Origin of the sequence: Segatella maculosa OT 289, from assembly GCF_000243015.1 — a bacterium.
In the GTDB taxonomy this organism is placed as follows: Bacteria; Bacteroidota; Bacteroidia; order Bacteroidales; family Bacteroidaceae; genus Prevotella; species Prevotella maculosa.
The window spans coordinates 1-57,163 of sequence record NZ_JH594509.1; the positions used below are offsets into that span (position 1 = coordinate 1).

The 57,163-nt window shown below is 47.3% G+C and carries 58 protein-coding genes, 1 tRNA gene and 1 pseudogene (1 of these 60 cut by a window edge); 9 read left to right on the forward strand and 51 right to left on the reverse strand.

The genetic code is table 11. From position 1 onward, the window contains the following. Position 1: 1 nt before the first annotated feature. The 31 genes and pseudogenes from HMPREF9944_RS13140 to rfbH all read right to left on the reverse strand — a co-directional run bounded on the left by HMPREF9944_RS13140 (position 2) and on the right by rfbH (position 29,469). The gene (locus HMPREF9944_RS13140) at positions 2-562 is read right to left on the reverse strand and encodes a hypothetical protein (protein WP_008566218.1); all 561 of its coding nucleotides are present in this window, start codon (positions 560-562) and stop codon (positions 2-4) included. Next, a complete protein-coding gene (locus HMPREF9944_RS10410) occupies positions 559-1,689 on the reverse strand; it encodes a beta-ketoacyl synthase N-terminal-like domain-containing protein (protein ID WP_008566219.1) in 1,131 nt (376 codons plus the stop codon). Before HMPREF9944_RS10410 ends, HMPREF9944_RS13140 begins: the two co-directional genes overlap by 4 nt. Next, positions 1,670-2,104: an acyl-CoA thioesterase gene (locus tag HMPREF9944_RS10415; RefSeq protein WP_008566220.1), complete on the reverse strand. Its 435-nt coding sequence runs from the start codon at positions 2,102-2,104 to the stop codon at positions 1,670-1,672. The genes HMPREF9944_RS10410 and HMPREF9944_RS10415 overlap by 20 nt, the downstream gene beginning before the upstream one ends. Beyond that, positions 2,101-2,538, reverse strand: coding sequence for a pseudouridylate synthase (locus HMPREF9944_RS10420; protein WP_008566221.1), 438 nt, complete (start codon positions 2,536-2,538; stop codon positions 2,101-2,103). The genes HMPREF9944_RS10415 and HMPREF9944_RS10420 overlap by 4 nt, the downstream gene beginning before the upstream one ends. Then, entirely contained in the window at positions 2,528-3,418 is an 891-nt protein-coding gene (locus tag HMPREF9944_RS10425; RefSeq protein WP_008566223.1) for an LpxL/LpxP family acyltransferase, read from the reverse strand. The genes HMPREF9944_RS10420 and HMPREF9944_RS10425 overlap by 11 nt, the downstream gene beginning before the upstream one ends. A gap of 17 nt (positions 3,419-3,435) precedes the next feature. Beyond that, positions 3,436-3,681, reverse strand: a complete 246-nt coding sequence (locus HMPREF9944_RS10430) for an acyl carrier protein (protein ID WP_008566224.1) — start codon at positions 3,679-3,681, stop codon at positions 3,436-3,438. Positions 3,682-3,744: 63 nt separating this feature from the next. Then, positions 3,745-4,833 carry a methyltransferase gene (locus tag HMPREF9944_RS10435; protein ID WP_044113670.1) on the reverse strand — a complete coding sequence of 363 codons (1,089 nt, stop codon included), beginning with the start codon at positions 4,831-4,833 and terminating at the stop codon, positions 3,745-3,747. Further along, positions 4,820-6,061 carry a beta-ketoacyl-[acyl-carrier-protein] synthase family protein gene (locus HMPREF9944_RS10440; protein WP_008566226.1) on the reverse strand — a complete coding sequence of 414 codons (1,242 nt, stop codon included), beginning with the start codon at positions 6,059-6,061 and terminating at the stop codon, positions 4,820-4,822. Before HMPREF9944_RS10440 ends, HMPREF9944_RS10435 begins: the two co-directional genes overlap by 14 nt. 58 nt (positions 6,062-6,119) lie before the next feature. Then, positions 6,120-6,842: a 3-oxoacyl-ACP reductase FabG gene (fabG, locus tag HMPREF9944_RS10445; protein ID WP_008566227.1), complete on the reverse strand. Its 723-nt coding sequence runs from the start codon at positions 6,840-6,842 to the stop codon at positions 6,120-6,122. Between the two features lie 333 nt (positions 6,843-7,175). Next, complete coding sequence (locus tag HMPREF9944_RS10450) at positions 7,176-7,619, reverse strand: DUF6078 family protein (protein ID WP_008566228.1); 444 nt, start codon at positions 7,617-7,619, stop codon at positions 7,176-7,178. After that, complete coding sequence (locus HMPREF9944_RS10455; RefSeq protein WP_008566229.1) at positions 7,616-8,389, reverse strand: glycosyltransferase family 2 protein; 774 nt, start codon at positions 8,387-8,389, stop codon at positions 7,616-7,618. Before HMPREF9944_RS10455 ends, HMPREF9944_RS10450 begins: the two co-directional genes overlap by 4 nt. 18 nt (positions 8,390-8,407) lie before the next feature. Continuing rightward, a complete protein-coding gene (locus HMPREF9944_RS10460) occupies positions 8,408-9,019 on the reverse strand; it encodes a sugar transferase (RefSeq protein WP_008566231.1) in 612 nt (203 codons plus the stop codon). Positions 9,020-9,022: 3 nt separating this feature from the next. Beyond that, positions 9,023-10,126: a glycosyltransferase family 4 protein gene (locus HMPREF9944_RS10465; protein WP_008566233.1), complete on the reverse strand. Its 1,104-nt coding sequence runs from the start codon at positions 10,124-10,126 to the stop codon at positions 9,023-9,025. Continuing rightward, on the reverse strand, positions 10,108-10,773 hold the full coding sequence (locus HMPREF9944_RS10470) for an HAD family hydrolase (protein ID WP_008566234.1): 666 nt from the start codon (positions 10,771-10,773) through the stop codon (positions 10,108-10,110). The genes HMPREF9944_RS10465 and HMPREF9944_RS10470 overlap by 19 nt, the downstream gene beginning before the upstream one ends. Continuing rightward, positions 10,742-11,704 (reverse strand): ATP-grasp domain-containing protein, encoded by a 963-nt coding sequence (locus tag HMPREF9944_RS10475; protein WP_008566235.1) that lies wholly within the window; start codon positions 11,702-11,704, stop codon positions 10,742-10,744. The genes HMPREF9944_RS10470 and HMPREF9944_RS10475 overlap by 32 nt, the downstream gene beginning before the upstream one ends. A 16-nt stretch (positions 11,705-11,720) precedes the next feature. Beyond that, positions 11,721-12,842: a glycosyltransferase gene (locus tag HMPREF9944_RS10480; RefSeq protein ID WP_008566236.1), complete on the reverse strand. Its 1,122-nt coding sequence runs from the start codon at positions 12,840-12,842 to the stop codon at positions 11,721-11,723. After that, a complete protein-coding gene (locus tag HMPREF9944_RS10485; RefSeq protein ID WP_008566237.1) occupies positions 12,839-13,807 on the reverse strand; it encodes a hypothetical protein in 969 nt (322 codons plus the stop codon). The genes HMPREF9944_RS10480 and HMPREF9944_RS10485 overlap by 4 nt, the downstream gene beginning before the upstream one ends. A 10-nt stretch (positions 13,808-13,817) precedes the next feature. Further along, positions 13,818-15,251, reverse strand: a complete 1,434-nt coding sequence (locus HMPREF9944_RS10490) for an MBOAT family O-acyltransferase (protein ID WP_008566238.1) — start codon at positions 15,249-15,251, stop codon at positions 13,818-13,820. Positions 15,252-15,528: 277 nt separating this feature from the next. Beyond that, positions 15,529-16,605, reverse strand: a complete 1,077-nt coding sequence (locus tag HMPREF9944_RS10500; protein WP_044113659.1) for an acyltransferase — start codon at positions 16,603-16,605, stop codon at positions 15,529-15,531. Next, positions 16,568-17,761: an EpsG family protein gene (locus HMPREF9944_RS10505; RefSeq protein WP_008566240.1), complete on the reverse strand. Its 1,194-nt coding sequence runs from the start codon at positions 17,759-17,761 to the stop codon at positions 16,568-16,570. The genes HMPREF9944_RS10500 and HMPREF9944_RS10505 overlap by 38 nt, the downstream gene beginning before the upstream one ends. Before the next feature lie 28 nt (positions 17,762-17,789). Next, positions 17,790-19,001, reverse strand: a complete 1,212-nt coding sequence (locus tag HMPREF9944_RS10510; protein WP_008566241.1) for a glycosyltransferase — start codon at positions 18,999-19,001, stop codon at positions 17,790-17,792. 82 nt (positions 19,002-19,083) lie between these two features. Further along, positions 19,084-19,776: an acyltransferase gene (locus HMPREF9944_RS13440; protein ID WP_008566242.1), complete on the reverse strand. Its 693-nt coding sequence runs from the start codon at positions 19,774-19,776 to the stop codon at positions 19,084-19,086. Between the two features lie 38 nt (positions 19,777-19,814). Continuing rightward, on the reverse strand, positions 19,815-20,804 hold the full coding sequence (locus HMPREF9944_RS10520) for a glycosyltransferase (protein WP_008566244.1): 990 nt from the start codon (positions 20,802-20,804) through the stop codon (positions 19,815-19,817). 226 nt (positions 20,805-21,030) lie between these two features. Further along, a complete protein-coding gene (locus tag HMPREF9944_RS10525) occupies positions 21,031-22,008 on the reverse strand; it encodes a glycosyltransferase family 2 protein (protein ID WP_008566245.1) in 978 nt (325 codons plus the stop codon). Further along, positions 21,998-23,362, reverse strand: a complete 1,365-nt coding sequence (locus HMPREF9944_RS10530) for a polysaccharide biosynthesis protein (protein ID WP_008566247.1) — start codon at positions 23,360-23,362, stop codon at positions 21,998-22,000. The genes HMPREF9944_RS10525 and HMPREF9944_RS10530 overlap by 11 nt, the downstream gene beginning before the upstream one ends. A gap of 35 nt (positions 23,363-23,397) precedes the next feature. Further along, complete coding sequence (locus HMPREF9944_RS10535) at positions 23,398-25,134, reverse strand: thiamine pyrophosphate-binding protein (protein WP_008566248.1); 1,737 nt, start codon at positions 25,132-25,134, stop codon at positions 23,398-23,400. Between the two features lie 31 nt (positions 25,135-25,165). Beyond that, positions 25,166-25,303, reverse strand: a complete 138-nt coding sequence (locus HMPREF9944_RS13035) for a hypothetical protein (RefSeq protein WP_172634000.1) — start codon at positions 25,301-25,303, stop codon at positions 25,166-25,168. A 24-nt stretch (positions 25,304-25,327) separates the two neighbouring features. Continuing rightward, positions 25,328-25,981 (reverse strand): annotated as a pseudogene (locus HMPREF9944_RS13385) (NAD-dependent epimerase/dehydratase family protein). A gap of 237 nt (positions 25,982-26,218) precedes the next feature. Further along, positions 26,219-27,298 (reverse strand): CDP-glucose 4,6-dehydratase, encoded by a 1,080-nt coding sequence (rfbG, locus tag HMPREF9944_RS10545; protein ID WP_008566253.1) that lies wholly within the window; start codon positions 27,296-27,298, stop codon positions 26,219-26,221. 1 nt (position 27,299) lies between these two features. Further along, a complete protein-coding gene (gene rfbF / locus HMPREF9944_RS10550; protein ID WP_008566254.1) occupies positions 27,300-28,100 on the reverse strand; it encodes a glucose-1-phosphate cytidylyltransferase in 801 nt (266 codons plus the stop codon). Positions 28,101-28,128: 28 nt separating this feature from the next. After that, positions 28,129-29,469, reverse strand: coding sequence for a lipopolysaccharide biosynthesis protein RfbH (rfbH, locus tag HMPREF9944_RS10555; protein WP_008566255.1), 1,341 nt, complete (start codon positions 29,467-29,469; stop codon positions 28,129-28,131). 497 nt (positions 29,470-29,966) lie between these two features. On the opposite strand from rfbH, the gene HMPREF9944_RS10560 reads away from it, so the two are divergent. After that, positions 29,967-30,422: an acyl-CoA thioesterase gene (locus HMPREF9944_RS10560; RefSeq protein WP_044113671.1), complete on the forward strand. Its 456-nt coding sequence runs from the start codon at positions 29,967-29,969 to the stop codon at positions 30,420-30,422. Between the two features lie 197 nt (positions 30,423-30,619). Here HMPREF9944_RS10560 and HMPREF9944_RS10565 read toward each other — a convergent pair whose 3' ends face one another. Continuing rightward, positions 30,620-30,988: a rhodanese-like domain-containing protein gene (locus HMPREF9944_RS10565; protein WP_008566260.1), complete on the reverse strand. Its 369-nt coding sequence runs from the start codon at positions 30,986-30,988 to the stop codon at positions 30,620-30,622. A gap of 432 nt (positions 30,989-31,420) precedes the next feature. On the opposite strand from HMPREF9944_RS10565, the gene HMPREF9944_RS10570 reads away from it, so the two are divergent. Beyond that, the gene (locus HMPREF9944_RS10570) at positions 31,421-32,092 is read left to right on the forward strand and encodes a hypothetical protein (RefSeq protein ID WP_019968305.1); all 672 of its coding nucleotides are present in this window, start codon (positions 31,421-31,423) and stop codon (positions 32,090-32,092) included. 57 nt (positions 32,093-32,149) lie between these two features. Here HMPREF9944_RS10570 and HMPREF9944_RS10575 read toward each other — a convergent pair whose 3' ends face one another. From HMPREF9944_RS10575 to HMPREF9944_RS10585, 3 genes are read right to left on the reverse strand one after another with little or no spacing between them, the layout of a single operon-like run. Further along, the gene (locus HMPREF9944_RS10575) at positions 32,150-32,530 is read right to left on the reverse strand and encodes a hypothetical protein (RefSeq protein ID WP_008566263.1); all 381 of its coding nucleotides are present in this window, start codon (positions 32,528-32,530) and stop codon (positions 32,150-32,152) included. Positions 32,531-32,536: 6 nt separating this feature from the next. Further along, a complete protein-coding gene (gene ribH / locus HMPREF9944_RS10580) occupies positions 32,537-33,013 on the reverse strand; it encodes a 6,7-dimethyl-8-ribityllumazine synthase (RefSeq protein WP_008566266.1) in 477 nt (158 codons plus the stop codon). Continuing rightward, positions 33,013-33,711, reverse strand: a complete 699-nt coding sequence (locus HMPREF9944_RS10585; protein ID WP_008566267.1) for a tetratricopeptide repeat protein — start codon at positions 33,709-33,711, stop codon at positions 33,013-33,015. The genes ribH and HMPREF9944_RS10585 overlap by 1 nt, the downstream gene beginning before the upstream one ends. 168 nt (positions 33,712-33,879) lie before the next feature. On the opposite strand from HMPREF9944_RS10585, the gene recF reads away from it, so the two are divergent. The 3 genes from recF to HMPREF9944_RS10600 all read left to right on the forward strand — a co-directional run bounded on the left by recF (position 33,880) and on the right by HMPREF9944_RS10600 (position 36,750). Continuing rightward, positions 33,880-34,980, forward strand: coding sequence for a DNA replication/repair protein RecF (gene recF / locus HMPREF9944_RS10590; RefSeq protein WP_008566268.1), 1,101 nt, complete (start codon positions 33,880-33,882; stop codon positions 34,978-34,980). Next, the gene (locus HMPREF9944_RS10595) at positions 34,980-35,270 is read left to right on the forward strand and encodes a DciA family protein (protein WP_008566269.1); all 291 of its coding nucleotides are present in this window, start codon (positions 34,980-34,982) and stop codon (positions 35,268-35,270) included. The genes recF and HMPREF9944_RS10595 overlap by 1 nt, the downstream gene beginning before the upstream one ends. 148 nt (positions 35,271-35,418) lie before the next feature. Continuing rightward, the gene (locus tag HMPREF9944_RS10600) at positions 35,419-36,750 is read left to right on the forward strand and encodes a DUF5723 family protein (protein WP_280513087.1); all 1,332 of its coding nucleotides are present in this window, start codon (positions 35,419-35,421) and stop codon (positions 36,748-36,750) included. A 364-nt stretch (positions 36,751-37,114) separates the two neighbouring features. On the opposite strand, the gene HMPREF9944_RS10605 is transcribed toward HMPREF9944_RS10600, so the two are convergent. The 12 genes from HMPREF9944_RS10605 to HMPREF9944_RS13040 all read right to left on the reverse strand — a co-directional run bounded on the left by HMPREF9944_RS10605 (position 37,115) and on the right by HMPREF9944_RS13040 (position 47,496). After that, on the reverse strand, positions 37,115-37,762 hold the full coding sequence (locus HMPREF9944_RS10605; protein ID WP_044113672.1) for a DUF4476 domain-containing protein: 648 nt from the start codon (positions 37,760-37,762) through the stop codon (positions 37,115-37,117). A gap of 32 nt (positions 37,763-37,794) precedes the next feature. After that, positions 37,795-38,331 carry a 5-formyltetrahydrofolate cyclo-ligase gene (locus tag HMPREF9944_RS10610; RefSeq protein WP_008566272.1) on the reverse strand — a complete coding sequence of 179 codons (537 nt, stop codon included), beginning with the start codon at positions 38,329-38,331 and terminating at the stop codon, positions 37,795-37,797. After that, a complete protein-coding gene (locus tag HMPREF9944_RS10615; RefSeq protein WP_008566273.1) occupies positions 38,324-40,030 on the reverse strand; it encodes a S41 family peptidase in 1,707 nt (568 codons plus the stop codon). The genes HMPREF9944_RS10610 and HMPREF9944_RS10615 overlap by 8 nt, the downstream gene beginning before the upstream one ends. Continuing rightward, positions 40,011-40,463, reverse strand: coding sequence for a deoxycytidylate deaminase (locus HMPREF9944_RS10620; RefSeq protein ID WP_008566275.1), 453 nt, complete (start codon positions 40,461-40,463; stop codon positions 40,011-40,013). Before HMPREF9944_RS10620 ends, HMPREF9944_RS10615 begins: the two co-directional genes overlap by 20 nt. A 225-nt stretch (positions 40,464-40,688) precedes the next feature. Next, a complete protein-coding gene (locus HMPREF9944_RS10625) occupies positions 40,689-42,857 on the reverse strand; it encodes a M3 family metallopeptidase (RefSeq protein ID WP_008566276.1) in 2,169 nt (722 codons plus the stop codon). Positions 42,858-42,872: 15 nt separating this feature from the next. Beyond that, positions 42,873-43,559 carry a Crp/Fnr family transcriptional regulator gene (locus tag HMPREF9944_RS10630; RefSeq protein ID WP_008566277.1) on the reverse strand — a complete coding sequence of 229 codons (687 nt, stop codon included), beginning with the start codon at positions 43,557-43,559 and terminating at the stop codon, positions 42,873-42,875. Positions 43,560-43,565: 6 nt separating this feature from the next. Then, entirely contained in the window at positions 43,566-44,597 is a 1,032-nt protein-coding gene (locus HMPREF9944_RS10635; RefSeq protein ID WP_008566278.1) for an FAD:protein FMN transferase, read from the reverse strand. Then, positions 44,594-45,286 carry a DUF6048 family protein gene (locus HMPREF9944_RS10640; protein WP_008566279.1) on the reverse strand — a complete coding sequence of 231 codons (693 nt, stop codon included), beginning with the start codon at positions 45,284-45,286 and terminating at the stop codon, positions 44,594-44,596. Before HMPREF9944_RS10640 ends, HMPREF9944_RS10635 begins: the two co-directional genes overlap by 4 nt. After that, a complete protein-coding gene (locus HMPREF9944_RS10645) occupies positions 45,237-45,719 on the reverse strand; it encodes a DUF6452 family protein (RefSeq protein WP_008566280.1) in 483 nt (160 codons plus the stop codon). Before HMPREF9944_RS10645 ends, HMPREF9944_RS10640 begins: the two co-directional genes overlap by 50 nt. Before the next feature lie 19 nt (positions 45,720-45,738). Beyond that, positions 45,739-46,689, reverse strand: coding sequence for a glycosyltransferase family 2 protein (locus tag HMPREF9944_RS10650; protein WP_044113675.1), 951 nt, complete (start codon positions 46,687-46,689; stop codon positions 45,739-45,741). A 14-nt stretch (positions 46,690-46,703) separates the two neighbouring features. Continuing rightward, positions 46,704-47,219: a DUF4199 domain-containing protein gene (locus tag HMPREF9944_RS10655; RefSeq protein WP_019968320.1), complete on the reverse strand. Its 516-nt coding sequence runs from the start codon at positions 47,217-47,219 to the stop codon at positions 46,704-46,706. 85 nt (positions 47,220-47,304) lie between these two features. After that, entirely contained in the window at positions 47,305-47,496 is a 192-nt protein-coding gene (locus HMPREF9944_RS13040) for a hypothetical protein (RefSeq protein WP_155814679.1), read from the reverse strand. Positions 47,497-47,666: 170 nt separating this feature from the next. Here HMPREF9944_RS13040 and HMPREF9944_RS10660 point away from each other — a divergent pair, with 170 nt between their 5' ends. Both HMPREF9944_RS10660 and HMPREF9944_RS10670 read left to right on the forward strand, forming a co-directional pair. After that, on the forward strand, positions 47,667-50,180 hold the full coding sequence (locus tag HMPREF9944_RS10660; protein WP_008566284.1) for an endonuclease MutS2: 2,514 nt from the start codon (positions 47,667-47,669) through the stop codon (positions 50,178-50,180). A 190-nt stretch (positions 50,181-50,370) separates the two neighbouring features. Continuing rightward, positions 50,371-50,444: transfer RNA gene (locus tag HMPREF9944_RS10670), tRNA-Thr, on the forward strand. 175 nt (positions 50,445-50,619) lie between these two features. Here HMPREF9944_RS10670 and HMPREF9944_RS10675 read toward each other — a convergent pair. Beyond that, positions 50,620-51,177, reverse strand: a complete 558-nt coding sequence (locus HMPREF9944_RS10675) for a DUF4738 domain-containing protein (protein WP_044113664.1) — start codon at positions 51,175-51,177, stop codon at positions 50,620-50,622. Between the two features lie 159 nt (positions 51,178-51,336). Between HMPREF9944_RS10675 and HMPREF9944_RS10680 the strand changes: the two genes are divergently transcribed. Together HMPREF9944_RS10680 and HMPREF9944_RS10685 are read left to right on the forward strand one after the other, a co-directional pair. Next, on the forward strand, positions 51,337-52,011 hold the full coding sequence (locus tag HMPREF9944_RS10680) for a DUF4230 domain-containing protein (RefSeq protein ID WP_044113665.1): 675 nt from the start codon (positions 51,337-51,339) through the stop codon (positions 52,009-52,011). Further along, entirely contained in the window at positions 52,001-52,639 is a 639-nt protein-coding gene (locus tag HMPREF9944_RS10685; protein ID WP_008566287.1) for a DUF4230 domain-containing protein, read from the forward strand. The genes HMPREF9944_RS10680 and HMPREF9944_RS10685 overlap by 11 nt, the downstream gene beginning before the upstream one ends. A 31-nt stretch (positions 52,640-52,670) precedes the next feature. Here HMPREF9944_RS10685 and HMPREF9944_RS10690 read toward each other — a convergent pair whose 3' ends face one another. The 3 genes from HMPREF9944_RS10690 to HMPREF9944_RS10700 form a co-directional block, all read right to left on the reverse strand. After that, on the reverse strand, positions 52,671-53,684 hold the full coding sequence (locus HMPREF9944_RS10690; protein WP_008566288.1) for a LacI family DNA-binding transcriptional regulator: 1,014 nt from the start codon (positions 53,682-53,684) through the stop codon (positions 52,671-52,673). Positions 53,685-54,948: 1,264 nt separating this feature from the next. After that, positions 54,949-55,587, reverse strand: coding sequence for a helix-turn-helix transcriptional regulator (locus HMPREF9944_RS10695; protein ID WP_008566290.1), 639 nt, complete (start codon positions 55,585-55,587; stop codon positions 54,949-54,951). Between the two features lie 112 nt (positions 55,588-55,699). After that, positions 55,700-57,163: the 3' portion of a DUF5686 family protein gene (locus HMPREF9944_RS10700; RefSeq protein WP_008566291.1), read on the reverse strand. Its footprint extends 1,062 nt past the window's final position; only the last 1,464 of its 2,526 coding nucleotides appear in the window; the start codon falls outside the window, past its right edge; the stop codon is at positions 55,700-55,702.

The window sequence follows — 57,163 nt, forward strand, 5'->3', positions numbered from 1 at the left end:
CTCAGGTTCCTTTTGCAATCCACACTTCCACCTCAAATCTATCCTCGTTTTCCGCATCAATCCAGCCCGTAATCACGCTTCGGCAAGCACCGTCGGCAAGCACACCCTCAATCTGCCGCTCCATCAGTTCGTCGTTGCGCCGAGTCAACAGCATCAGGTTGGTCTCGCCGTGATAGCGGTTGCGCATGGCGATTTCGCCCGTGACGATATTCGGCAATGTGTAGACAAAAGCTGTAGGACTGGGGAAACAGGCCTCGCGGTGGCGGATTGTCTCTTCGAAGAGCATGTCGGACAGACAAGAGCCCGAACAACTGAACAGCACCACGGCACGGTCGTCACCTTCCTCGAAGCGTGGCTTTCCCTCGGCCTTGAGCAGCAGTTCCGTGGTCACGAAGCCCAGTCGGCAGAGCATATCCATCTTAAAGAAGCGGGGATAGTCACCGACTTCATCGTTGTAGAGTTCTGTCAGCAGTGCTTTGCCACAACTTTTAACTCGCCGTTCCACTCCGTCTATCACGACTTGATTGTGGGTGATATGCACCGTGTGTAACCTTTTCATCATCGTTTGTTCATCAATATTGCAGCATTGCAGCCTCCAAAACCCGACATCATCTTGATGAAAGCGTGCTTGCGCGTGGGCGTGGGCGCCGTGACAACAACCAGTTTGCATGACACTCCCAGCTCATCAAAGCCGCGCGTGGGCAAAAGCGTCCCCTTGTCGAGCGCGTGCATCGTCAAGATGGTTTCAAGCACACCGGCAGCTCCCATCGTATGGCCATAGATTCCTTTGTAACCATTGACAGGAACAGCATCAAGACCTGCACGCTGAATGGCCACACTCTCCATCTCGTCGTTATAGAGCGTAGCTGTGCCATGCGTGTTGATGACAGCCAACGCTTCGGCATCAAAACCTTTCATCACAGCCCGCAAGGCCCGGTAGCTTCCCTCGGCCTGTCGCGACGGACTCGAGAGATGATAGGCGTCATTCCTGATGGCTCCGGCCTGCAAGGTCCAGCCTTCCCGAGCTGTGTCGCGCGCCATGACGACCGTGGCAGCAGCTTCTCCTAAATTCAACCCATGCCGATTGACGCTGAAAGGTCTACAGGGAACCGACGAAAGTGCCTTAAACGACTGGAAACCACTCACGATAAATGCACTCTGCTCGTCGCCCCCTATCACGACTGCGTTATCATAGGCTCCGCTTTGCAGATTACGTTGGGCTACAATTATTGCACAAACACCGGATATACAGGCGTTGGACACAACTAATGGCTGATTGGGATTACCGAAGAAACGTGCTATTCTCTCAGCAGCTATGCTTAAATGAGTTGCAGAATCCGTAACGGCACAGCTGTTATTTTCAAGTAATGAGACATTCCCCTTTGTCGTGGACAGCACCAAGAGTGTGCGAGGGGACGAAGCGTCGATACCGCTTTCGGCAACAGCTTGTGTGGCCGATAGCAACATCATCTGTTCGAAACGGCTGCAGTCCTCGGCCTGCGGATAGGCCGAAGCGAACCGGCCTTCAATCTCGCCTTCCTCGAACAGCGAGGCCATGAAAGCTTCGGGCAATCCCCACTTTCCTTCATGGAGTCGCAAGCGACTGCGCCCTTGAAGCACGGCATCGTAGTTCTCGGCCGTTCCCGAGCCTAACGGCGAATAGATGTTATCAGCAATTATCTTTATCATCGGCCAACCACTTTTGCTTCCATGCTTCGTAGAAAGCGGGGCTCTCCCACATCAACTGATAGTCTCTGTCCAAGAACACCTGCACGCTGTGCCCCGTAACCAATAGTTCATCTGAGACAGCGTCATGAATCTCATAGTCGAAAACGATTTTGGCTGCTTCTGTCGGACGGTAGATAATGTCTATACGTGGTTGAGTTCCATAACGCATCGGCTTGTTATAATGGAAACTCAAATCAACCAATGGGGCATAACAACCGTTATTGAAAATCGTCATGTAGCCAAGGTCGAATTGCTTGCCGAAAGCCTCACGGGCATCTTCGAAATAAAGTGAATAAGAACCATGCCAAACAAATTGCATGGAATCAACCTCACTGAAACGGATATCAAATAGTTTGGATACTCTCAGTTCTTTCATGCTTCCTCTATTTCATTAGCCAGTGCAATCTTCATCTCTGCTGTTGCCAGCGTCTGACTCCCACTGCACACCGTTGCCTTGACAAGCGTCAGGTCCAATACCTGTTCTATCACTTCTATTGTGGTCTCAAGCACGTCTCCCACCCGTGGGCAAGCAGTTACTACCATGTTCTTGACCGCTCCGATGAACCCAACCTGAATTTCACGCTTAAGGATATACTTATTGACATAACCCAAGCGGGCTGCACACGTCTGAGCCATGTCCTCTGCCAAAGCACAAGCGTCCATCACGCCGTCTTCCACAAACAAGTTGTCTGCCCGAACGACGAAACGGGTCGATGTGCGCTGCTCATCGAAGAAGGTCAGTCTGTCCACCATGATAAAAGGCTCACGCTGTGGCAGCAGTTCGTGAATATCTATCGTTTCAAGCTTCATCTTTCCAAAATTCAAAGTAGTTGAACCATTGGGTGGGATATTGCATCACTACCTCTTCTAACTGTTCTGCATACTGCAAGGCAAGGTTTCGGGCACGCTCTCTGACACTCCCTTCGCCACCCTCCAACCGTTTGATGTAGATGCGGTAATGCTTGACCGAAGTCTTCATCACATGAATGGTCAGTACGGGAACCTCATGTTGGGTAGCCAAAACGAAAGGTCCCATGGGAAAGGCTGCCTTGTGACCAAGGAAAGACAAATCATAATGCCTATTGCTTCCGAATATCCTATCGGCAGGTATGCTGAGACTTTCGCCATCGGCAAGAACGTTGTTCATCTCAAAGAGATGGCCCATATCCTCACGCACCACAATCATGTGGAGATTGTTTACTTCGAAAATCCTTTCCCGATTAGCCATCACCGTCTCGGCTTCTTTGCCATACACCAATGTATTAAAACGCTTGTCGCGTGCTTGTAGCGCATAGCCTGCCACCTCATAGTTACCGACATGGGCACTCAAGACCACAAAGCCGCCATCGCCTTCGGCAAGCTGCTGATAGACCTGCTGATTGGAAATATCAAACTCAAACCGCCCTCCTGCATAGACATAGAAGCGGTCGAGGATAATCTGCGCAAACCGGCAATGGTTCACGTAAGTGTGCCAAAAGGCAGTCGGCCAGCGTTCCTTTCTTATCCGTCGGAAGAAATGATACTGCGCCAAATACCCTTGATGGGAGAACAGCATGCAGAAAGGAATAACGAAGACTGCGGCAAAGAGATATGCACCCGGCAACGGGAGATATCGCATAAGCCCCACCAGACTATGATGCATCCAACGTGCACCCCATGTCGTTCCTTTCCACTTCTGTCCTTCCGTCATTGTCTCTACCGTGACAACTAAGCGTTTACCTTCGTCTCTATATAGTCGCAGAAGTCCTTGAGTGTCTTCACGCCTGCCATTTCCTCGGGCTTGATCTTGAAGCCGAACTTCTTCTCTACAATAACGACGATATCCACGAAGTCAAGACTGTCTATTCCGAGGTCGTCCTTCAACAACGCCTCCGGAGCAATCTTTTCCTCTTCCACTTCAAGGTCGTCTATCAAGAACTCCCTTACTTTCTCTTCAATTTCTGTTCTTTCCATTTTCTTATAATTATATGTCATTATTTATCAAACAACCTGTCAAGGCGTCTATCCGTTTACTCGTCAACTCCTCTTCACCTTTATAATACTATGTCCCTGCCCCAGGCCATCGACGATTTCCTCCACCTCCAAGCCAGCCTTCTCAATCAAGGCTATCAGGTCGTCAGAGTGATACATCTTACTGTTTCCGTTGGCAATAGCCGTGAAATAAAGGCTGACCTGTGTCAGGCAGAACGCAGCCGGCTCGAAGCGCTGGCGGTCCCAGAGGGTCTCCATGATGTAAAGTCGACTGTCATTGTCCATCACACGCGCAGCCCGACGCAGTATACTCGTTATTTGCTCCTCACTGAAGCAATCCAGAAACTGACTCATCCAGATAGCGTCCCAATGTCGGTCGGCGGGCAACAGACAGGCTTCGTCAAGCAGATTGGCTGCATGACCACGAATACGGTCGGCCCCTTCCTTGCCCGAAGTCTGCTGACGCATCAGCTCCAACTGTTGCGGCAAGTCAACAATCGTTACCTCTACCTCCTTGTCATGCGCCACGCACTGCATGGCCCAACGTCCTGTGTTTCCGCCGACATCCATCAGCGTGCGCGGACGGTTCGCGAAGACGAGCAGCAAAGCATCGTCGAACGAACTGTCACTGTAGAAATGGTCAAAGGCAAACCAACTGCGACGGGCGTCTTCAGGCAGTCGGGACAAGCCTTCATAGACCGTCGGCCAGTCGCCCAATCGCCTCAGACCGGCAGGGCGACCCTCTCTCAATGCCGCCTCAAGGTCGTACATACCCAAATAGTTCACGTCGTGATTGAAATCAAGGTTCACGCGTGTGGCCGGGTCGTTCAGCAGGAACCAGCCCGTCTTCGAAATGCTGTACCGTCCGGTCTCCGGCTCCACGAGCACGCTCCCTATCGTCAGCGAGGCCTCCAACAGGCACTTGGCCGCATAAGGAGAGATGCCCACGCGCTGCGCAATCTCATCGGAGGTGAGGGCCTCGTCACGCAGAAGCTCAAGTATCCCCCACTTCACCATCAGGCGCGACACCTGAAAGACAATCGGGCCGAAGGCTATGAACTCCGCCTGCCGCTGTGCCTCACGTGCCGAGCACTGTTCGTCGGCGTACTGCCGTAAAGGTTCAGACAAGTGCATCATCGTTCGTTCGTTTCAATACCAATGCCGAGTTCGTTCCCCCGAAGCCGAAGGAATTGGAGAGCACGATATCCACGTCGGTCTCTATCGTCCGCGTGGCGAGGTTCAAAGGCGCGCTATATTCATCAGCATGCTCAAAGTTGATGTTGGGCGCCACGAAATGATGCTGCATCATCAGAATGGAATATACCGCCTCGCTCGCACCCGCCATCCAGCACTCGTGCCCCGTCATGCCCTTGGTCGAAGAGATGAGTGCATGCCGACCGCGGAACATGCGGTCGAGCGCAATGGCCTCGAACATGTCGCCCTGATGCGTACCGGTGGCATGGGCATTGACGTAGTCCACGTCGTCGGCCGCGATGCCGGCATCTTGCAGGGCACGTGTCATGGCCGTCACGCTGCCGTCGTCGGAAGGCTGCGAGATGCCCCCGCCGTTGGAAGAAAAGCCATAACCGCACACCTCGGCCAATATCGTCGCCCCGCGCTTCACGGCATGCTCATAGTCTTCGAGCACCAAGGCAGCCGCACCACCACTTGGCACGAGGCCGTCGCGGTCACGGTCGAACGGGCGAGAGGCCTTCTGCGGCTCCTCCATGCGCTTGGAGAAGGCCCCGAGCGCATCGAACGTCGCCATGCTGTAGAAATTCACTTCCTGCGCACCGCCGCAGAGCACACAGTCCTGCAGACCCTGTCTTATCATCATGCAGCCCAGTCCAATGGAATGACTGCCGCTAGCGCACGCCGCACTCACACTGAAGTTCACACCGCGCAGCCCGAAGATGCTACTGAGGTTCATGTTTACCGTCGAGTTCATCGCCTGAAAGATATATCCCGAACCCAAGAGCTGCGTGTCGTGCTTCTCGGCCATGATATTGGCGGCCTCGATCACGGGACGTGCCGAAGAGTCGTTACCGAAGATGATGCCCACCTCGTGCGTCCGCAGGTAATCCTCATCGATATGGGCCTGCCCGAACGCCTCGAGCGACGCCATATAGGCATACTCCGCCTCCTCGGGCAGCCCCACGCGATACCGCCGGTGCAGCAATCCTTTGAGCCGGGGCCGTTCAACGACGCCCGTCAGTCCGCTCTGATAGCCATACTCCAGCCGCTCTTTCTCCATGCCGATGCCCGAACGCCCCGACCTCAGGGCCTCCGTCACCTGCTCCTTGTCCGTTCCCAGGCACGACCATATGCCCATGCCCGTCACAACCACTCTTCTGCTATTCATCATCATAAAGTATTATTAACTCCATCTCCCCTCCTTTGAGGGGCCGGGGAGGCTGTCTTCACATGCCCCCGTCTACTTCGATCACTTGCCCCGTTACATACGCGGCCTCGTCGCCGACGAGAAAGTCAACCACCGCAGCCACCTCCTCGGGCCTACCGAAGCGGCCGGCCGGAATCAGCGTCTTTATCTGCTGCCCGTCAAGGTCGGCCGTCATGTCCGTCAGGATAAACCCCGGGGCCACCGCGTTCACCGTCACCTTGCGCGCCGCCACCTCCTTGGCCAGCGCCTTCGTAGCCCCGATCAGCGCCGCCCGGGCTGCCGAATAGTTCGTCTGGCCGGCCATGCCGCGAAGCCCCGACAACGACGTGATGTTGACGATGCGTCCGTGCCGCCGCGTCAGCATGTCCTTCAGCAGCCGCCGCGTCACATAGAAGAAGCCGTTCAGTGTCGTGTCCGTCACCTCATGCCACTCCTCGTTCTGCATGAACACCATCAGGTTGTCGCGCCGCACACCTGCATTGTTCACCAAAACCGAGATATAATCCTCGGGATGCCGCGTCACCCAGTCGGCCAGAGCTGCCTCGATGGCCTCGGGACGCGCGACGTCGAACGGCAACAGCTCGGCCCGTCCGCCCGCCGACTCAATGGCCTGCAGCGTCTCGCGCGCAGCCTCTTCGTTCGATTTGTAGTTGATGACAACCGTATATCCCCGTGCGGCCAACCGCAGGGCGACGGCCCGTCCGATGCCACGTGAGCCACCTGTTACAAGTGCATATTCCATTGTTTACTCGATTTTTATATAACTCTTCGTGCCATGCACATCCCATTTCCGGTGCACAGCCATTTGCGTTGCAAAAGTACGACATTTATTCATCACGGCCAAGGAAATCGCAGAAAAGGGCGACCAAAACGGCACTTCCTTTCGTCCGATAGATACGGGACAACGCCCCACATCGCAACAGCCTATACATTCCCAAATACCGGGACGGTGTGTTTCTCGGTCTGGAACCGAGCGTTCCTCCTATTGGAACTGTGAGTTCCATATACTGAAACTGTGCGTTCCATATACTGGAACTGTGTGTTCCAAAGCATGGAACTTTCTTGGAACACAACTTCACTCGTACGCATAACGGTCGATATAGCCGTCGAAGTCCCGTTTCGCGGTGTAACCATAGGCACGGAAGATGTCGAAGATATCATTTTGCTGCTCGGGCGTGAGCGTGAGTACGCCGTTCATGTAGCGGTAGTAAGTTGTCCGACTGCCGAGATATTCTTGTATTTCGCGGCGTATCGGCGTGTCGTCCACGCGTTTCACGTCGAGGAAGAGTTTGCTGAAGCCCCACGCCGAGCGTATGATGCGCTTTTCCACGAACAGCCTGCACTTGCCTTTTTGCAAGGCTGCGGGGTAGACGGCGGGGCCTTCCGCCCTGTCGGTCGGTATGTGACGGCCGGCGAAATGCCGCATGCAGGTGTCGTGCATCGGGCAGGCGTCGTTGAAACAGAACGCCCATGTAGGCGGGAAGGATTTGAAATCGAAAGGAAACGTGTCGGTTGTCATATTTTGATGATACGTTGTTTGAAGCGGATATAATTCAGCAATGCCTTTAATTTATACTTGAATGGAATGTCGAGTTGCATCATTTCGAGGTAGCACCGGCAGGTGGCCTTGGGACTGTTGTGCCTGATTTCGACGATCTTCGAGGTGAGGCCGCCGTCCAGATAGTCGCGCAGATAGACGACTTGGCCGAACACCTTGAGCTTGTACTTGCGGGCGATGCGGCTCCACACCAGCGCTTCGGGCACGAACCGCTCGCCGGGGTATTCGGGGAACGGAAACTCGCGCAGGACCGAGGTCTTGTAGATTTCGCACATGTCGCCCGTCACGCCGTATCTGTAGCGCAGGTCGATAGACGTGCACCGCGCTTCTATGCGGGGCCTGCCGATCACGCTGCCGTCGCGATGGGCCATATAGCCGCAAAGGCCGCCCAGCTCTTCCCTGTTCGTGGTATCGTTCCATTGGTTGGCAATGATGGCTAAGGCGTCGGCGGGGAGTTCGTCGTCGGAGTCGAGTATCAGCGTCAGTTCCCCGTGCGCGACCTTCACGCCTGCGTTGATTGCCGTGTGCTTTCCGCCGTTCTCCTTTCTGATGTAGCGAATGGGGAAGTCGGCTACGGGTAGGGCTGTGCATGTGGCTTCCGTGTCGTCCGTCGAGCCGTCGTCTATCACCAGCCACTCGAAGTCGCGACAGTGTTGCCGGCAGAGGCTCCGATAGATTTGAGGGAGGAAGCGCGCCCTGTTGAAAGTGGGCGTCAGGATTGTTATCAACATAGTGACAAGGTTGTTATTTTAGTTTGTGCCGTCGAAAGCTTCCATCGTGGCAGATCCTTCGTGGGAGATGCCCTCGCGCTTCAACACGCTGCGGAGCGTCAGCCAGACGACTTTGCAGTCTGTCAGGAACGAGACATGGTCGACATACCACACGTCGTAGGCGAACTTCTCACGCCATGTGAGTGCATTGCGGCCGTGGCACTGCGCCCAGCCCGATATACCGGGGCGCACTTCGTGACGGCGGGCCTGTTCGGGGGAATAAAGCGGCAGATAGCGCACGAGCAGAGGGCGGGGGCCGATGAGACTCATGTCGCCCTTGAGCACGTTGACGAACTGTAGGAGCTCGTCAATGGAGGAGGAACGAACGAAACGCCCCACGGGAGTGAGGCGTTTTTCATCGGGCAACAGGTTGCCGTCGGCGTCTCTCGCATCGGTCATCGTCTTGAACTTGACGACTCGGAATATCTTTCCGTCCTTCCCCGGCCGCTCCTGCAGGAAGAACACGCCAGCCCGCTTGTTCGCGACATAGAGCAGGAGGCTGACCAAAAGCAGGAAGGGGCTCAGGCATAGGAGTGCCATAAAAGATATGATGATATCCAACAGGCGTTTGATGAAACCACGATAGAGCATAGTTTATTTGTTTAATGATTGATACATCTTCGCCAACTCGCGCCACACATCGCGCTGCTCGAACTTCGCCCTAATGCGCTCGCGGGCATTGAGGCCCATGCGGCGACCTTCGTCGGGGTGCTCCAGCATCCACTTCATCGTATGATAGAGGGCTTCGGCATCACGTGGCCGGATTATCTTACCGTTTAATCCGTCCTCGATGATTTCGTTGCAACCGTTGATATCAGTCACGATGCTCGGCAGTTCCATGCTTCCGGCCTGCATGGGGACGTTGGGAAAGCCCTCGCGATAGCTTGGGAAGACCAAACAGTCGGCTTGCGACAGATAGGGGCGCACGTCTTGTTGCCAGCCGACGAACTCCACCTGCGCTGAATGTATCAGGAATTCTTTATCGGCCTCATCCACCGGGTCGCCGTCTTCAAAGGAACCCACGAGCAACAAGCGTGCGTCGGGAAGTCGCCTCATGGCAGAGACGAGTTCGCGAATGCCCTTGTCGCGCACGATGCGGCCGATGAAGACAAAGGTGTAAGCGTCGTGTGGTGTGTGTGTCGCCGTCTTAAAGAAGTCAGTGTCTATTCCGTTGATGTTCCCGTTATGGATAACGCGTAACGGTTTGCCTGTGATATGGTCTGCCTGCAGGCAATGTAGAACGCCATTGCCTTCGGGAATAACTTTCGTGGCACACAGACAGGTGATACGCTCCATGGTTTTCAAGACAAAGCGCAACAGACCGGACGCTCCCTGATAGCGCAAGCCGGTAACGGTATAGATACGGTGAGGAACACCGGCCAGTTTGCCGGCAATCATCGCCAGTAAGCTGCCTTTCGGGGTATTAGCGTGCAGGATATCGGGACGCTCTTTGCGGAACAAACGGTATAGCGCACACAAGGATTTCACATCGTCGCGCAGTGCTATCTCGCGCTGCATGGGAACGTTTATCGTGCGAATACCTTCGCGCCGGCTAACCTCTTCCAGTACACCCGTATCAGAAGCGACACCGACCACTTCGAAGATTTGGTTCAGATATTGCAACTGCCCTTTCAAAAGATTGAGCAAAGAAATATCGACCGTGGTCAACCTGATAATCTTTAGTTTATGATGCTGCATACTTGAGATAGCTTTTGCACACGGTATCGAGGTTGGAATTCTTTAGCGACGTCCATGTCCTGTCGATGGATATTCCGCCCGTCATCAAGCAGGCAAACGGTCGTCCAGCCTCTTTCGTTGGCCGTAACGAAGTCTTTTGTAACGTTGTCGCCAATGTAATAATACGCACAATTAGGATATTTTACTTCAAAGAACCTGTATACTTGCGGAGCAGGCTTACCGTAACCGAATGCTTCGGAAACAAGAATATCTTCCTGCTGTATGAAAGCGGTCAGTCCCAAGGCTTGGATTTTGTTCCATTGTGTCAGCGTTCTTCCATCAGTAATCAGGCCGAGACGAGCCTTTTCCTTCAGTGTATTCAGGCATTCTTCGGCATCGTTGTCCAAGTATATGTCCGGAATGTGACTGCGATAAATCTGCAAGAGTTCGGATATGCTGTAACCAATAGAATATTTTGCCGTCAGCTTTTCAAAGGCATTCTCTCCGTGCTGCAGCCAGTTCAGCAACTCGTCTTGCGCCCCTTCTATTCCTATTGCAGAGGCAATCGCATGAAATCCCGACTTTACAAAGTCAATCTCTTTGTAAAGCGTGTCATCCAAATCAAAGACAATGACCTTATTTTTCGTAGACAATGACATCTTTGTCATACCTCAACATCAAGGTTTTATCAATCCAATCTTCCGAATAAGCAATCGTTTCACCCAACAAATACTCGCGAATGATGTATTCAGCATAATTGGCTTTGGCATAATAGGTCAAAGGATAACCACCTCCGAACCGCGGATTGATTTCGATACCCAAGACTTCGCCGTCTGCTTCTCGGTAAAACAATTGAATGCACATCGTGCCGATAGCCCCGGGAATCGTAGCCATTCTTTCATATAAATAAGGTACTATCGCATTCTTGCGCGTAATTCCTTTGTTGATTTCGCCAGCACGGATCTTGATCCGCTCACGCGGAACGATGCACTTCAACCGATAATCCTTACCATAATAAAGGTCTACGGTGAACTCTTTGTATACTTTCGGGTCCACATATTGCATGAACAACAGCTTCGGGTCGTTCATAATCTCTTCCGTCATTTCCTCTTGTGAACGGATAACGTGCAGGTTTGTACTCAGCGAACCATCGTAAGGCTTGGCAAACAAGGGGAAAACAGGGTGAAACTTATCTATGGGCTTCGGATAGGCAATATTCATCTTGTCAAACAGTTCCATTGTGTTGCGCTTGTCACGACAAGCCTTTATAAAGGCTTCATCAGAGACAATAACATCTATTCCGGCCTCTTTGAAACGCCTTTTATTCCTTGCCAACACCATCAGTTCGGTATCTATCGTCGGAATAACTATCCTTATTCCGTTCTTTTCACAAATCTCCAACAAAGTATCTATATATTCGGGAGCCGTACAACGACACACTTTAAAACACTTTTCCGAGACATATCCCGCTGGAGAGAGCCGAGGATTCATATCTGTTGTATAAACCTTACCGTCCAAACGTAACTCCTTTAGCGTGTTCTTAAAGATTTCCACCAATGTAACACGCTGGCCGGCAGAAGTAATTAGTATATTATTCATTCTCATTTAGTGCGTTTTATGTTGTGGGTTGTTTACTGTCAAAACTGTTTTGATAGACCTTCTCATACGCATTCATCATTTTATTGATGTCAAATGCTAAGGCCCGTTCATAGCAACGCCGGGCTATCTGATCGGAATACGTAGCTTCCTGCTCCAAGTGCATGATTTCTCTTGCTAAAGCTCCGGCGTCTTCATGGGGAAATAGGATACCGTAGCCTTCAGTCACCTCTTTTAGTCCATTCACATTGCTGGCGATGAAAGGTCTGCCTGCACTCATACCTTCAACATTGCTAAGACTTAAACCTTCCCAATGAGAGGACATCACAATCATATCTGCTGCCTTGAGCACTTGAGGAACATCTGTCCGCAGGCCTAAAAAGCGGATATTCTTTTCTACGCTCAACGAAACGGCCAACTGCCTGACACTATCGAGTCGCTCTCCCGTACCGGCAAACCAAACCTCAAACTTACTTTTATCTAACAAAGTCATGGCTTTGACCAATGTGTCTTGGTCTTTCTGCTTGCGAAAAGCAGCCACCATCAAGATTGCCTTTCGCCCTTGTTTCAGCTCAATCAAGTCAGAAGCAGGTCGTGCCTGATGGATTGTTTCCACATCAACTCCATTATTGATGGTCGTCATGCGATGATACACTGCCGTCTTTTGATTGAGCCAATCCCCTCCCATGTATTCCCTTAGTTTGTCTTCTGCAACCTTACTGATACAAATAATATGGTCGTAGCGACGATACATCCAACTTTCAATGAAGCGATACCATTTCCATTGACGCTTACGGTTAGAAGTGTTATGCTCCGTTGTCACGAGTTTCACATGGTTTGTCAAACCAGCTATGGCCACAAAGAGCTGAGGAGAGGAGTTATGCGTATGGACAATATCATACCTACGCATCAGTTTCGCCAACTTGAAAACATAGCATGGCTGATAATATCCCGTTCCCAACTTATAAATCTTCGCCTCCAGGACATTACTTCGCAACTGCTTCATCAAAGGAGTCTCCTTGCCATTGAACACACAGACATCAACCTCGTGGCCCATTCGGCGGAGTCTGTTCGCAAGATTAACGACAATAACCTCTGCCCCACCCTGTTCCAAAGACGTTATGACTTGTAATATCTTCATTTATTCGCTATCCTTTTCCTGTTTACACCCAAACAATGCCGCAATATACGTACCACACGTTGCGTGTTTACCTCAACTCCCTGCTTGTTCAAATGATACACCGTATTATACAGCAGACTATCGGGATAAGCAAGGCTATCGGGGCGCGCCGCATAGGTGAAACCGGCGGTCTTCATTCGCTCAATAATCAACGTAATCTGCTTGCGGTTGAGCGTAACATTCGCCCTACTCGTAACAGGCGGTAGCCATATCACCTGCACGCCATGATGCTGTAAGCGGCGAACCTGATTGAACAGATGCCGGGCATAGCCTGCGTTGAACTTTCCCGACACCGTATAAGCACCCGTATTGTTGATGTTCGGGGGCAACGAACGGTGGGAAACCTCATCACCTAACCTATTAAAGCCACTCATCTTGTATTCAAACACGTTACCTTCCTTGCGAAATGAATGCAACAACTTATAATAAAGGCCTTTCACACTAATTTGTAAAGTGGTCTTGAAAAAGCCTGTCACGACAACATTCCACTGCTTGAGGTTCAACAAAGAGGGAGCAAAATCAGACAAATAAGGCAAGTAGCCGGCCGTTTCGGGGTTCCCATAGGTCACATCACCATAGAAATGGTCATATTCCGGCATCAATATCAAAACATCTCCACACTTGAAATAGCTTTCATAACGGTCCATCGTGTAACGCAATCCCATGCCGGCAAGCAGCCCGGCATTGATGACGGGCAGTCCGATGCTGTCGGAAATCGTCTGAGAGTCGATACCGAAAGCGACATTGCTCCCTCCGATGAACACCACCTTGGGCGAAGGTGTCTGTCGGATTAAGTTCCCTTTCACCGTAAATTCATTGTTGTAGTGGTCGGTTGCCAAGAAAGAAGCATTCAACCAAACCAACAATCCAAAGGCACATGAGAAGAATACCGCGAATGAAAGTATGTTGCCGAAGAGTGTTTTCATTGCCTAAGCCCTAAAAGTTCTGATAGATAAACTGTCCATCGCCCGAATGAAAATAAAAGAAAATGGCAAACAACAACACGACATATACCGACCAACGATACAATCTGGGCTTTCCTTGCACGAAAAGCAGGCCAAAGTCACGGCTATGCCCGGCCCATTCCATGCAGACAAACATCAAGAGAAGCAGGAAAAACACAGGGGCCATCGTAATGGATACGAAGCCGAAGCTGACAGGACGGCCCACATTGACCACAAGACAGCGCAGAATGTCGAAAGCTTGGGCAAGAGAATCGGAACGAAAGAATATCCAACAAAGCGTAATTCCGCCAAATACCAACAACATGTGGCCTATATTGACGGCATTCAACTGTAAAGGAGTACTCTTCCAACGGGCTTTACTACCAGCATTCAGCAACAACGGAATGAACAATACGCCGCACAGAAAGCCCCAAACAACGAAAGTCCAGTTGGCTCCGTGCCAAAGTCCGCAGAGCGTAAAGACAATAAGCGTGTTGAAAATCGTGCGACGTGTGCCCTTACGGTTGCCTCCCAAAGGGATATACAAGTACTCCGTGAACCACGATGTCAGCGAGATATGCCAGCCTCGCCAGAACTCTGACACCGTACGGCTGAAATATGGGAAGCTAAAGTTGCGCATCATGCGAATACCAAAAAGCTTACCCGTACCGATAGCAATGTCAGAATAGCCCGAAAAATCCGTATAAATCTGTATCGAATAGGCTATCGCACCCACCAATATAACAAGCGAATTCTGCTGATCGTAGCTACTCCACACTGCTCCTACAATGACATTCAGGTTGTCGGCTATCACTAATTTCTTGAAATAGCCGTAGAGCATCTGCCGTAAGCCCTCTGTGAAGAGGCCTGAGTCGAAGATACCGATAGATGACAACTGTGGTATGAAGTTCCGGGCGCGGTCTATCGGTCCTGCCACCAAATGGGGAAAGAAACCGACATAGACCGAAAAGTCGAGCAATGTCGGCGTTTTCGTGATCGTTTTCCTATAACAATCAATCACATAACTGACCGACATGAAAAGATAGAAGCTGAGTCCAATCGGCAGCAACAACCGAAATGTAGGCCCCTGTTGCCCGAACACAGAGGCAAAACTGCCGGCAAAGAATGTCAGATACTTGAAAATGAAGAGAAGAACGATGCACACTGCCACATAACCTATCACAATCGGTTTGCCACGTCGCGGGCGTTCTTCCTCGAACTTCAAGAGATACGCCCCACATACGTATGCACTGACCGTGGCCAACAACAGAAACACAGGGAAACGCCAATCGAGCAAGCCATAGAAACCATAGCTTGCCACCAACAATATGACCTTCCGTAGCGTCTGCCACCTTGAGGGAAAGCTCCAAAACAGGGCGCAAAGCCCTACGAGACACACCAAAAACAATAAAGATTCGAACTGCATCTCTTAAACTAAACAAATATTTTCTTCTTCTACGTGGCTCATATCATTCACGGCCGAAACAAGATGATGACACAATGTTGTCTTCTCCGAATACCGAACTGATTGCCAATGTGTTACAATATCAGTCTTTTTACCGTGTAACATCAGCCATTTTACCTCGCAATATGGGGCATTTTGTACGCCAATATGGGCCATATTGCGCGCCAAGAAAGGCGGGATTGTTTTCCATATTGAGAATTGTATCTTGAGCAAGCAATCATAAAGCGACAGTCCCAACTTATGTCTTGGATGCAAAGCGGCCTATGAGAAGACTTGAAAGTCGTCTTCTTATCCCATCCAACAAGACAGCAAGGGCAAAGATACCTATCATCAGCGTAACGAAAGCGGCTGTAAAAGTCAAACGATGTTCCGACTGATACAAATCAAATACCCATCTTCCGTAATAATCATGCAAGACCAAAGGGTGTACATGCAGCAGATAGACCGCCAAACTGCCCTTGGCGATATGGTTTATCAAATTACTTTCAAACTTCAACTGACGGAAGAATAGGAACAATGCCACGGTCTGCAAGATGACCAAAGGGTTGGTATAGGTGAACAAACGACCGGCAACGGGAATGTTCCACCATGTCAATAGTGAGGCAAGAAGCATTTGTCCAAAGGCAATCAACAGATATAAAGCCAACCAAACATATTTATTCGTATGCTGTATGATAGGCATGAAATGCCGAACATAATGGGCCAGCAGATAAAAACCGATAAACGAAAAACACGAATAACCGCCGGCAATCCATGAAACGCCATTGATGCTGAGCCAACCATACAACGTCTGGAAGCAATAGAATGCAATCAACACCCAACGCAACGACTTTTCGGTGGTATGCTCAAGAAAAGTATTGAGCACGGGAGCAAAAATCATCAGCCCTATATAGGCCTTGACAAACCAATAATCATCTGCATGCAGGCACAACAAAGTCGAAGCGGCATCCCAATGAAGATATTTCTCGGGGGCAATCGCCAGCAATACCGCATAAACAAGGACCGCAAAGAATAGCGTTTGAAAGCAAAGCTCCAGCAATTTCCGCGTGTTCACCCGTATACCAAACCAACCTGAGATGAAAACAAAGACGTCTACGCAGACAACCGACAAGGATTCGATCCCAAAACCGATGACACTGTCAACGGGATAGTCGTGAATTCGCTCATAACTGAAGCCTATGGTACCCGGGAAAACATGATACAGCATCACCATCACCATGGCGGTGATTCGTAATAGTTCTATATTCGATAGACGACGCTGTGGCTTAGCCCCGCCATTATCTATAGAGTTTGTCCCTGTCGTACTTGTAATCATATTCATATTCATCAAAGGTTCTGTCCGGAACCCGATGCCCATTGGTTAGAAATGTCTTATAAGGATACAGAATCTGATAGCCGCCTTCACCCCATCCACGAAGGATACGGAAATAAAGGAAGAAGCTCAACAAGATAAGAAAGGCATGATAGCTCATAAAAGTATTCATACGCATGGTAAAACCTTGTCCTGTCTGAGACGTGTAAACAGCTATATTGCTTAACGTTGCAACTACACCTATCGCATAATACCAACTCAAGCGGCCTCCATTTTCAGAGCGAATGAACAGTAACAAGATAGCGCAGAAGAGCAAACTTACGTTTAACAATACATTGTCTTTTTTGGTATCAGGCACCACCTCGTAATTCTGAAGAATAATATAAGCAAAAAAGGCAGCCTCTACGAAATAGCCGAAGCGAATACCTCCGTCACTACCGGTCAAAATATCGATACGTTCGGTGTCGAACGCATCGCCATATGAATCATAAAGGAAAGAGGAAACACCTAAAATCCCCAAAAACAGACATACGGAAAGAATGACCAGCACGGAATTAATCGTATATCTTTTGGGTGGGATAAAGTAGATGGGGAATAAAACCAAGGCAGAATTGTGCATGGAAAAAGCTATCAATATGATCAATGCAAACTTCCAGAAACTCCTGTCGTAGATATATCTAATGCCCAACCACGCTATGCTGATTCCCAACATCTGTCTAAGATAAGTGAATGTAAAGAAGAACATGATTCCCATAAAGACAATGAGAGCCAATATATTGTTTTTTGCATATTGACGAATAGAGATATACAACAGAACGTAAATAATTACCGTGAGAATCAGAATAAAAATATATCGGTTATTCGTGAGAAAAGAAATTAAGACATTCAACCATCCGAACCCCTTTTCACCGGGCCACTGTCGGAAAATCCCACACTCGTGCAAATAATCCGGTGAAACAGTCATACTGACATCAGCCACTTGGTCAAAAAACTCTGCATAGATATAACGGTCATATCCGCCAAGCATGTCCGAAAGCCCCACAAACAAGGCCACGCACATGACGATAGCAAAGAACCACTTATCGCTACAGCCCCCGATGCGGGCCGTGAGTAGATAGATGCCAACGAGTATAGTAAAAACGAATATATATAAAAACATATCCTACTTCAAATCTTTTCTGAATATATCATGAAAATAACTTTTCTGCAATATCCGAAGCGTTATGATATTGTCGAACCCTTTCCATTCCTGAACGAGCCATTTTCTCATACCGCTCCGGTTGATTGGCAATGTCTTTCAGTATACCAATTAATTCCTTGGCCTCCTGATAAATGATGCAAGATGTACCATTCTCGACAGCAATATTCTCCAAAGCACCGGGCGTTCCAATTTCCAATAGTCCATTAGCAATTGCATCCAACACTTTACCCTTCGTTCCCGTTCCCACACTGATCGGCGTTATCTGAATGTCATGTTGCTGTAATTCCGCAATATAATCAGGTGCAAACACAATATGACGAACCTCAAAACCTGCTTGTTGCAGCCTTTCAGCAATCAGCTCCCAGCCTTTTCCCAAGAAAGTCCATTGGAAATGTTCTTGTAAGAATTGTTTATCTGTCCTACTATCTGTTTTTAAAATGGTAATGAAAAGGTCTTCTACTGCTTCTGCCATATAGAAATCATTTCGCCCGGCTACCAACAACTTGATCTTTGGCTGGTGGAACTGGATGTGCTTATCACGATAGTCATACAGCGGATGATGCAGGAATAAGACCTCAGCTCTTGGTTGCATCGTATGGAAAAATTGAGTATCCTCTCTTCCTACAAAATGATAAAGTGTTCCTTGCACCAACATATTGCGTTCCATAGCCAAATACTGATAATAAGCAAAAGCCGATTTCATCACATGGAAAAGAGATTTCACTGCAAAACGTTTGCTTAATAGCCGATGATAAAACAGCGATTCACAGTCGGGCATCGTCACGATACACCTGCAATCTTGGAAGAATTTGGCCAACCAGGCAGTCTCTTCTCCATAAATCCACACGACATCAGGACGGCTTTTCCTAATACGTTGTACAACAGTTGTGGGTAAATAATGATAGTAAGTCAAGGGATAACGTAGAAAAACACGTAACGAAAGCAAGTGAAGTGCCATTATTATCCGAATCCACCATGGCCTTTTCAACACGTTAACTCTAACACGTAACTTATCTTCTATCTTCTTTATCTCTTCAGTCTCAATTGCATTAATATTAAAAGAATAGACTTCAAAATCCACATCATTCTTTTGATACCCCTCTATCAGATGATAAGGAAGTGCAGAAGCCGCCCTTACATTATTATAGGTAGGAGTGGATAAACTTATCAATATAATCTTTCTTTTAATTTTATTCATGCTTGAAGCACCGTTTTATAACTATCGTACCCTCTTATCAATGTCTATGAGGACATTATTCTGTTTAAACATCTTATCCGACCTAATAAATTCGGCTTTCTTTTCCTTCAAACACATAAGTAAGCTCACGAGGACGGTCGTTTATTTTCTTAGCTGGGATTCCTCCGACTACTGTATAAGGAGCTACATCATGTGTCACAACACTTCCTGCTGCAACAACAGCTCCCTCACCAATGGTGATACCCGGGAGCAAAATAGCATTGGGACCAATCCATACACGATCACCTATTGTTACTTTCTTTTTGATACCGGTATTGCAACTAAAATCAGCTGCACGATGATCATGCTGTTCTGTATATACGGATACATTCGCTGAGAAATTCACATATCGCCCAATCTCTATTCCATTGCGTGCATCAAGTAACATATTATAACCGCCTATAGAACCTTTCCCAACCTTTAACCAATGGGAACACCATATCTCTGTACCGTATCTGAAAACAACGTGAGACCCACAAGTGGCACCAAGACCTTGATACAGCCATTTCCGCAAATGACATGATGGGAGTTTCCCAATATGTACAACGCAAAACTTTTCCCAACCTGACCGTGTGAAATGTGCAATTGCTCTGTATGGGAGTGCTAAGAATGAAAGTCTTTTTTGTTCGGGATGCTTCCAAACATAGACTGCCAACACTTGCCAAGGATAAACAAAACCTATTGAGAGCCAAGGTAAACAGAAAAGTAGGAGGATTATAAAAGAAACTGTCATCATAATCGAATCGTTTTATTCACTACTTCAGGCAAATAAAATCACCTTAACACTCGATTAATAAATAAATGCGTAAAAATATATTTCTTCAACTGCGAAAAATGAATGTGAAAAGGAAGAACTCCTTTTTCTTTCAACGTTTCAATAAATGGTTGTAGTACTTTTGCCTTTTCAAATTCTCTACGCTGTTTCCATACCGAATACAATATTCCAAAGATAATTTGCTCTACACGTTTTTCTATATAGACAGCTAAAACAGGTTTCTTTAGCTTTAACTCTAAAGCCAATTGTTTCAAAGAATCACTCACTGCTAATGCATCCTGCAATTTTCCAATAATCACTTTAGGATCATTCTTATTTTTCTGTGTAACAGATTCTATATTCACATGATAAATATAAGGAGTTTTATTGATAAATTCGGCTCTATTTGAATATGCCATTACCTTATAACAGAGTTCAACATCCTCCCCTACACGTTTAGTTTGGAATGATAGATGATTATCGGATATAAGAGTAAACCTCACGATAGAAGACGACATTGCCCTTGCCTTAAATCCTTTTTTATAATATTCTTCTCCGGTAAGAATCATATTATATGGCATACCAAATTGATCTAAAATCAAAGAGCGTCCATCATCATATGAAAGTAGTTCATTGAAAGTCAACATATCCAGATTATGGGCAGAGACTTCATTCAAAAGATAAGAAAGACAATTTTGCTCAATCTCATCATCTGCATCTAGGAACCAAACATATTCTCCTCGGGCAAAAGTCATTCCATGATTGCGAGCTATACTCTGGCCTTGATTTTCCTGATGGATATACTGCAAATTCTCATGTAGCATCTTCCAATTCATTACCTTCTCGTAACCATCATCTGTAGAGCCGTCATCAATAACGATAACCTCATACTGTATTTCATCTATATCTTGGTGATAACATGAACTTAGACAGCGCTCTATATATTTCCCTGCATTATACATCGGAATAATAATGCTAAGCAAATATCTCTTTCCATTTTCATTAAACATATTTTGTTTTTATACAATATTTATGGCCATGTTTAAAAATTCTTCAATATGAAAGAGACTTATTCAGAAGAAAAATCATCTCTTTGGTCTTTTTGTTTTCTTTTGGCATTTTCCTTGCCATTCAAATACATAGCACATTAGATACTTTCAAAAAAGAAAAACTACTTAATAAAAAAAAACAACCTTTAGACCTTTTATACTTGATTTTGTTTTTTATACAAATTCATCAAATGAAAATAAACCTTCCAATACGTTTAACCACTCGTACAAACGATAATTTCAAAGCTTTTAATAAATATATATAGAAATAAGATTTTTTTCCATAATATCTAAAAAGAATTCTCCATGCATTTTCAATATCATATCCACCCTTTAATCCTTTCTTTTTCTTCTTCTTTTGTAATTGCCTACGTAATATTAACAATTCTCCAATATAAAAACTAATAAACCGCTTATATGTGTCTTCTTTGACAAAATCTAAACAAAATCGTGTTATATCCCCTCTATTAACAAAACGCTCCCATAATGTAAATTGGTTTTGCACAAATACTTTAAAAAAATTGTATCCACCATTATCATCTACAAGATGAACATCTAACATCTTCCTATCTATAACAATATTTTGTGTATATGAAGTTGCAGAGGTCAAGAAAAAAGGAACCTGCATCAAATAAGAATGAATCATTTCTTCATTTATGTTAACCTTACTAACAATCTCTGATTGAAAAATATTAGCACTAATAAATGTAATCCAATATGAAACTTTCATTAAATATTCGTTTACATCATGATATATTTTGTAGCCAATCTCATTTGTCGGAGATGTCGAAAGATGCACCAATCCATAATCTCCTTGCTGGAGAATATTCAATAAATAGCAAATTGCCCCCTCACTCACAGGATCATCATCTCCAAGGAGCCACACATATTTCCCTGTAGCTGATTGAAAACACTTCAAGAAATTTCCATCAGGGCCTAAATTCTTTTCATTACAGTGATATTCAATATGGACTTCCTGCCTGGCAAAACGCTGTACAACCTCTTGTGTATTATCAGTTGATGCATTGTCCGAAATAAACAAGGAGACAAGATTCCTATTATCAAGTTCATTAATCTGACCAATAATTCTTTTCAGCGTAACTTCCAATATCTTTGCCCTATTATACGTAGGAATGCAAATACTCAATAAAAATTTATTCTCCATGCCACTCTTTCTTTTTCGTTTTAAAAATCCATATCCCCCAAGGAAACATCAAACATTGTATAGCAAAATAGCCACCTACAATTCCATAAAGACCATATAGCTTACCTAAACCGAAAGTAGACAAAGTCGTCAGGACACCATTACAAATGGAATTAAACAGCCATGGCTCCTTTTTGTGACAGCGTAAATAAGTAGCCCATGCACTGACAAAAACACCGAGAATGATGGTTACCGATAACAAAGTTGTTGGTAAAAAACTCAAAAAGCGATGTGCAATTATATTTCCTCGAAAGGCAAGGCTTGTTAGATTCAAGAACAAAAGAAAAACAAAAAAAGCACCTAAAAGTGCAAAACAAACTAACAACATCTGCTTGACAGTTCTGTTGAACATACTATCAAGTGATACATAGTCTTTCTGGGCTATTAGTTTTGACATTGATGGAATTTTCGTAGTAATCCAACTCAAAGAAAAACCCGTAATTGAATTCAACGCATTCAAAGTCATCCCCATTTGTCCTGCAACAACAGGACCATCTGTAGCGAATAATACAGGATTGAATAATTGGAAAATAAAATAACCACTAATCCAACTAATTGCAATCTTCCACTGATATGGAAAAATCTCCTTCATATAGGATATACGCTCCGTAATTTTTGTCTTCCATAAGTTTACGAGAAGTGCCCAAAGGAAAGAGCGCTTCACATAAACAAACCAAATCAAAACGGATAGCAGTGTACTGATTCCAACGACATACAGCCTAAAACTCAGGAATAATCCCAACCAAGTTGAAGCTGGTATAATTATCTGCTGCCAAAAACTAATCCTGCTCATTTCTGCTACATATCCAAGTCCTTCTATAAAGGAATTAAAAGGAGCCTGAAAAAGTTTGATAGCCGATCCTGCACAGATAAGTAACCATGGAATATGCCATGACACTTCTGGGTGTCCCTTACTATACTTAGTGAAGAAAACGAAACCCACAACCAACAATGAGATGAAAAAGAGGATTGCAATCATTGAATACCACTTTACACAAAAATGAAGCAAATAGGCCAACCTCGACTTGTGTCCTTCGTTGCCGGAAATCTGTCCACACGTTATGTAAAGGAAAGAGTCTTCATGTGCTACATATTGAGTAATGATATTCGTCAAACCCAACTCAAAAAAAATTTGTATGGCAACAATACTGCCAAAAGTGAAATAGAAACCCTGCTCAACACCTGTAAGGAAAGCTGAAAAGATAAAAATGCTACCAACGCTCACCAAAGCTTGGACGACACGTGCTCCAGAAGAATAAGCAATAGACTTATCTATACCAAGCTTTGTAGTAATAGTTAACAACTTTCCTTTCATTTTCTAAATAACTAATTATAGAAAAAATAACAAGGTTAAGATTTAAAAAGAATCTTCTCCCTTTCACTTTCTGGCAAAAAAGGAAGAGGATTCTCAATTGGCTGATTATATTCCAACTTTGGACAAACTGTTGTCAGACCTTCTATAAAATATTCAACAATATCTGAATTCTCAACAATACCCTTAAATCGAGAATTATCTTGAAGGTCATCTGACTGTATTCGTGCATATCTTAGACCATAAGCTTTAGCCATATATTCTAAATTAGGTACAACATAGCCTCCATCACGTGTGGTCCCAACCATACGATTTTCAAAATATAAATGTTGAAATTGTGTTATCATCCCTAAAGACGTATTATTCATGACCATGATCTTAATGGGTAAATGATATTGAGCTATAACACCAAGTGACTGTGATGACATATGAAAACCACCATCTCCACAAATACAATAGGTTCTATGAGTGGCATCTGCAAAATTCAACCCTATTGCTGCAGGCATAGAATATCCCATGGGAGCCAATCCACCACTTGTGATAAATTTCATTCCTTTTTTTAAATTTATCGTTTGTGCTGCCCACATCTGGTTTTGCCCAACATCTGTAGTGACAATGTCTCCCTCTTTCATAATTTGGTTGAGAGCCTGTATAAATCGATAAGGAGCCTTATTCTCCACAAAGCGATCAATCTCTCTGTTTTGATTATACTGCTCTTTTATACGAACAACATAATCTAACCATTTCAGAGATGGATGGAACGAAATATGATTAGATTTTATTATTTTTAGGAAGTCAGCAACAGTCATTCTGACATGTAACTGATTTTCGATACGATGATGCATTAACTCATTTTTATCAATATCAACATGAATGATATGTCCTTCCTTAAGAAAAGAATCTATCATTGCACCAGTTTGACGTGTGTCTAACCTTGATCCTAACACCAGCAAGAGATCTGCCTGGGAAATCGTGATATTGGCACAACGATTTCCATAGCTACCGACCATACCTATATAATATTCATAGGTTTCGTCCATTGCTCCTCTTCCCATGAGTGAAGTTACAACAGGTATTTGATTTGCTAAAAAAAAATTGTTAAGAAGTTGAGATGTTTCTTTTGTTTGACAACCCCCTCCGAGAAGAACTATAGGAGATTTCGCTTTCTCTATCACATTCCATAATGCCTCCAATCCTACATCATCAGAATTGTTCTTGCAACTTCTCGCATCATATCCTCTCAACTTTTCGGGAACAACATCTGTACGCTGTACATCCATCGTAATATCAAGAAGAACAGGGCCCTTTCTCCCCTCTTTTGCAATGTACACAGCTTTTTCTAGTTCGTATCTTAAATTCTGTGCATCATCAACGAGAACTGCATATTTCGTTATCGGCTTAACAATATTTACAACATTTGTTTCCTGAAATCCTTGTTGTCGAATAGGCTTATCATACTTATATTCATAGGAATTAACCTGTCCTGTAATGTAAAGAACAGGAACAGAATCAAAATATGCATCAGCAATACCTGTAATCATATTAGTTGCTCCTGGACCACTTGTGGAAATTGCACACCCAATCCCATCACTTCCAATAGCATATCCTTCTGCAGCCATAGAAGCTGTTTGCTCATGATAAGTCTGGATAAACTGAATTCCTTGACATTTATCTAATGAATCCGCAAGATGAGTTATCATTCCACCCATATATCCAAAAACCGTACCTATTCCTTGATCACGAAGAAAAGTTGCTATATAATCAGATGATTTCATTTATAGTTTTAGCTAAGGAATATTTTTCTACTTATTTATGGGAAAAAGAAGCTATTGTTCTTGTAAATCCTTCGTAAATTGTTATAACTGGCTTATACCCCAAATCTACTGTTTTATCCATATTAGGAATAGAAACAGATAATGGCGATTTCATTTTTCCTGTTCTCATATCTTCCATATTTATATCATAACACTACTTTAAGTTTTTTTCTGGGTATAAACCTATCAATTGATTAGCTAAATCACGTATAGTTATGGCGTTACTATCATTTCCTATATTATAAGCTTCGCCATCAATACTATCCAAAAGTACTTTGAAAAGTTCTATAGTTGCATCAGAAATATAACAAAATGCCCTAATTGCAGTTCCATCACTCCGCAGAACAATATCTTTATCCTCTAATATACTGAAAACAAGGTCTGTAAATACACGTCCATCGTCCTTTAACAGCCCTGGCCCGTAAGTATGAAATGGGCGAACCATTTTTGCATGTGTTCCATACTGATAGTTCCAACACGTACAAAGATTCTCTCACATCCGTTTGCTTTCTCCATAACAGGAGCGAACTTTTAGAGGATCTATAAACCCATAATCCGTTTCAGAACTTAGTTTCGTTTTATTAATAATTCCGTAAACTTCACCCGAACTGAAATATAAATAAGATTCACAATGGTGTTCGTGTGCAAGTTTCAACGTATTTGTAGTTCCAAAAAGATTAGCATCAATTGTGCCAACAGGATCTGTTCCATAATACTTGGGACTTGCTTGACTTGCAGCATGGATAATGAAGTCTATATGTTCTTTACAGGAAATTTGCTCTGCTACATCTTGTACCAAAAAAGTCAAATGATTATCAGTTAGATAATCAGCGAACTTAGTTCTTGCCTTATTGATATTTCCGCACTACAGCAATAACTTTTACATCAAAATTATACTTTTCATTAAGATATAATAAAGTAAAAACCATATATGCGGGCAGCATTCCATTGGCACCTGTTATAAGTATCTTTTTATGATTAAATCTTGACCAATCTACTATTGTGCTAGAACATATAAGTTCAAGATCTTCTCTTAAGATATGATTCATCTGATGAAATTATTGATTTGCTCTATACAAAGATTATGAATATTCTTCTTAGTATATTTTTTATACCACTCTGCAGTCAGTTTACAACACTCCTCAATACCTGTTCTTGGCTCCCACCCAAGTTTAAATTTAGCTTTACTGATATCTAACATCAGAAGATTGGCTTCATGAGGAGCTTGAACATTAGAAACATCTTTCAATTTCCCAGTCCCATAATGAGAAACTATTTTAGAAGCAACCTCCCATACAGAGCAAATACTATCTGATTTCGGCCCGAAGTTCCAACCCTCGCAATACTCTGTCGGTTCTTCCTGCATTCTACTCGCAAGAAGGAGATAACCACTTAAAGGCTCCAAAACATGTTGCCAAGGGCGAATAGCCTTAGGAGAACGAATTTCCACCGTTCTGTTTGCCTCCAATGAACGAATACAATCCGGAACAATACGATCCTTTGACCAATCTCCCCCCCCAATCACATTACCGGCTCTTGCACTAGCTATTGCTATATGATGCTTGATACCATAGTCCTTTGGATTGAAGAAACTACGTCTCCAACTCTGGATTGCTATTTCAGCAGCTCCTTTGCTTGAGGAGTAAGGATCGTAACCTCCAAAAGGTTCGTTTTCACGATAGCCCCATATCTGCTCTTTATTCTCGTAACATTTGTCAGTTGTTATCATGACAACTATTCGCACACTATCCGTAGTGCGGGCAGCTTCCATAATGTTGATACTTCCCATGACATTGGTTTGATAGGTCTCAACAGGTATTTCGTAACTGAGACGAACCAAAGGTTGAGCTGCAAGATGGAAGACTATCTCCGGACGATATTCTGTAAAAATATCTTTCATGGCTTTCAAATCACGAATATCAGCTCGTATATCTGCTTTTATACGATTGCCTATCCCTGAAAGCACAAAGTTATCCTTCTCAGAGTATGGTTCAAGTCCTACACCGACGACCTCAGCGCCCAACTCATGAAGCCAAATGCTAAGCCAACTTCCTTTGAAGCCCGTATGCCCTGTAACGAGTACACGCTTGCCGTTAAAAGCCCCATTAAATATATCTACATTCATACTATAGTTCTTTCGGTACCTCTCGTTCCCACCTTTTCCATGGTGCTTTTCCCGTGGAAAGAAGCTTATCAAGTTCTATCTTCTCACGCATACTGTCCATACATTGCCAATAACCTCGATGAATATAAGACATCAACTGCCGTTCTGTAGCTAATGTCTCTAAAGGTTCTTTCTCAAATACCGAATTATCTCCTTCTATATAATTAAGAACCTCCGGATTGAGCACCATATAGCCGGCATTTATCGGAGTTCCATCTAAGATATTCTTTTCCCGAAATCTTCTCACAGCATTATCACCACCGATATCAAGGACACCCTTAGACTGGTCTTGCTTAACAGCTGTCAGTGTGGCAATCTTACCATGTGATAAATGAAACTCCAAGAGTTTATTGATATCAACATCACAGACACCATCCCCATAGGTCATAAAGAAAGGTTCTCCGTCCAAATACTTTTGAACACGCTTGATACGTCCTCCCGTCATAGTATTATAACCAGTATCTACGACTGTTACCTTCCATGGTTCTATATTTGTATGATGAAGCGTTAGCTCTTCTTTCCCATTTGTATAATCAAAAGTTATATCACTATTATGTATAAAATAATTCGCAAACCATTCTTTTATATACTCTTGCTTATAACCGGCACAAATAATAAATTCATGATGTCCATAATAGCTATATTCTTTCATGATATGCCAAAGTATTGGCATCCCTCCAATCTCAATCATCGGTTTGGGACGGTATTGGCTTTCCTCACTAATACGAGTTCCAAAGCCACCAGCTAAGAGTACAACTTTCATAATCTATGTTTCTCCGTAAGTACCTAATTTATTTCCCAGCAATAAAAGACTTAATTGTGTCAACCATATACTGTAGTTTCTCTTTGGTCATGCCCGGATAAACACCAAGCCAAAAGCTATTAGTCATAATCTTATCCGTAACGGGAAGTTCACCTATTACCCGATAATCCTTATCCTTCTCATATTGGTCAAAAGCCGGATGCTTGAGAAGATTACCCGCAAAGAGATTACGAGTCTGAATTCTGTGTTCTTCCAAATATTCAGTCAGCTCATTGCGTGTGAAACCAGCATCATCTTTAACCGTAATAAAGAAGCCAAACCACGACGGTCTACTATTCTTTTGTGGTTCAGGAAGAAGAAGGCCCTTGATATCCTTCAATTCCTCATGGAGAAAAGTAAAGTTTTCTCGGCGACGCTTAATGATAAAATCTAATTTTTCAAGCTGAGCACAACCAATGGCCGCCTGTAAGTCTGTTGCCTTGAGGTTATATCCCATACGACTATAAACATACTTATGGTCATAACCAATGGGAAGATTTCCAAATTTACCATTGAAACGCTTTCCACAAGTATTGTCTACTCCACCGACACACCAGCAGTCACGCCCCCAATCACGGTAACTGTTAACAAGCTTATGAAGCAAAGCATTGTTCGTATAGACAGCACCTCCTTCTCCCATCGTCATATGATGAGGAGGATAGAAACTACTCGTACCAATATCACCAATAGTCCCCGTCTTCTTCCATTCTCCGTCAATAAAGTATTCTGAACCTAAGGCATCACAATTATCTTCTACGAGCCATAAATTATGCTTACGACAGAAATCCAAGACAGCTTGCAGATTGAAAGGATTACCCAAGGAATGTGCCACCATGACAGCTTTTACCTTATCACTATAAGCCGACTCCAATTGAGTTGTATCAATATTGCTTTCGGCAATATCCATATCGACGAAAACAGGAACGGCACCATATTGCAAAATGGAAGAAACTGTTGTCGGGAAACCTGCAGCAACCGTTATAACCTCGTCACCTCGCTTGATTTGTCGCTCACCCAATTCCGAAGCCGTAAGTGCAGAGAATGCCAACAAGTTTGCAGAAGACCCTGAATTACAAAGACTGCAATGCTTAACACCCAACCATGCCGCAAAATGTTTCTCAAACCGATGCGCCCAAGGGCCTGCTGTAAGCCAAAAATCAAGAGAAGCATCAACCAAATTCACCATCTCGGCGTCGTCAAAATAGCGTCCACCATAATTGACTCTTGTCTTGCCCGGAACAAACGCCGCCCCTTCTGCATGCACCTCTTTATAATACTCTTTCGTAAGCTCTAATATCTTAGCCTTCAAATATTCTTTTTTTTCCACCATTCTTTGTTTTATTTTATCTTTCTGTTATCAATAACCATCATCCGAATACGACACCTCGTTATCACATCAAATCAATGATATGTTCATATATCCTTCATATTTCCTTTCAGAATAAAAAGATTGAGATACAAAACGCCCCTCCTCCATCATCAACCATTCAGGAGAAATCACGCTACTTATGTGCCATCCGCATAGAGTTAAGATGATATAACACGCAGGAGCATCAACGATGTTTCGTAAACATAAGCCGTGGTTGAGTTGAACACTCTATAAATATTTTGCAAAGGTAACTATTTTCCGTATAAAAAGCAAATTTATCCATAGAAATATCAATCCCGTAAAGACACCGAAACATGAAGATTTTCCTGCTACACAGCAAATCCGATGCGCAAATATTTGTATATGTCGTGGAAAATTGCGAATATTGCAACCGAAAAGCAAGCAAGAAGCCGCTTGCTGAACTAAGAATATTATCAACAGCACAGTATATCAGGAACATGGAAGAGATAGAATATCATCATCGGCTGCCGATTCAGCTCAGATTTACAGATGCCGATCAGTTCGGGCACATCAACAACACGGCCTATTTTCAATATTATGACACGGCGAAAATCGACTATGTACGCACCGTTTGCAACATTCCTAACGGGAATTATGCTATTTTTGCCGTGCATGTCGAGGCCGATTTCCTCTCACAGGTGCATAATACCGACCGCGTGGAAGTTCAAACTGCCATCTCAGAGATAGGAACCAAGAGTTTCACACTCCATCAACGGCTTGTGGATAGCGACACAAAAGAAGTGAAATGTATCGGAAAAACCATCATGGTAGCATTCGACCTTGCACGGAATATCTCTATTCCCATGCTGCCGGAGTGGGTGGATGCCATCTGTAAATATGAAGGACGAGACGTGCGGAGGAAAGAAAAAGCCGACCTTTCCTGCCATTCTTGAACGGAAGCACAGGACGTACGCTCTCACGTTCATACAAACTGACAGTCAAAGCCTTACACCTTGCCATTCAATCTCACCCATTTCGCCGTGCAATTTCAGTCATTTTGCCGCACAATATGGCTAAGATTACACGGTAAAATGGGTGAAACTAAAAGACAGAATTTATCAATATGAAAAATGAACTTGAGAATAGCGGCCTATTTGTTATCCCATTCTATGATGCCACCCCGCAGATTAATCACCTTGAAGCCCATGCCCGCAAGAATGCCGGCAGCCGTCAGACTGCGCTTACCCGACCGACAATACACGTAGGCCGGCTTTGATGCATCGAGCATAGCACTTGCCTTGTCCTTGAAGTCGGGCTGCATCACGTCGATGTTGACGGCATACAGGATATGATGGTCGGCATATTCCTCGGCCGTACGCACGTCAACCAGCTGCACACTGTCTTTTGTGACGGCGCGTTCAAAGGCAGCTGCATCGACAGTCGTGATGTTTTCATTCCGGGCACAAGCCGCCAATGTTGCACCGAACAGCGCACTAAAAATCATTTTCAGTTTATTCATTCCGTTGTTTTTATTGATAAAGCGCGTCAAAGGTAAACAAAAAAGGGGAATAGGGCAAAGAAAATAAACATGATTTCCATGTTTTTCGGACGAAAACCAACCGTGTCTGCGATGCATGAACGCTCATAACAGGTGTCCAACATTGGACGTATTGATTTATTTTGCATGATTCTCTTCCGCTTTACCAATATCTTTAAGCCCCTTTTTTGGCATTCTACCGGCTTTCATCAGCCGTATAGACCGCCACACGCTTTCTTTAAGCCGGCAGACTGATTAAAAGACAAGCTCAAATCTATCGGCAATGAATGATAAACACCTACTTAACAGGCCATCACCAAGCTATGTTTTTCAGCATATACGGATTATTTTTAAGGCAATAATTTCTTTCATTTGACAAAAGTTAGTACCTTTGGCAAACTAAAAGACCACATCATGAAAAAAATAACAGCAGAAAACTTCGATGAAGTTTATGTCGATAAGATTGAATTAGCCGAGATAGATAAATTCGTTTGCAATGAAATGAGCCGACAAATCCATCGCTACATCAAAGGAATGTCTGGTTCGAAGACCATCATGCTGCGGTTCGAGGAGTCGCTTTCCAAGCTCAGTGTCCCCGAAAAGGAGAAAGCCATCGCCCGATATATTGACCTTAACCGCAAAGCCATCAGCGGACTCGATTGGAAGATGGTGATTGTCAGGGCTGCGGCCAACTATTGTGATACCTATAGCTATTGGCATCAGATGATTAATAGCCCGCGGAAGATAGTTGCCTACCTGCAACGCATCAAGAAGAAATATATCCGTTTCCATAAAATATTCGAGGAAAACGGGAAGTTCGGCATCAAAGACCACGAAGGAAATATTCTCATTCATCCACTTTATGACTTTCTTCGCACGCCTTATGTCTATGTTGACGACCTCTGTATGATGCCCGTTATCGCCGAGAAAAACGGGAAAATGGGGCTTATCCTGCCCGACGGGAAGGACACAGTGATTGCCGAATTCGTTTATGACGACATGCAATTGCGTGCCGAACCACCTTATTTCGAGGGTATACAGGGCAAAAAGCATACACTCATCGACCGTTACGGGATGAAACGGTAAAACAAAAGAGATGGAAACCCATGGCTTCCATCTCTTTTTCTTTATAAGAAAACCGTATTATTCGCTCATAAGTGCTTTGCGGGCTTCCTCAAATCCACGAGGACAGTTGCCGATAAAGCACATGTTGACCAAGCAATTGGCCAAGATTTCCACGTCGGTGAGGTCTACGCCTCGCTCTCGGGAGACCTCTTTGCCCAGAAGAACCTCCCAATTGCCTTTGAAGTTGGCATCTTCGGCACCCATATACTGTTCTTCGCCCTTGCCTTTAATGATTTTATAGCGAATGCTTTTGTTCGAAGCCACGGGCTTCATATTGAACATCATCTCATAGGCCGTCTTTAAAGGCTCGCGGTATTTGGCCGTTCCCGGAAACATTTCATTGATGACCGGCATGATTTCGTCGAACTCGTAGGCCTGCAAAAGCTGATAAAGTTTCATGTCTTGTCAGAATTTAGCCATCTTGATAGCGACGATAGCACACTCATCGCCCTTATTCCCGAGCCTTCCGCCGCTTCTGTCTTGCGCTTGTTGTAGGTCATTGGTCGTCAGTAAGCCATAGATAACGGGTATTTCCTGCGTGGCATTCAGACGTGCGATACCCTCGGTAACACCCTGACAGATATAGTCGAAGTGTGGGGTCTCGCCACGAATGACGCTTCCCAAGATGATGACGGCATCGTAACCGCCATGCAACACCATTTGATGTGCACCGTAAATCAGCTCAAAACTGCCCGGAACCGTCTTCACATGAATGTTCTCAGGCAGCGTCCCATGCTTCTTCAATGTAGAGACGGCACCGTCGAGCAAGGCTCCCGTAATCTCCGGATTCCACTCAGCTACCACGATGCCGAAGTACATATTGCTCGCATCGGGCACCGCTTTAGGGTCGTAATCCGACAAATGATGTAGTTCCGTAGCCATTATCTTGAAGCTCTTTCGATGTATTTATCAATCTCTTGGCTCTGTACAAGTGCCGCATTGACATACTTTTTCTTGATGTCCTGATAGATTTTCAGTGCATCATCTTTCTTGCCTTGGCTCTCTAAAAGGATTGCGGCCTGCAGGCGGAAAGTAGGAGAAAGCGAGTTATTGACGCCGTCTCGGCCCTCACTGTCGGCCATATCGGCAGCCTTCTTCAGGTTATCGATGGCCTTGTCGAGCTGCTTGACGTGCGCATAGGCATTGCCCAAAGCGGCAACGGCGGCAGGACTGACCATGGCATCGTCTGAAGGAGAATACTCGTCCAGATACTTCACGGCATCGTTCCACTTGTTCATGTTAGCATAGCAGAGGCCGGCATAGAGGTTGGCCAGATTGGCTGCATCGGTACTTCCATAATTATTGATGACATTCAACAAGCCCGTGTAGCCTGCACCGTCACCGTTGAGTGCCTTATCGAACTGCTCGGCATTGAAATATTGCTGTCCCTTTGCGAGTTCCGTGCTTGCCTTTTCCTCACGTGGCGCAGACACGTAGGCCTTATAAAGGAAGAACCCCGTGACGATGACGATGACTGCCACGACAGCGATGATGATAGTCTGTTTGTACTTCTCGATGAAAGCTTCTGACTTGATGAGCGTCTCGTTGTCGAGCACGCCCTGTTCGTTTTTGTTTGCCATTGTTTATTCTGTTGTTTTTATTTTATTTCCCCACTCGTTGTGTTTCTCCACCCGAAAAGCGGGCCGGATAGAACGTCGCAAAATTACGTAAATAATCTCACATGGTGAAATTTATTCTTTCTTTTTTTCGTTTTTCGGACGTAAACCGGTAACTTTGCAGCCAAGATTATGATACTGAACAGACTCTCAATCCTCAACTACAAGAATATCCGCGAGGCAACGATTGCCTTGTCGCCGAAGCTAAATTGCTTCATCGGGAGCAATGGCGTGGGCAAGACCAACGTGCTCGATGCCGTGTACTACCTATCGTTCTGTCGCAGTGCATTCAACCCCATCGATGCGCAAGTGATTACACATGAGCAGGACTTCTTCGTGCTCGAAGGTAATTATATCACCGATGCCGGCGAGGAAGAAAACATCTATTGCGGCATGAAACGCGGCACGAAGAAGCACTTCAAGCGCAACCAAAAGGAGTATCGCCGCCTGTCGCGACACATCGGACTGATACCGCTGGTGTTTGTCTCGCCCTCCGACTCCGCCCTTATTGAGGGAGCGAGCGACGAGCGCAGGCGACTCCTTGACCTTGTCATCTCGCAATACGACCATGCCTACATCGAAGCTCTTGCGGCCTATAACAAAGCCTTGCAGCAGCGCAATGCCCTCTTGAAACAGGACGACGAGCCAGACACAGCCCTCATGGATATTTGGGAGGAGCAGATGGCCGTGAACGGAGAGACCATCTACCAGAAACGCGATGCCTTCATAGCTCAACTCGTCCCGGTGTTCCAAGACATCTACGACCGCATCTCTAACAAACACGAGACCGTTTCGCTCGACTATGTATCGCACGGCCGACGCGGTCCGCTGCTTGATACCATCCGACGCGACCGCCACAAGGACCGCGCTGTAGGCTACTCCCTCCACGGCATCCACCGCGACGACCTCGAGATGCTGCTCGGCGGCTACCCGATGAAGCGCGAGGGCAGTCAGGGACAGCATAAGACCTTTGCCTTGGCCCTGAAGCTGGCGCAATTCGAGTTTCTGCGTCGCACGTCCGACAGTACACCCTTGCTGCTCTTGGACGATATTTTCGACAAACTCGATGCCGACCGCGTGGAACAAATCGTGCAACTCGTGGGCGGAGAGAGTTTCGGACAAATCTTCATCACCGACACCAACCGCGACCATCTCGACCGTATCCTTGCCGGCGGCGACTTCGACTACCGGCTTTTCGCGGTCGACGGGGGCGAAATAGAGCGAAAAGACTGATGTTCAAGCGCGACGTGAAATCCTTGGCCGAGGTCCTACAAACCGTGCTCCGCAAGGAAGGACTCGAGACGCCGCTCCGGCAGAAGCGGCTCGTCGCGTCGTGGGACACAGTGGTGGGCCCATCGATTGCCCGCTACACGGGCGACAAGTTCATCAAGAACCAGACGCTCTTCGTCAAAATCCTCAACCCCGCCTTGCGACAAGACCTCAGCATGATGCGCACGCGGCTCGTGCAACGGCTCAACGCGCAAGTCGGTGCCTACGTCATCAGCGACATCAAGTTCTATTGAGAAGTAAAAAACATGCAACGTAAAATTAATTGTAATAAAGATGAAAACAAAAATGCGATCAAAACGTAATCTAAAAGTGATGGCGAGCCTGCTGCTGGCCCTCACCCCAACGGCGACATTCGCCCAGTTCAACCGCACGACCTACTTCATGGAAGGCGTGCAGCTCAGACAGCAACTCAATCCCGCCCTGATGCCGTCGCGCGGATACATCGGCATTCCCTTCATGGGAGCGATGAATGCGGGGATAAGTTCCAATTCCATCTCGTCGGATTATCTGGCAGACATCGTTGACAACAGCAGTTCAGCAGATTATTTCACCAGCGACAAGTTCATCAACCAGCTGAAACACGACAACCGCCTCAACATTTCGGTAGCCAACGACTTGCTTTCGGCGGGTTGGTATGCCGACAAAGGCTTCTGGAACGTAAACCTCAGCGTGAGGGTCGACGCGGATGCCAACATCAAGCGCGACGTGTTCGAGTTCATACGTGCTTCGCGAGGTCTGAGCGACCAGTCGTGGGCCAACGCCAACCTGCACACCGACGGCTTCCGGGCCAAGGTGAGCTCCTATATGGAAGCGGGCGTGGGCTACGCAAGACCATTCGGCGAACGCCTCGTGCTCGGTGCGAAAGTCAAGTTGCTCTTCGGTATTGCCGACATCGACGCCAAAGTCGAAGACGTGACCATGAAAACCAACCTGAGCGGCATCGCGCCCAACCAAGACTGGTCAACCATCACCGACGAGCAACTGAAACGGGTGAAGGGCAAGGCCGTCATCAGATCGCGGGCATCGCTGCGAGGCTCCATGACAGGCCTGTCGCTCGCCACCGACCGCAACAATTACGTCGACGGCATTGAGCGCAGCGGCAGCATAGGCTTCGCAGGCTACGGCATCGGCGCAGACTTCGGAGCAACCTACAAGCTCGGTCACGACGTCACGCTGTCGGCGGCCCTGCTCGACTTGGGCTTCATCTCGTGGGGCAAGAGCAACACGGTCAGCAGTTCGTCCGACGTTGAACGCGTCTACGACTTCGACGGCGTGCACGCCGGAGAGCATCGCGAAGACTTCCGAAAGACGATGAAAAGCGGTGAGATATTCAACTCCGACCTCTGGAATCTGAAAGGGCAAGAAAGCAAAACGCGCACCACGTCGCTGCGCACCACCATGGTACTGGGCGCACAATACAAGCTGCTCGACGACAAACTCACGCTCGGCGCACTTTCGACCACGCGCTTGGGCGAGGTGAACACGCAAGCCGAACTCACGCTTGCCGGCAATTACAGCTTCAACCGCCACATCGGCGTCGCCCTCAGCTACTCAATGCTCCAAAGCCAAGGCAAGGGGCTCGGGATCGGACTGAAGCTCGGGCCGGTCACGCTGGCCACCGACTACATGTATTTCGGCAAAGACTCGCGCACCGTCAGCGCACTCGTCGGCATCAGTATTCCCATAGGAAGCCGTCACGAAAGCAGCCTCTGACACCCCATTCCACCCCATCGACCTTTATTCCGAGCCGCATCTGATTTCCGTCAGATGCGGCTCTCTTTTTAATCAGACATAGCTCTCATTTAATTCCGACGCGGCACGGAATAATTTCCGACGCGGCACGAAATTGATTCCGACGCGGCACGGAATTTCATGAGAGGGGGATGTCACAATCGCGAGACCCGGGTCTCGCGAGCGCGGGAGGGGGATGTCACAATCGCGAGACCCGGGTCTCGCGAGCATGAGAGGGGGATGTCGCGGCAAGGCGGTCTGCATGGGGCACGAAAAAGGGCCGTTCCGGCGGTCGAGCAGAAGCGTGTCGAATACCGGAGCGGCCCGTAACGAAGGGGGCTTTGCGTCAGTTCTGCAGGTCGTGTATCAGCCGTGCGGCCTTGTCGCGGTCGCTGTCGAAGGTGAACGCCTGATAGATGTCGTAGGCGTTCTGCGGGTCTACGATTTGGCGCGCCATGAAACGGAGGGCCTTCAACTTGGCGTCACTGAAAGAGAAGAGTTGTAGCAGTCGGGCACATTGCCGGCAGGTGAAAAGGCTGCGCAGACTGGCCACTTCGACCAGCGCGAGCTTGTTGTCGTCGAAGTTCGCCTTTGTGATGCTGTTGCTGACAATGGCAAACTCTTCCTCGCTCAGGCAGCCGGCGTAGAAACCGGGGGCGGGGCGGCGGAAACCGTCGTCGGGCACGAGGATATCGGCGTTGCGGTTGTCGCCGCGCGGAATGATGGTCTCCTGATAGTTGACCACCCGGTCGCGCGCATCGAATTCCACGCGGATATGAATGTCGTAGTTGTCTATCAGCCGGCCCTTGATATATTCCCAGCGCGTGCCCGCTTGGTCGAAGCTCGCAGCCTTCGGTTTGCCGAGAATGTCCGTCACTTGTTGCTTTGTCATGCCGCGCTCCACGGTACGTCTGCTTGCGGCGGTAGCGTTAAGGCTGAACACGGTAAGCAGCAGCGTGAGCAGCAGCATCTGAAATCTTTCTTTTTGTTTCATCGTCATATTGTTTTTGGTTGGTTGCAAAAGGATTATCCGCAGAGCACTTCGTCCATGGCGACGTCGGTCGGTCCGACGGGCACGGCCTCCGTCATCTGGAAACCGAAGCAGAGGCCGAGCTTGTAGGCCTGTGGAACCTGCCGCAGGAAGCGGTCGTAATAGCCGCGGCCACGGCCCAGTCGGTTGCCTTTGCCATCGAAAGCCACGCCGGGCACGATGACGAGCTCGATGGCTTGCAGGTCGGCGAAAGCCGCTCCCACGGGCTCCATGATGTGGAAAGCGTGGCTTTCGCGAAGCCGCTGCGGACCTTCGTAACGTCTGATTTCGAGATCGTCGCCCAAGGTCACGGGCAAGAGGACGGTCTTTCCCTGCTGATATAGCCGGTCGATAAGGTCGTGGGTGTCCACTTCGTCGGGCATGGAATGATAGAGCAGAATAGTACGGGCTTTTCCGACGCGGGGGTGGTCGAGCACTTTCCGCACGATGGCGAGCGACTGTTCGCGCAGCCCGTCGGCGGTGAACCGGCACTTGCGCGCCTTGATTTCCTGTCGCAGTTCGCTTTTAAGCATAGGCCGTCAGATTGCGTTGCAGATGGAACTGAGGACAGCCCTGCACCGTTGCCACCTTTCCTCTGGCCGGTTTGGGCTGCGGCTTCTTGGGGAAGGCTGCATGGTTCCGGAACACGCGGAGAGCTGTTGAGATGACGGGGTCGTCTTGGTTGATATATTCGTTCCACGCCTCCTCGTCGAGCATGTTGTAGATGATGCGACTGTTGATGTAACGATTGAGCAGTTTGTGGCTCTTCCGTATCATCAGGTTGCGCCGCTTCAGGCCGTGGCTGTCGGCGTAGTTGGCGAAACGCTCCACCATGTTCTGCTTGGCCAGATAGTCGCTGAGCTGCATCATCTCCTTGAAGTTGTTGAGCTTGATGCGGTTGTCGTCGGTGTAGGTGAAGGCGAACTGCAGAATCAGTCCGCTCATGGCCGCCTGCTTGTAGTAGGAAGTGATGTTCGTCGTGTCTTCGGGCACGAAGATGTCGGGCGTGATGCCACCGCCGCCGTAGACCACGCGCCCGATACTGGTGTGATAGGCGGGGCCGGTGTGCTTGATGCTGTCTTGCGAGAAGAACTCGCCGTGCTGATAGCGCGACATGAGGTCTTGCTGGTATTCGGGGTCTTCGCCGTTGGTGTAGGGTTTCTGTATGCATCGTCCCGAAGGCGTGTAGTATCGGGCGATGGTCAGGCGGACCATGCTTCCGTCGGGGAATCCGATCTGTTGCTGGACGAGTCCCTTGCCGAACGAGCGGCGCCCGATGACCGTCGCGCGATCGTTGTCCTGCATGGCGCCGGCAAAGATTTCTGAGGCGGAAGCCGAGCCCTCGTTGATGAGCACGATGAGCGGAATGTTTTGGTAACTGCCGCGTCCGTCTGACCGATAATCCTGCCGCGGACTCTTGCGTCCCTGCGTGTAAACAATGAGCTTGTTGTTCGGCAGGAACTCGTTGGCCATCTGCACGGCACTGTTCAGATAGCCTCCCGCGTTGTCACGAAGGTCGATGACAAGGTTGCTGAACCGCTCCTGAGAGAGTTTGGCCAGCGCGATGAGCAATTCGGGATAAGTAGTCTCACCGAAACTCTTGATGCGGATATAACCGGTGTCATCGTCGAGCATATAGGTAGCCGAGATACTCTTTGTGGGTATCTCGCCGCGTGTCACGGTGAAATACTTCACGACTTTATGTCCATAACGCATCACGCCGATTTTCACTTTCGTGTCTTTCGGACCTTTCAATCGGTGCTGCGCTTCCTCATTCGTAACGACCTTGCCGACGAAAGGCTTCCCGTCAACGCTTACGATCTTGTCACCAGCCAATATTCCGGCACGTTCGGCAGGCCCGTTCTTGATGACGTTCTGCACATGAATGGTGTCCTGCCGGATTGTGAACTCGATGCCGACACCCGAGAACGAACCGCGCAAATCATCGTTGGTGGCCTGCACGTCTTTTGCATTGATGTAGACCGAGTGGGGGTCGAGCTCTGCCAATATCTGCGGAATGGCCTTATCGACAAGGGAATCGATGTTCACCTTGTCAACGTATTGGTCGTCGATGATATGCAACAGATTGTTGAGCCGGTTGCTTCCCGAGTTGATGATGTTGAGTCGGTTGCCAGAGAAATGATTGGCATAAAAGGTTCCGATAAAGATGCCCACGATGACACAAACAGCCATGATGAGCGGCATCCAACGGTTATTTTTCTTCTGCTCCATAATTATTGTCCTGTTTCATATAAATCACTTCTATTCCCGCTTTACGCAACAGGTCGATACCGTCTTCCAAACGATATTTCTCCCCATAGACCACACGCCTGATACCTGCTTGGATAATAAGCTTGGCACATTCTATACAAGGCGATGCTGTCACGTAGAGCGTACTGCCGTCGCTATTATTGTTGCTGCGTGCCAATTTTGTTATCGCGTTTGCTTCGGCATGCAACACGTAGGGGAAGGTGGCGTTGGCCTCATCTTCGCAAATGTTGTCGAAGCCGCTCGGGGTACCATTGTAGCCGTCGCTGATAATCGTTTTATCTTTTACGACCAACGCACCGACTTGCCTGCGCTTGCAATAGGAGTTCTCCGCCCATATCTTTGACATGCGGAGATAGCGATGGTCCAGCTTTTTCTGTTTCTCTTCAACGGTCATATCGTTATCATGTTTTATTTATCTCAAATCGGTCATTGGGACGTTTGCCACGGTGTGGTAAGTCTGCCGTCGTTTGCTTTGGTGTTTGCTCGGCCTTAGCCTTTAACATTTGTTTTGACGGGACATTTGCTCAACCTTAGCATTTAACATCTGTTTTGACGGGACGTTTGCTCAACCTTAGCATTTAACATCTGTTTTGACGGGACGTTTGCTCAATCTTAGCATTTAACATTTGTTTTGACGGGACGTTTGCTCAACCTTAGCATTTAACATCTGTTTTACCTTGGCGTTTGCTGAAGCTCGGCAAGGCTCCCGCCATTTGTCGCGACGTATTCCGTTCCGCTCCAACAATGCGTCTATGGTTGGCTCTTGCCCTCGGAAGCGTTTATAGAGCGTCATCGGATGCTCCGTTCCGCCTTTGGAAAGAATATTGTCTCTGAAACTTTGTGCGGTCTTCCGGTCGAAGATACCCTGCTTCTTGAATACGCTGAAGGCGTCGGCGTCCAATACTTCGGCCCATTTATAGCTATAGTAGCCGGCAGCATATCCCCCTGCCATGATGTGGCTGAACTGCACGGTCATGCAAGTATCGGGCAATTGTTCAAGAAGGATAGCCTTCTTCCACGCCTTCTTCTCAAACGGAATGATGGCCTCGTCGAATGGCTCTTTTTGCGTATAGTAAGCCATATCAAGCAGTCCGAAACTCACTTGTCGCATACAGGCATAGGCCGCCATGAAGTTACGGCTCTTGACAATACGCATTATTAGTTCGTCGGGGATTGGTTCTCCCGTTTGATAATGGAAAGCGAAAGTGCGCAGAAATGCCCTCTCTACCGCGTAGTTCTCCATGAACTGTGACGGGAGTTCTACGAAATCCCACCACACATTGGTGCCACTCAGACTTTCGAAACGTGTATTGGCAAACATGCCATGGAGCGAATGCCCAAACTCATGCAGGAAGGTTTCCACCTCGCTCAAGGTAAGCAAAGCAGGCTTGTCTGCTGTGGGTTTGGTAAAGTTCATCACCAAACTGACGTGGGGACGGCTGTTGCGCCCCTTTTGATCTATCCACTGTCCTTTGAACTCCGTCATCCAAGCCCCTCCTTGCTTGCCCTTGCGAGGGTAGAAGTCCGCATAGAGCACCGCAAGAAAACTTCCGTCTTCGTCATAGACTTCGTAGGCCTTTACGTCGGGGTGATACACCGGTATTTCCGCATTGGGCTTGAAGCTGATACCATAGAGTTTGGTGGCCAGCCCAAACACACCCTTGATGACATTTGAAAGTTCGAAATACGGTCGGAGCATTTCGGCATCAAGGTCATACTTCTCTATTTGAAGCTTATGCGAATAATAACTGAAGTCCCACGGCATCATATTGAAATCTTCTCCTTCGAGCTTTCGGGCAAGAGCCTCTACCTCTTTCACCTCGTTGACAGCTGTTGGTTTATAGGCATCGATAAGTTCATTCAACAGTTGATAAACGTGGTCTACATTGCCGGCCATACGATGCTTCAACACGTAATCAGCATAAGTCTCAAAACCTAAAAGCTGTGCTATCTCGCGGCGTAGATTGACAAGTCGCTTGCAAATATCAAGATTGTTTTCACTATTGTCATGCGTACATTCCGTGTTGCGAGCCATGTACATCTGCTTACGCAGTTCGCGTTGTGTAGAATAGGTCATAAAAGGATTGAAACTTGGAAAGTCAAGCGTAAAAATCCAACCTTCCTTTTCTCTCTCCCTTGCAGTTTGCGCTGCGGAATTCTTTGCCGTTTCAGGCAGACCATCGAGCAGCTGTTCATCGGTGATATGTAATTCGTAAGCCTTTGTCTCTTTCAAAAGATTTTGCGAGAACTGTAAAGCCAACATACTTGCTTCTTCTGTGAGCTTACGTAACCGTTCCTTGCCCGCCGTATCTAATAGTGCACCGTTTCTGACAAAGCCGTCGTAACTCTTTTCCAGCAGCATCTGCTCTTCGGGAGTCAGTTCACGATGGTGTTCATACACATATTTAACACGTTCAAAAAGTTGCTTGTTCAGACTGACATCATTGGAATGCTTTGTAAGAATAGGGCTCAGCTTTTGGGCAAGTGTATCAAGCTCGTCGTTTGTCTCTGCACTGAGCATGCACGAAAAGACATTTGACACACGATCGAGCAAATCATAATAATGTTCTCCCTTCTCCAAGTCAACACGTGCAATCGTGTTCTCAAAAGTTGCTTCTTCCGGATCGTTAACTATTTTATCTATCTCTTCATCATCACGACGGATACCTTCCAAAAAGGCCTCTTCATAATCTGCAGTCTGTATCTTGTCAAAGGGTACGGTATAATGCGGTGTACCATAGTCTTCGTAGAAAGGGTTACTTCTTTTCTTCTCTATATTTTCAGTCATACTTGATATTGTTATTTATTGTTGGATATATTGTAGTGCCGCCTCTAATCTCTCTATGTCGATATAGTTACGCCTGAGAGCCACGACACCATTTTCTTCAAGATGGTTCAAGGCCTTGGATATGTCTAAGCGACTGTCGTTAAGTTCCAAGGCCAATTGCCTCATCTTGATTTTGACAGTCTTTTTCCCTGCCGGACGCAGACAACGATCTGCAATGAAACGTATAACCCTCCCTTCGAGACTTTCCGGATATCGTCTGAGGAGCATTCGTTCATTCTTTTGGGCATAAGTGGAAAGCATATTCAGGAGATTAATCCTGAAAATCATATACGCATCACTGAGTCGCATGACTTCATCCTTTTCCACGCAAAGGACATTACAAACCGTCAGTGTTTTGAACGTCTTTGTAAAACGCTGTGTCAATCCAAACAGACGCTCAGGTTGTAATAACTCCGGTGCTATAAGTTCTTCTTTGATTTGATAACCATGACTAGCTGAAGTCGTAATGATCTCTATCTGCCCATTTAGAAGAAAATGCAGTCTGTTGCAAATATCGTTCTCGCTCACGATGTCCTTGCCAGCTTCAATCTTATGAAAGCCGAACTTCGTATGGGCAACGACCTCCTCCAAGTCTGCTTTGCCCAGTCCTTGGAACAAAGGCAGACCTAACAGTTTCGTATAAAGTTGTAGGTCGTTTCCCATTTCTCTTTATTTTTCCACTTTCTTCTTTAAAGAAGATGAATACCAAACATTCATCTTCCCATCTTTGTCTGCATAGATAAAGTATGCCATCAGTTCAGGATGTTGTGCTAATACAGCCTTAGCTCTCTCAACACCCAGCACCATGAAGGCTGTAGCGTAACCATCGGCTTCTGCACAGCTGTTAGCCAATACAGTCGAGGATAGCAGACTATGCTGCACGGGATACCCTGTACGTGGGTCAATGGTATGGGCAAACTTCTTTCCTTTTTTATAATAGAAGTTTCGATAATTACCACTGGTTGCCATGGCTTTATCCGTCACGTTCAAAACCGTCTGGAGTTCTTGGTTGGTATTGAGACTGTCATCACTCGGTTTTGTTACACCAATCTTCCATGGCAAGCGCTTTTCGCTTAATCCACTGGTAACAATCTCCCCGCCAATCTCTATCATGTAGTTTTTAATGTCATGGCGACGCATCACCTTAGCTACCATATCACTCCCATAACCCTTAGCTATCGCACTGAAATCGAGCATGAGATTCTTATGGTTGGTAGAGACTATTGTCTTCTTCCCCACATTATTTATATTAATATAATGCATACCTATCAGTTTGCGAAGACTGTCTACTTGTTGTGGCGTGGGCATCTGTTGATGCTTGAAACCAAATCCCCATGCATTGACCAAAGGAGCCACAGTAATATCAAAAGCACCGCCAGTTTCTTTATTGATTGTTTGCGAAAGTGTGAGCACTTCCATGAACATTCTGTCGGCTTCTATTCTCTTGCCCCGATTAAAAGCCGAAACGGTCGATTGCTTATTGAACATTGAGAACGTGGCATCAACTTTATTCAACTCGGCAACAATCTCTTCGTTCAAGTCCTTGTCATACTGATAGGTCGCATGATAGACCGTTCCAAAGATAAAACCTTCATTATGCTGATAAGGCATATCCCGTTGCTGTTTGATAACAAAGACCGTCCCTATGATCAGAAAGACAAGGAAAGCGGCCTTGATGTATGTCTTCTTTCCTTTTCTCATAATTCCACTATCAAATTATATTCGCCTCCAAGTCGGCTATTACCATTTCTGCCATAGCCGGGAACAAACCACGGTTCACCGATTTCATCATGGCTATGATAGAGACGCCGCTTGTAACGCACACTCCAACCCATTCTCAACGGTCCCCAAATCTTGGCGTCAATGGAGAACGCAAACTCCAACCAATGATAACCGGCTTTCTGACGATGGGCAGCAATATCTATCTTATCCCCCCATATCGGATCTGTAATGTCACGACCGTCCACATCGTATTTGAAAGAAGTGTAGGCATATCTCAATCCACCATAGATACGATAGATATCATGCTTGTTCTTGCTCAGGTTCCAATCCATACCTATTCTTCCGTAGGGTGTATTCGTCTTGTATGCCATCTTCGTGGAAATATCCTTGGCATCAGCTTTCCCATAGCCCAATTCAATAATTGGGAACCATTTGTCTTTCAAGTTTACCCGCAATGCTGCCTGATATTGTCCATAATCACCAAAGACCAACTGTGCCGGCCCTACCACGTCTGTCGACACGGCGACTCCTCGGAACAAAGGCACCGTGTCTCGTTCGGCAACGACCATCTTCTTCTTTTGCTGTGCTCCAACAGACAGTGGCAACACGAGCAGCAGACTAATTACCAGTGTTCTTGAAATAGATGAGGAATGTGCTCTTTGTAACATTGTTTGTCACATTTGGATGATTGATAATTACAGAATCAATTGCATGTCGGGTGCAGTTCACGTCAGTTATACGATGAAAGAAGACAGGGTTACAATCTACCGACTCGAAATGCGGCTCATTGGTCTTCGACACTTTCAACGTGTCTTTGCTTACCTGCGAGCCACTCTTTATCTCAATATAAAAGGTGTCAATAGGCCGCCGGTAGCTCATCGGAAGTTCAAAGCTGTCCGTCTTCTCGGCCTTGTTGATAATGACCGAGTCGTTTCCATCGCCCAAATCGGCTGCTATTGTCAATGTCTTATTGAGTGTCTTCACCTCGCCCGCCAATTTATATTTGGCATAGACGCGATTATTGAGTGGGCAGTCTATCGTAGAGCAACCCAAGACAATAAGAACCATTGCCAACAGGCCTGTAAAATACGTTTTTTTCATTCTGTATAAAAGAGAAACATTAAATCTTCTTTTCTATTTGATAATCGTTTCGGTTCGGGCTCTGTCGGCTGATCAAATCCCCAAGGAAGCCGGCCAAGAAGAACTGACTGCCAAGGAGCATCGTCGTTAAGGCGATGAAGAAATAAGGCGAGTCGGTGATGAGCCGCTGCGGGATATGGTTGAGCAAAGCATAGGCCTTGTCTGCACCGATACAGATAACGGCGACGAAGCCGATGAAGAACATCACGCTACCCAGAAAACCGAACACGTGCATCGGCTTCTTACCGAAATTGCTCAGGAACCACAGTGTAATCAAGTCAAGATAACCATTGAAGAAGCGGTTCAGTCCGAACTTGCTCTTGCCATATTTGCGCGACTGATGGTGCACGACCTTCTCTCCGATCTTGTCGAAGCCCGCATTCTTTGCCAGATAAGGGATATAGCGATGCATCTCGCCATACACTTCGATGTTCTTCACAACGGCCTTCTTGTAGGCTTTCAGTCCGCAGTTGAAGTCGTGCAGGTTGTGAATACCGCTGATCTTGCGTGCCGTAGCATTGAAAAGCTTGGTAGGCAACGTCTTCGACAAGGGGTCGTAGCGCTTTTGCTTGTATCCCGAGACCAAATCGTAACCCTCCTCCATAATCATGCGATACAATTCGGGTATCTCGTCGGGAGAGTCCTGCAAATCGGCATCCATCGTGATGACGACATCGCCTTCGGCCTCGGCAAACCCACAATAAAGTGCAGGGCTCTTGCCATAATTACGGCGAAACTTGATGCCCCTCACGTTCGGGTCTTTCTTCACCAAGTCTTCAATCACGTCCCACGAGCGGTCGGTGCTGCCGTCGTTCATGAAGACAATCTCATAACTAAACTTATGCTCCTCCATCACACGCTTGATCCACGCGTGCAGTTCGGGCAGGGATTCTTCCTCGTTATACAGAGGTATGACAACTGTTATATCCATGATTCCAAAATAAATCAACGTTTGAGTTTTGCGAAGGCGGCAATGAAGACCGAGCATACCCAGCCCACCAGCGTGCCATAAACAGCAAATGCGAAAGCTATCTCCAACGGTTTAAGCTCCGACAGCAGGCCAAGCGCAGCCGTGAGTTCTTCGGTGCTGATGCCGCTCCGGTTATACAGAGGCGTCAATTGGATAACCATCGTATTAATGATTCCCAAGAACCTGCCATTGTCGATGAAACGAAAATAAACGAACAAGGCCACACCGAACAGGAGCGAGGCATAGAAGAACGTGTAAATGCAATAGACCAGCGCCTTGCGATAGCTCATCACGCCCTCGAGCGCATAGTTGCGGAACCGAATCATCCGCCACGCCACAAAGAACGGGGTGGAAAGCATGAGCATTCCGCCGACATCTGACGAAGGCGCATAAACAACCGTGGCAAAGGTGACAATCCACAACATGCTCAAGAACACGCCGTCTTGTCTTGCAAATGCCTTCGTCTGCGTAATGGCATTAAAATCTATCATCAACCGAAATTTATGTTTATAAACAATGCAAAGGTAACGTTTTTCCACCATATACTTACATCTCGCCTTTACTTTTTGCCTTATTTTACTTTTTTCTACGATGCCAAACCACGGCACAGCCCCGCGGCACGACGGCATGATTACCGCCCACGACACGACCATTCTCTGCCACACGGCCCGACCTCACAGTTTTCGGGTTTTCATACCCAACTGCTGGGCAGCGTCGTACCCAGCTGTTGGGTAGGTCGGCACCCAGCTGCTGGGTAGACGATGACATATTCGCTGGGTAGGCTCATACCCAGCAGCTGGGTAGAACGACGCCCAGCAGCTGAGTGCAAAACATGCCATTCGCAGGGGAGAAAATACAAGCCACCGGACGAATAGGCGAGGACTTATTTTGCCGTGCTGACATTATTTTATTACCTTTGCAGCCGATAAAATGCAGTTATGATATATCCCGATAATTTCGAAACAAAGACAGGGTTCGCCGAAATCCGGACCATGCTGCGCGACTTGTGCCTTTCGCCATTGGGGCAGACCGAGGCCGACGGCATGTGCTTCTCGAGCGATATTGAAGCCGTGAACGAGCTTCATGCACAGACCAACGAACTGCGCCTGCTGCTGGAAGCGAACCCCGACTTCCCGCTGAACAATATTTTCGACGCACGCGAGAGCGTGAGCCGTGCACGCATTGCCAACACCCATTTGGAGGAGAGCGAGTTCTTCGACCTGCGCCGCAGTCTCGACACCGTCCACAAGATAGTAGGCCTGCTCCACCCCGACGACCCGGCACAGATGGCAGGCAGGGCACTGTTCCGGCTGTCGGACGGTATTGCCGTCTTTCCCGGCTTGGTGCAACGCATCGACCAAGTGATAGACAAGTACGGCCACATGCGCGACACAGCTTCGCCCGAGCTACTGCGGCTGCGACGCGAACTGGCACGCGCCGAAGGCTCCGTCTCCCGCATACTTCATGGCATTCTTCGGGCCGCACAGACCGAAGGGCTGGTCGAGAAAGACGTTGCTCCGGCAGTGCGCGACGGGCGGCTCGTCATTCCGATTGCACCGGGACTGAAGCGGCGCATCAACGGCATCGTGCACGACGAGAGTGCGACCGGGCACACCGTTTTCGTCGAACCTACGGAAGTGGTTGAGGCGAACAATCATATTCGTGAACTTGAAAACGAAGAACGGCAGGAGGTCATTCGCATTCTAACGGCCCTTACACAGCATGTGCGGCCGAATGTGGCAGAGATACTCGACTCGCTGCACTTCCTCGGCATCATCGATTTCATTCAAGCCAAGGTGCGCCTGGGCAAAAGGCTGCGTGCCGTCTCGCCCGTTGTGAAAGCCTCGCCCTGTATTGACTGGATTGAAGCTCGCCATCCTTTACTCGAACTGCAACTGACGGCCCGTGGCAACAAGATTATCCCGCTGGGCATCACGCTCACCGACGAGAAGCGCATCTTGGTGATATCGGGGCCTAATGCCGGTGGCAAATCCGTATGTCTGAAGACGGTGGCCCTGCTGCAATACATGCTGCAATGCGGTCTGCCCATTCCCGTCAGCGAGCGTTCCTCCTGTGGCTTGTTCAACGATTTGATGCTTGACATCGGCGACGAGCAGAGCCTCGAGAACGACCTGTCCACTTATTCTTCCCATTTGCTCAATATGAAGCATATGATGCGACAGGCCACAGACCGCACGTTGATTCTCATCGACGAATTCGGCACAGGTACCGAACCACAAATAGGAGGTGCCATCGCCGAAAGCGTGTTGGATAAGTTCTGCAGCAAGGGAGTATGGGGCGTCATCACCACCCACTACCAAAACCTGAAACACTTTGCCGACACGCACGCCGAGGTGGCCAACGGTGCGATGCTCTACGACCGCCACGAGATGCGTGCGCTCTTCCAACTGGCCATCGGCAGGCCCGGCAGTTCGTTTGCCATTGAGATTGCACGGAAGATAGGCTTGCCCGAAGACGTCATTGCCGAAGCCTCGGAAATCGTGGGCAGCGACTATATCCAAAGCGACAAATACTTGCAGGACATCGTACGCGACAAACGCTATTGGGAAGGCAAACGTCAATCCATTCACCAACGTGAGAAGGAACTGGAGAAGACCATCGCCCGATACGAAGAGGAAATACAAGACCTACGGCAGCAACGGCGCGCGATTGTCGCCAAAGCCAAAGCCGATGCCGAGGAATTGCTTCGCGAGAGCAACCGCCGCATAGAGAACGTCATTCGCGAGATTCGCGAACAGCAAGCCGAGAAAGAGGCCACGAAGCGAATACGCGAAGAACTGCGCAGCTTCAAACAGACCGTGAAAGAAGAGCAAACCGTCGCCCATAAAGCCCATGGACTGATGAGCGACGATGATTTCGAGAAGAAGCTGGCGCAGATACAGCAACGCAAGCAACGGAAGGAGAAGCGCAAGCAGGAAAAGGCTGCACAGCAGGCTGCCGTCACGCCCCGCCTGTCCACCGAGAAGATGGCTGTCGGCGACACCGTGCGTATCCGAGGCCTGAAGTCCACGGGTACCATCGAGGCCATCGACGGCGATATGTGCACAGTCATCTTTGGCGACATGCGCTCAAAGATGCGGTTGAACCGCTTGGAAACCGCTGTTCCTTCTTCGCCCAACGCCAACCCAATAGAAACGGCTTACCAAGTGAGCCGTGCCACACGCGACACCATCGACGACCACAAGAAGAACTTCCGACAAGACCTCGACGTACGCGGCATGCGCGGCGACGAAGCACTCACGGCCGTGCAACATTTCATCGACGATGCCATCCTTGTGGGCATAAGTCGCGTGCGCATTCTGCATGGCAAGGGCAACGGCATTCTACGCACGCTCATTCGGCAATACCTCTCGACGGTACCCAACGTCGTGCACTATGCCGATGAGCACGTGCAGTTCGGTGGTGCGGGAATAACCATCGTAGATTTCTAAAAGACGTTAAAAGCACAGAGATAACCTAACATTCTCTTTGCCTTTACAAATAAAATCCCTACTTTTGCACCGCTTTCAAAAGCAAACATGGGCAAGTCCCTTACGGTCAGCTCCCTCGGAATCCCCCAGGACGGGAACGTAGCAAGGGTACTTGGTTGTAGCGACGCGATAAGGACCGCTTGCCCACCCCGCCTCTTTAGCTCAGTTGGCCAGAGCACGTGATTTGTAATCTCGGGGTCGTTGGTTCGAATCCGACAAGAGGCTCAAGAAAAACTTCACCCCAACTCTTCTAAAAGGAGGAAGTAGGAAAATACAAATAAATCACCTTGCGAATACATTATTTGCAAAGCATGCCTTTATCTTTTTACTCTTTATTTTATTGCCCACAAGCTTGTGCTCCTTTCTTTCTGAAGGGCTGAGGTAGGTGCTTGGGAGGCTTTTACTCCCTATCTTCGGTACTGCCTGTATCCAACTGTGTATCTTTTGTTATCGTGATTTTTCCCGTTCTCGACAGCTTCATCAGCAACGGAACATACTCGTCGCTCATCTTGTCCGGCGAACCGACACTGGCAGCAAACAATAGATTATCGCCCTCGGCACGGTCGAGAACAGTCCCCACAAGGGCACCGTCTGCATAAGCCTTGTCGATATAAGGCCTGAAATCGGCCTTTGTGAACGTGCGGCTGAAGAACGCGCTACCGTCAGAACGCAGCACACGGATTGTGATACGGTTGTCATAATACTTTGTATCACCATCGACAATTACAGGTAATGAGGCGTCGGCCGAGCGCGTCATCTCAACAGTATAGGCTGCGCCAAGCCACTTGACCTTACGACTCTGCTTATAGTTGCCCGTCTTTTGGATTTGCCGATGGACAACTATCATCGGCCTTTTCGTGATGATATCACCCGTGTTCTTCTTGTCTTTGCACCCGGTAAAGGCCGATACAACAATTACGGCCACCATAAAACAGAAATATCTTTTCATCGTTTTCATCGTTTATGTCATGCAAAAATAATAAAAACGAGCCAGATAGCAAAGGAAAACACGAGTTTTCGTCTCTTCAAGAAGCAATGACAACACAACGAAAGTAGCAGAAAAACAATGCAGAATAACTTTTTTTATTACCTTTGCAGCATTCTAACAACGCTATTTATGAAAAGAATAGGTTTGCTTTACATGGTTCTGCTCCTCGTTTTTGGCCTATCCGGCTGCAAAGGGAAGCGTGAAGAACAGACGCAAAAGGCCTTTGACACCATCCCAATGCTTGTCAATGAGATTCAAAAGTGCTCGCGCCTCTACACCGTGGAATATAAAATTCATAAGATTATCACCCATGATGACCGGAAAACCATCAAGGGATCGCTCTTCAATAAAGCTTTCAGTCTCGACATTCCGATGAGTAAACGCATGGTTGCCATACCCATGGATGCCACCATAAAAGGATATATCGATTTCGGTTCTTTCAGCAGTAAGAACGTCAAACGAACGGGAAACAAAATCGAAATCACCCTACCTGACCCTCGAATCACAATGACCGCAACGAAAATCGACCACAACCACGTGAAGCAATTCGTGAACTTCATGCGCTCGGACTTTACTGATACCGAGCTTTCCGACTTCGAACGGCAAGGCAGAGCACAGATTATACATGATATTTCGCAGACGGATATCTTGGAAAATGCCCGACTTGGTGCCGCAAAAGTTCTCATTCCCCTACTCCGACAAGCCGGATATAACGAGAAAGACATCACAATCAGTTTCAGAAACAACCTGCAATCCGGAGATATCCCTACGCTGATTGACAAAACAAACGAACATGGAAAGTAACAAACGATGCTCTTTTTTGCGCTCCATCATCAACAAATTGTCGCTCAAGGGCGCGCTGATGCTCGGCTCCGTCATACTGCTTTTGGTCGTCGTAAGCCTCATTCTCCGTTGGATAGGCAAAAGCAATAGCCTATACATTGAGGAGAACAAGCGCATCGACCTCACGCCCACGCTCATCAAATCCATTGAGGAAATCGGTGAATGGGAGTTCCTTCAACTTACCGACGAGGAACTTGTAGACACCATTAAACATGGTTTTTTCGGCGACAGTAGGCTGGTTCGCATCTATTATGGTACGCTTAGGCTGGGCTTCAACCTGCACGAAGCCGAACCGGGTTGGCTCAAACAGGACAAAGACACGCTGCGCCTGATGCTCCCTCCCATTCGTTTACTTGACAAAGATTTTATAGATGAGGCGCGAACGAAAGCTTTTTACGAGAGCGGGAGTTGGACCGAAGCCGACAAACAAGCCCTTTACGACCGTGCTTACAAGCTCATGATGCAACGTTGCATCACGCCGGCCAACATTCAAACGGCCCGCCGTAATGCCTGTCTACAAATGGAAAGCATGATGAGGAGCATGGGGTTCGGTGCCGTAAAGGCCACTTTCGCACAACCGGAGAGATAAGACTATCTTGCCGTTATGCCGCTTTCGGTGGCTAATGTTTCTCGGAACTCTCCCTGATTTTCAGTATCATCGGTACGATTTCCTTGTAAATATGCTGGTCGCCTTTGATATGACGCAACAGCAGTTCGCAGCTTTTGCGCCCTTGTTCGTTGGCTTGATCCATGATGGCAGTGAGCTTTGGCGTGACGAAAGCAGCAGAATCGCCATCGGTAAAGCCAATGATAGCGACGTCATTGGGTATAGATAGGCCGCAAGTCTTGATGGCATCGAAGGCAGCATACGTGAGAATATCGTTGAAAGCAAGGATTGCATCGGGCCGTTTCTCGCTTTGAAGCAGCCGAACCGTGGCATTTCGTGCCTCATCGAAGTCAATTCTTCCGCACCACACCAGTTCTCTGTCGATGGGCAAATGATGTTCGCGCAGTGCTTCAAGGTAACCGTGCTTCCGTCGCTTTACCATATCAAGATGATTTGGGCCGCCAATGAAGGCAATGCGGCGCGAACCCGCCCCGATAAGATGGGAAGTGGCCTCTTGTGCGGCCTCGTCACCGTTGGCAACCACCTGCGAAAACATGTCGGGCAGACAGGTCCGGGCAAAGAAAACCACAGGGATGCCCATGTCATGCAGCTGAAGATAATGCCCATAGTCCACGGTATCCTGCGCAAGACAGGCGATGATGCCGTCCACATGCATGGAGATGAAATTCTCAACGGCCTTTTCTTCCCGCTCATGGCTCTCGTGGCTGTTGCTGCTGATGACCGAATAACCGAAGCATGAAGCATAATCTTCAATGCCATCAAGCACAGAAGCATAGTAATGGGTGACGAGATTGGGAACGATAACGCCTATCACTCGTGGCGTTTTCTTGCGCAGACTCTGTGCAAAAGGATTGGGACGGTAGTTCAATCGCTTGGCCAATACCTTCACTTTCGCCTTCATTTCCTCACCCACCTCATGGCTGTTGCGCAGGGCACGAGACACTGTTGCGATGCTCACACCCAGTTCTTCGGCCAAATCTTTCAAAGAAGTTCTACGTTGCTTCATTCAAAAATAAACACAATCAAAAGTTACTTGCAAACTTATTCTCAGCTTACAAAATTACAAATTTAGCGCAAAAACGCAAACGTTTACGTAGATTTTTATACTAAAACACTAACATCATGGAACAAAAACACTATATTTGCGAAATAAATATGTTACACTAAAAGATTGTTGATAATCAAATTAGTTGAAAAAACTCTTAGGGTTGGTATTGTCGCGAGACAATCTCAACCCATTTTTTAGCCAAGATGGAGCCGTAGGGACGCACGGTTCGTTCATCTACGCAAAGTGAAATAAAAGTAAATGCACACGATTGGTTGGGCGGACGCACGAGCCGTGCGTCCCTACATGCATTCAATCGGCTCGCCCTCCCCTCCATCTTACACATTAATCCGGCTTATGCGGGAATGTAGGGACGCACGGTTCGTGCGTCCGCTCAAGGTGAATGGTAAGCAAATACACGCGGTTATTGGAACGGACGCACGAGCCGTGCGTCCCTACATGCATTCGAGCAGCTCGCCTCCTCCTCCATTTTGCACGTCAATCCGGCTTATGCGGGCATGTAGGGACGCACGGTTCGTGCGTCCGCTCCATGTGAATGAAATCGCAAATGCACAGGCCGTGCGTCCCCACATAATTTGATTTGATAATCAACGACTTGCCCCTTGCATTTTAATCTCACCCATTTTACCGTTCAATCTCAGCCATTTTACCGCCTAATATGGCCCATTTTACCGCGCAATATGGGTGATATTGAAAACCGAAATAACTGGTATTATCCCTCAATGGGTATTTAATGGGGAGAGAATGAATGGTACGTAACGAACAAACCCCACCGGGGTTTCGTTGTTTACAGGGCAGGGTTGCCGAACGTAGTGAGGTAACCCTGTCTACGAAATGCACAAGAAAGCAACGCCAAAAGATGTGAAGCCCACCCCTTCCCTCCCAAAGGGAGGGTGAATAAGCCTACAAACAGTTGGAGGAGGCTTCAAACGCAACACCGATGGCGTTGCGTTTGCATCGCTCGCCCCATGACAGTGTTGGCGTTATACGCCAACACTGCCCTCTAAAAGACGAAACCGCGATGTGGTTTTCATTTGGTTTATCAATAAAATCAGTACATAGGACAAGTATAAACTATGAAACCGCGATACGGTTTTTGGGTTGCATGCTGCTTATTCTTCCCTTTTCTGTTCTTACAATGCCTACAAACAGGTGCGACGGGACCGACATACGAACCCTATATCCCCCGGATTGAACCCAAACATCAAATATAATATTCGGCGGAATCAATCAATCCGGCTCGCAAGGCATACTTCGTTACCTCGTGAACGTTGTTGACACCGAGCTTTCGGAAGATGTTCTTGCGATGCGTGTTCACCGTGTGGAAACTCGAAATACGCTTTTCGGCTATCTCACGCGTGGTCATTCCGAGGGCAATATCCTTCAAAATCTCGCCCTCGGTGCGTGTCAGTCTGACGTGTTCCGGCTCGGATTGCGCAGGAACGAGCAGCATTTCGGTCATTCGTTGACAGATGAAACGTCGACAATGAATGGCATAATCGAGGGCTTCTCTTATCTCTCTGAGACCGCTTTCCTTGAGCAGAATGCTGAAACGCGGCGAACTTGCAATGAGAAGTCGCACGAAATCGAGACTCAAATCCTCGCTGAAAAGCAGCCAACGCGTTGCAACAAAGCGCTCACAGAGTATCATCAGTTCGGCCGCGTCATTGATATCGAACAGCGTGTAGTCCAAAACAACCACGCGATTACAGTCTTTCTGCAATGCAAGGAGCAGTTCGGCCTTATCCTCAATGCACTTGAACGTGACCCCATCAAAGCTTTCGAGGACATACATCAGGCCTGCCCGCGTGATGTCTTGCTTGTCGGCTAAGAGTATTTCCATGTTTTTTCCTTTCCGATACAAAAGTAAATAAAATTATGATAAGGCGGAAAAAGAAACCCAAAAAGTTGCTCATCGGCCGTTAAAAGGCCCGATTATCAACGCTTACCGACCATCAGAAAGTCATGCGGAGCATAAAACGAATGCCGTTTTTCTTTGCTGTTGGCAACGAAGTGTAGTTGCATCGGTGCACAAACTCCACATGAACGATTTTGAATATGTTGTGAATGCCGGCCACCCATTCCACATATGGGCGCTTCGGATCCATCACATAGCTTCCTTCAGGGAATGCCCACAGCTGCGTATCTCCTGCATTTACGGGCAGCATAGGGTTGTTTTTGTCGGTCAACTTGCCCCAAAGTGTCTTCACACCAATGTACTCTCGCCACTTCAACTTCTTCAACAAGGGAATGCGATTGAATATTTTCCCGTTCAAATCCCAGCTCATATCGAGGCTTGCATAGCGGTCGTTGAGGAACTCCATGTTGTTGATCATGTTGAAAGTCTCCTTCTGTACGATGTAACTCAGGTTGGCTGCGGGCATAATGAGCAGTGGATAAGGCACCTTATCCCATTGTGCACCAGCCTTAAGACGGGCATCTATCTTGCCCCAAGAGTTCATCCAGAAACGCTTGTATATGCCAATTTCGGTGAGATTATAGCGATAATCGCCTCCAAAGAGCCTCATTCCGGTCGTATGTTCAAGGCTGAATACGGGCGCATCAAGGTTCACCGGAATGCGACGTTGCTTGGTATTGATGTACGTTCTGCCCGGAGCAAGTTGGAATTTCAGGCTCAATTCGGTTGTCCGCAAGTAGCTCACGGGGAACGACAAGGCTCCCGCCGCCTCGTTTTTTTCGGTCTTCAAGGCCAGTATTGAGCGTAGTCCCCACTCCGATTCCCACTCGAAAGCCAGTTGTTGTCGGTTATAAAACATCATTTTATCAACCTTTGCCCACTTGAAAGCTGTGAAGACATTATCCTTATCCGTGTGCATGAACTTGTCAGAAGGCGACATGATGTCATACGTAGACGTGAACGTCAGCGTGCGTTTCGGGAACTCCCGCGGCAGATACTCCTTGCGGTTGAACGAATAGGTCAGCTCTCCTTTGTAATAATTGCGGTGACTTCGCCAGCCATGCGCATAGTAACCGGCAAGGAACCAATGCTTGTCAAGGTTGGCTGTTGACTGTGCACTGACGCGTGTTCGCAGGCCATCGATGAAGTTAGACGTCAACATTGTGTTGACAGGTCCTATATCTACCTTGCTGGGATGGTTCAGATTGCCCGTCTCAACGAAGTTTTCTATCAAGGCTTTTGCCCCGAATATGACGTATTTGAAGCCGTTGAGCTGCTCTATTCTGTGTATGAATGCGTCCATCTCGCTTTCACTTTTGGTGAGTCCCACAGTGCGATAGCGATTCCAAAAGGCCTCATCACGCATCATGGAATTGGCTTCCCGGCGTGTAGCGGCCTTGCCTTTAAAGAGTTGTTTGGGCAATTCATCGAAAGCATAATCGCTCAATCGAGTCGTACGGACAACGAGTGCCTTCGACAAAAAGTTAGCAACTTTCAACTC

Coding starts and splice junctions, on each gene's coding strand:
- HMPREF9944_RS13140 (WP_008566218.1), bottom strand. CDS start 562: ATGATGAAAAGGTTACACACGGTGCATATCACCCACAATCAAGTCGTG.
- HMPREF9944_RS10410 (WP_008566219.1), bottom strand. CDS start 1,689: ATGATAAAGATAATTGCTGATAACATCTATTCGCCGTTAGGCTCGGGA.
- HMPREF9944_RS10415 (WP_008566220.1), bottom strand. CDS start 2,104: ATGAAAGAACTGAGAGTATCCAAACTATTTGATATCCGTTTCAGTGAG.
- HMPREF9944_RS10420 (WP_008566221.1), bottom strand. CDS start 2,538: ATGAAGCTTGAAACGATAGATATTCACGAACTGCTGCCACAGCGTGAG.
- HMPREF9944_RS10425 (WP_008566223.1), bottom strand. CDS start 3,418: ATGACGGAAGGACAGAAGTGGAAAGGAACGACATGGGGTGCACGTTGG.
- HMPREF9944_RS10430 (WP_008566224.1), bottom strand. CDS start 3,681: ATGGAAAGAACAGAAATTGAAGAGAAAGTAAGGGAGTTCTTGATAGAC.
- HMPREF9944_RS10435 (WP_044113670.1), bottom strand. CDS start 4,833: ATGCACTTGTCTGAACCTTTACGGCAGTACGCCGACGAACAGTGCTCG.
- HMPREF9944_RS10440 (WP_008566226.1), bottom strand. CDS start 6,061: ATGAATAGCAGAAGAGTGGTTGTGACGGGCATGGGCATATGGTCGTGC.
- fabG (WP_008566227.1), bottom strand. CDS start 6,842: ATGGAATATGCACTTGTAACAGGTGGCTCACGTGGCATCGGACGGGCC.
- HMPREF9944_RS10450 (WP_008566228.1), bottom strand. CDS start 7,619: ATGACAACCGACACGTTTCCTTTCGATTTCAAATCCTTCCCGCCTACA.
- HMPREF9944_RS10455 (WP_008566229.1), bottom strand. CDS start 8,389: ATGTTGATAACAATCCTGACGCCCACTTTCAACAGGGCGCGCTTCCTC.
- HMPREF9944_RS10460 (WP_008566231.1), bottom strand. CDS start 9,019: ATGCTCTATCGTGGTTTCATCAAACGCCTGTTGGATATCATCATATCT.
- HMPREF9944_RS10465 (WP_008566233.1), bottom strand. CDS start 10,126: ATGCAGCATCATAAACTAAAGATTATCAGGTTGACCACGGTCGATATT.
- HMPREF9944_RS10470 (WP_008566234.1), bottom strand. CDS start 10,773: ATGACAAAGATGTCATTGTCTACGAAAAATAAGGTCATTGTCTTTGAT.
- HMPREF9944_RS10475 (WP_008566235.1), bottom strand. CDS start 11,704: ATGAATAATATACTAATTACTTCTGCCGGCCAGCGTGTTACATTGGTG.
- HMPREF9944_RS10480 (WP_008566236.1), bottom strand. CDS start 12,842: ATGAAGATATTACAAGTCATAACGTCTTTGGAACAGGGTGGGGCAGAG.
- HMPREF9944_RS10485 (WP_008566237.1), bottom strand. CDS start 13,807: ATGAAAACACTCTTCGGCAACATACTTTCATTCGCGGTATTCTTCTCA.
- HMPREF9944_RS10490 (WP_008566238.1), bottom strand. CDS start 15,251: ATGCAGTTCGAATCTTTATTGTTTTTGGTGTGTCTCGTAGGGCTTTGC.
- HMPREF9944_RS10500 (WP_044113659.1), bottom strand. CDS start 16,605: ATGATTACAAGTACGACAGGGACAAACTCTATAGATAATGGCGGGGCT.
- HMPREF9944_RS10505 (WP_008566240.1), bottom strand. CDS start 17,761: ATGTTTTTATATATATTCGTTTTTACTATACTCGTTGGCATCTATCTA.
- HMPREF9944_RS10510 (WP_008566241.1), bottom strand. CDS start 19,001: ATGAATAAAATTAAAAGAAAGATTATATTGATAAGTTTATCCACTCCT.
- HMPREF9944_RS13440 (WP_008566242.1), bottom strand. CDS start 19,776: ATGATGACAGTTTCTTTTATAATCCTCCTACTTTTCTGTTTACCTTGG.
- HMPREF9944_RS10520 (WP_008566244.1), bottom strand. CDS start 20,804: ATGTTTAATGAAAATGGAAAGAGATATTTGCTTAGCATTATTATTCCG.
- HMPREF9944_RS10525 (WP_008566245.1), bottom strand. CDS start 22,008: ATGGAGAATAAATTTTTATTGAGTATTTGCATTCCTACGTATAATAGG.
- HMPREF9944_RS10530 (WP_008566247.1), bottom strand. CDS start 23,362: ATGAAAGGAAAGTTGTTAACTATTACTACAAAGCTTGGTATAGATAAG.
- HMPREF9944_RS10535 (WP_008566248.1), bottom strand. CDS start 25,134: ATGAAATCATCTGATTATATAGCAACTTTTCTTCGTGATCAAGGAATA.
- HMPREF9944_RS13035 (WP_172634000.1), bottom strand. CDS start 25,303: ATGAGAACAGGAAAAATGAAATCGCCATTATCTGTTTCTATTCCTAAT.
- rfbG (WP_008566253.1), bottom strand. CDS start 27,298: ATGAATGTAGATATATTTAATGGGGCTTTTAACGGCAAGCGTGTACTC.
- rfbF (WP_008566254.1), bottom strand. CDS start 28,100: ATGAAAGTTGTACTCTTAGCTGGTGGCTTTGGAACTCGTATTAGTGAG.
- rfbH (WP_008566255.1), bottom strand. CDS start 29,469: ATGGTGGAAAAAAAAGAATATTTGAAGGCTAAGATATTAGAGCTTACG.
- HMPREF9944_RS10560 (WP_044113671.1), top strand. CDS start 29,967: ATGGAAGAGATAGAATATCATCATCGGCTGCCGATTCAGCTCAGATTT.
- HMPREF9944_RS10565 (WP_008566260.1), bottom strand. CDS start 30,988: ATGAATAAACTGAAAATGATTTTTAGTGCGCTGTTCGGTGCAACATTG.
- HMPREF9944_RS10570 (WP_019968305.1), top strand. CDS start 31,421: ATGAAAAAAATAACAGCAGAAAACTTCGATGAAGTTTATGTCGATAAG.
- HMPREF9944_RS10575 (WP_008566263.1), bottom strand. CDS start 32,530: ATGAAACTTTATCAGCTTTTGCAGGCCTACGAGTTCGACGAAATCATG.
- ribH (WP_008566266.1), bottom strand. CDS start 33,013: ATGGCTACGGAACTACATCATTTGTCGGATTACGACCCTAAAGCGGTG.
- HMPREF9944_RS10585 (WP_008566267.1), bottom strand. CDS start 33,711: ATGGCAAACAAAAACGAACAGGGCGTGCTCGACAACGAGACGCTCATC.
- recF (WP_008566268.1), top strand. CDS start 33,880: ATGATACTGAACAGACTCTCAATCCTCAACTACAAGAATATCCGCGAG.
- HMPREF9944_RS10595 (WP_008566269.1), top strand. CDS start 34,980: ATGTTCAAGCGCGACGTGAAATCCTTGGCCGAGGTCCTACAAACCGTG.
- HMPREF9944_RS10600 (WP_280513087.1), top strand. CDS start 35,419: ATGGAAGGCGTGCAGCTCAGACAGCAACTCAATCCCGCCCTGATGCCG.
- HMPREF9944_RS10605 (WP_044113672.1), bottom strand. CDS start 37,762: ATGAAACAAAAAGAAAGATTTCAGATGCTGCTGCTCACGCTGCTGCTT.
- HMPREF9944_RS10610 (WP_008566272.1), bottom strand. CDS start 38,331: ATGCTTAAAAGCGAACTGCGACAGGAAATCAAGGCGCGCAAGTGCCGG.
- HMPREF9944_RS10615 (WP_008566273.1), bottom strand. CDS start 40,030: ATGGAGCAGAAGAAAAATAACCGTTGGATGCCGCTCATCATGGCTGTT.
- HMPREF9944_RS10620 (WP_008566275.1), bottom strand. CDS start 40,463: ATGACCGTTGAAGAGAAACAGAAAAAGCTGGACCATCGCTATCTCCGC.
- HMPREF9944_RS10625 (WP_008566276.1), bottom strand. CDS start 42,857: ATGACTGAAAATATAGAGAAGAAAAGAAGTAACCCTTTCTACGAAGAC.
- HMPREF9944_RS10630 (WP_008566277.1), bottom strand. CDS start 43,559: ATGGGAAACGACCTACAACTTTATACGAAACTGTTAGGTCTGCCTTTG.
- HMPREF9944_RS10635 (WP_008566278.1), bottom strand. CDS start 44,597: ATGAGAAAAGGAAAGAAGACATACATCAAGGCCGCTTTCCTTGTCTTT.
- HMPREF9944_RS10640 (WP_008566279.1), bottom strand. CDS start 45,286: ATGTTACAAAGAGCACATTCCTCATCTATTTCAAGAACACTGGTAATT.
- HMPREF9944_RS10645 (WP_008566280.1), bottom strand. CDS start 45,719: ATGAAAAAAACGTATTTTACAGGCCTGTTGGCAATGGTTCTTATTGTC.
- HMPREF9944_RS10650 (WP_044113675.1), bottom strand. CDS start 46,689: ATGGATATAACAGTTGTCATACCTCTGTATAACGAGGAAGAATCCCTG.
- HMPREF9944_RS10655 (WP_019968320.1), bottom strand. CDS start 47,219: ATGATAGATTTTAATGCCATTACGCAGACGAAGGCATTTGCAAGACAA.
- HMPREF9944_RS13040 (WP_155814679.1), bottom strand. CDS start 47,496: ATGTCATCGTCTACCCAGCAGCTGGGTGCCGACCTACCCAACAGCTGG.
- HMPREF9944_RS10660 (WP_008566284.1), top strand. CDS start 47,667: ATGATATATCCCGATAATTTCGAAACAAAGACAGGGTTCGCCGAAATC.
- HMPREF9944_RS10675 (WP_044113664.1), bottom strand. CDS start 51,177: ATGAAAACGATGAAAAGATATTTCTGTTTTATGGTGGCCGTAATTGTT.
- HMPREF9944_RS10680 (WP_044113665.1), top strand. CDS start 51,337: ATGAAAAGAATAGGTTTGCTTTACATGGTTCTGCTCCTCGTTTTTGGC.
- HMPREF9944_RS10685 (WP_008566287.1), top strand. CDS start 52,001: ATGGAAAGTAACAAACGATGCTCTTTTTTGCGCTCCATCATCAACAAA.
- HMPREF9944_RS10690 (WP_008566288.1), bottom strand. CDS start 53,684: ATGAAGCAACGTAGAACTTCTTTGAAAGATTTGGCCGAAGAACTGGGT.
- HMPREF9944_RS10695 (WP_008566290.1), bottom strand. CDS start 55,587: ATGGAAATACTCTTAGCCGACAAGCAAGACATCACGCGGGCAGGCCTG.